The sequence below is a fragment of the Streptomyces sp. NPDC058375 genome, from assembly GCF_042723425.1.
Lineage (GTDB): Bacteria > Actinomycetota > Actinomycetes > Streptomycetales > Streptomycetaceae > Streptomyces > Streptomyces durocortorensis.
On sequence record NZ_JBHXJG010000027.1, the window covers coordinates 1 to 45,451 of the forward strand.

The 45,451-nt window shown below is 72.9% G+C and carries 30 protein-coding genes, 1 tRNA gene and 3 pseudogenes; 13 read left to right on the forward strand and 21 right to left on the reverse strand.

Annotated features, from left to right (window positions below):
• Positions 1 to 27: 27 nt before the first annotated feature.
• Both ACFWM7_RS07220 and ACFWM7_RS07225 read right to left on the reverse strand, forming a co-directional pair.
• On the reverse strand, positions 28 to 1,296 hold the full coding sequence (locus ACFWM7_RS07220) for an acyltransferase family protein (protein WP_383256140.1): 1,269 nt from the start codon (positions 1,294 to 1,296) through the stop codon (positions 28 to 30).
• 385 nt (positions 1,297 to 1,681) lie between these two features.
• Positions 1,682 to 1,754: transfer RNA gene (locus tag ACFWM7_RS07225), tRNA-Arg, on the reverse strand.
• A gap of 306 nt (positions 1,755 to 2,060) precedes the next feature.
• On the opposite strand from ACFWM7_RS07225, the gene ACFWM7_RS07230 reads away from it, so the two are divergent.
• The 8 genes and pseudogenes from ACFWM7_RS07230 to ACFWM7_RS07265 all read left to right on the forward strand — a co-directional run.
• Complete coding sequence (locus ACFWM7_RS07230; RefSeq protein ID WP_383256143.1) at positions 2,061 to 3,704, forward strand: ATP-binding protein; 1,644 nt, start codon at positions 2,061 to 2,063, stop codon at positions 3,702 to 3,704.
• Complete coding sequence (locus tag ACFWM7_RS07235; RefSeq protein WP_383256145.1) at positions 3,701 to 5,572, forward strand: GTPase; 1,872 nt, start codon at positions 3,701 to 3,703, stop codon at positions 5,570 to 5,572. The genes ACFWM7_RS07230 and ACFWM7_RS07235 overlap by 4 nt, the downstream gene beginning before the upstream one ends.
• A gap of 103 nt (positions 5,573 to 5,675) precedes the next feature.
• Entirely contained in the window at positions 5,676 to 6,137 is a 462-nt protein-coding gene (locus ACFWM7_RS07240; protein ID WP_383256147.1) for a single-stranded DNA-binding protein, read from the forward strand.
• Between the two features lie 191 nt (positions 6,138 to 6,328).
• Positions 6,329 to 7,825: a Cys-Gln thioester bond-forming surface protein gene (locus ACFWM7_RS07245; protein WP_383256149.1), complete on the forward strand. Its 1,497-nt coding sequence runs from the start codon at positions 6,329 to 6,331 to the stop codon at positions 7,823 to 7,825.
• Positions 7,826 to 7,950: 125 nt separating this feature from the next.
• Positions 7,951 to 9,615 (forward strand): energy-dependent translational throttle protein EttA, encoded by a 1,665-nt coding sequence (gene ettA / locus ACFWM7_RS07250; RefSeq protein WP_383256151.1) that lies wholly within the window; start codon positions 7,951 to 7,953, stop codon positions 9,613 to 9,615.
• Between the two features lie 5 nt (positions 9,616 to 9,620).
• Entirely contained in the window at positions 9,621 to 10,043 is a 423-nt protein-coding gene (locus ACFWM7_RS07255; RefSeq protein WP_030077631.1) for a thioesterase family protein, read from the forward strand.
• The gene (locus ACFWM7_RS07260; protein WP_383256154.1) at positions 10,040 to 10,759 is read left to right on the forward strand and encodes a hypothetical protein; all 720 of its coding nucleotides are present in this window, start codon (positions 10,040 to 10,042) and stop codon (positions 10,757 to 10,759) included. Before ACFWM7_RS07255 ends, ACFWM7_RS07260 begins: the two co-directional genes overlap by 4 nt.
• Before the next feature lie 127 nt (positions 10,760 to 10,886).
• Positions 10,887 to 10,949 (forward strand): annotated as a pseudogene (locus tag ACFWM7_RS07265) (hypothetical protein); the annotation flags it as partial.
• A gap of 30 nt (positions 10,950 to 10,979) precedes the next feature.
• Here the strand turns inward: ACFWM7_RS07265 and ACFWM7_RS07270 are convergent.
• The 4 genes and pseudogenes from ACFWM7_RS07270 to ACFWM7_RS07285 form a co-directional block, all read right to left on the reverse strand.
• Positions 10,980 to 11,993, reverse strand: a pseudogene (locus tag ACFWM7_RS07270) (ABC transporter ATP-binding protein); the annotation flags it as partial.
• Positions 11,990 to 14,866 carry an ABC transporter permease gene (locus ACFWM7_RS07275; RefSeq protein ID WP_383256156.1) on the reverse strand — a complete coding sequence of 959 codons (2,877 nt, stop codon included), beginning with the start codon at positions 14,864 to 14,866 and terminating at the stop codon, positions 11,990 to 11,992. The gene ACFWM7_RS07275 and the pseudogene ACFWM7_RS07270, both read right to left, overlap by 4 nt.
• A 1-nt stretch (position 14,867) precedes the next feature.
• The gene (locus tag ACFWM7_RS07280; RefSeq protein WP_383256158.1) at positions 14,868 to 18,275 is read right to left on the reverse strand and encodes an FtsX-like permease family protein; all 3,408 of its coding nucleotides are present in this window, start codon (positions 18,273 to 18,275) and stop codon (positions 14,868 to 14,870) included.
• Positions 18,276 to 18,487: 212 nt separating this feature from the next.
• Positions 18,488 to 18,892: a globin gene (locus ACFWM7_RS07285; protein ID WP_003969111.1), complete on the reverse strand. Its 405-nt coding sequence runs from the start codon at positions 18,890 to 18,892 to the stop codon at positions 18,488 to 18,490.
• A 127-nt stretch (positions 18,893 to 19,019) separates the two neighbouring features.
• Here ACFWM7_RS07285 and ACFWM7_RS07290 point away from each other — a divergent pair, with 127 nt between their 5' ends.
• Positions 19,020 to 20,021 carry a methyltransferase domain-containing protein gene (locus ACFWM7_RS07290; RefSeq protein WP_383256160.1) on the forward strand — a complete coding sequence of 334 codons (1,002 nt, stop codon included), beginning with the start codon at positions 19,020 to 19,022 and terminating at the stop codon, positions 20,019 to 20,021.
• Between the two features lie 57 nt (positions 20,022 to 20,078).
• Here ACFWM7_RS07290 and ACFWM7_RS07295 read toward each other — a convergent pair whose 3' ends face one another.
• The 9 genes from ACFWM7_RS07295 to ACFWM7_RS07335 form a co-directional block, all read right to left on the reverse strand.
• Positions 20,079 to 21,518 (reverse strand): FHA domain-containing protein, encoded by a 1,440-nt coding sequence (locus tag ACFWM7_RS07295; RefSeq protein ID WP_383256162.1) that lies wholly within the window; start codon positions 21,516 to 21,518, stop codon positions 20,079 to 20,081.
• Positions 21,519 to 21,647: 129 nt separating this feature from the next.
• On the reverse strand, positions 21,648 to 23,009 hold the full coding sequence (locus tag ACFWM7_RS07300; protein WP_383256164.1) for a VWA domain-containing protein: 1,362 nt from the start codon (positions 23,007 to 23,009) through the stop codon (positions 21,648 to 21,650).
• A 19-nt stretch (positions 23,010 to 23,028) separates the two neighbouring features.
• A complete protein-coding gene (locus ACFWM7_RS07305; protein WP_383256166.1) occupies positions 23,029 to 24,576 on the reverse strand; it encodes a protein phosphatase 2C domain-containing protein in 1,548 nt (515 codons plus the stop codon).
• A gap of 2 nt (positions 24,577 to 24,578) precedes the next feature.
• Entirely contained in the window at positions 24,579 to 27,455 is a 2,877-nt protein-coding gene (locus ACFWM7_RS07310; RefSeq protein WP_383256168.1) for a tetratricopeptide repeat protein, read from the reverse strand.
• Positions 27,452 to 28,804, reverse strand: a complete 1,353-nt coding sequence (locus ACFWM7_RS07315; RefSeq protein ID WP_383256170.1) for a hypothetical protein — start codon at positions 28,802 to 28,804, stop codon at positions 27,452 to 27,454. Before ACFWM7_RS07315 ends, ACFWM7_RS07310 begins: the two co-directional genes overlap by 4 nt.
• Before the next feature lie 139 nt (positions 28,805 to 28,943).
• Positions 28,944 to 29,978, reverse strand: coding sequence for a glutamate ABC transporter substrate-binding protein (locus tag ACFWM7_RS07320; protein ID WP_383256172.1), 1,035 nt, complete (start codon positions 29,976 to 29,978; stop codon positions 28,944 to 28,946).
• 11 nt (positions 29,979 to 29,989) lie between these two features.
• Positions 29,990 to 31,378, reverse strand: coding sequence for a hypothetical protein (locus ACFWM7_RS07325; protein ID WP_383256174.1), 1,389 nt, complete (start codon positions 31,376 to 31,378; stop codon positions 29,990 to 29,992).
• A gap of 305 nt (positions 31,379 to 31,683) precedes the next feature.
• Positions 31,684 to 32,658, reverse strand: coding sequence for an N-acetylglucosamine kinase (locus ACFWM7_RS07330; RefSeq protein WP_383256176.1), 975 nt, complete (start codon positions 32,656 to 32,658; stop codon positions 31,684 to 31,686).
• On the reverse strand, positions 32,649 to 33,914 hold the full coding sequence (locus ACFWM7_RS07335) for a 6-phospho-beta-glucosidase (protein ID WP_383256178.1): 1,266 nt from the start codon (positions 33,912 to 33,914) through the stop codon (positions 32,649 to 32,651). Before ACFWM7_RS07335 ends, ACFWM7_RS07330 begins: the two co-directional genes overlap by 10 nt.
• Positions 33,915 to 34,069: 155 nt before the next feature.
• On the opposite strand from ACFWM7_RS07335, the gene ACFWM7_RS07340 reads away from it, so the two are divergent.
• Positions 34,070 to 34,876: an RNA-guided endonuclease InsQ/TnpB family protein gene (locus ACFWM7_RS07340; RefSeq protein ID WP_383256181.1), complete on the forward strand. Its 807-nt coding sequence runs from the start codon at positions 34,070 to 34,072 to the stop codon at positions 34,874 to 34,876.
• A gap of 34 nt (positions 34,877 to 34,910) precedes the next feature.
• Here the strand turns inward: ACFWM7_RS07340 and ACFWM7_RS07345 are convergent, their stop codons facing one another.
• The 5 genes from ACFWM7_RS07345 to ACFWM7_RS07365 all read right to left on the reverse strand — a co-directional run bounded on the left by ACFWM7_RS07345 (position 34,911) and on the right by ACFWM7_RS07365 (position 40,712).
• On the reverse strand, positions 34,911 to 35,807 hold the full coding sequence (locus ACFWM7_RS07345) for a carbohydrate ABC transporter permease (protein WP_383256184.1): 897 nt from the start codon (positions 35,805 to 35,807) through the stop codon (positions 34,911 to 34,913).
• A 3-nt stretch (positions 35,808 to 35,810) separates the two neighbouring features.
• On the reverse strand, positions 35,811 to 36,752 hold the full coding sequence (locus tag ACFWM7_RS07350) for a carbohydrate ABC transporter permease (RefSeq protein WP_383256186.1): 942 nt from the start codon (positions 36,750 to 36,752) through the stop codon (positions 35,811 to 35,813).
• Positions 36,753 to 36,758: 6 nt separating this feature from the next.
• Positions 36,759 to 38,090 carry an ABC transporter substrate-binding protein gene (locus ACFWM7_RS07355; RefSeq protein WP_383256188.1) on the reverse strand — a complete coding sequence of 444 codons (1,332 nt, stop codon included), beginning with the start codon at positions 38,088 to 38,090 and terminating at the stop codon, positions 36,759 to 36,761.
• 71 nt (positions 38,091 to 38,161) lie between these two features.
• A complete protein-coding gene (locus ACFWM7_RS07360; RefSeq protein WP_383256190.1) occupies positions 38,162 to 39,394 on the reverse strand; it encodes an ROK family transcriptional regulator in 1,233 nt (410 codons plus the stop codon).
• 247 nt (positions 39,395 to 39,641) lie between these two features.
• A complete protein-coding gene (locus tag ACFWM7_RS07365; protein WP_383256192.1) occupies positions 39,642 to 40,712 on the reverse strand; it encodes a mechanosensitive ion channel family protein in 1,071 nt (356 codons plus the stop codon).
• A 314-nt stretch (positions 40,713 to 41,026) separates the two neighbouring features.
• On the opposite strand from ACFWM7_RS07365, the gene ACFWM7_RS07370 reads away from it, so the two are divergent.
• Positions 41,027 to 41,563 carry an HNH endonuclease gene (locus ACFWM7_RS07370; RefSeq protein WP_003969129.1) on the forward strand — a complete coding sequence of 179 codons (537 nt, stop codon included), beginning with the start codon at positions 41,027 to 41,029 and terminating at the stop codon, positions 41,561 to 41,563.
• Positions 41,564 to 41,600: 37 nt separating this feature from the next.
• Here ACFWM7_RS07370 and ACFWM7_RS07375 read toward each other — a convergent pair whose 3' ends face one another.
• A complete protein-coding gene (locus tag ACFWM7_RS07375; RefSeq protein ID WP_383256194.1) occupies positions 41,601 to 44,591 on the reverse strand; it encodes a beta-N-acetylglucosaminidase domain-containing protein in 2,991 nt (996 codons plus the stop codon).
• A 307-nt stretch (positions 44,592 to 44,898) separates the two neighbouring features.
• Here ACFWM7_RS07375 and ACFWM7_RS07380 point away from each other — a divergent pair, with 307 nt between their 5' ends.
• Together ACFWM7_RS07380 and ACFWM7_RS07385 are read left to right on the forward strand one after the other, a co-directional pair.
• A complete protein-coding gene (locus ACFWM7_RS07380) occupies positions 44,899 to 45,210 on the forward strand; it encodes a hypothetical protein (protein ID WP_383256196.1) in 312 nt (103 codons plus the stop codon).
• Positions 45,211 to 45,451 (forward strand): annotated as a pseudogene (locus ACFWM7_RS07385) (4-alpha-glucanotransferase); the annotation flags it as partial. It lies immediately after the preceding gene.

Consider the following 45,451-nt stretch of genomic DNA (forward strand, 5'->3'; position numbering starts at 1 on the left):
CCGCAGGACCGGGCGGCCTCGCGGCGTTCAGCTGTCCGGCCGGTCGGCGGGCGGGCCCACCGCGGTCTTCGCCCGGGGCTCGGCCGGCGCGTCCGCGGCCTCCGGCGGTGGCTCGGGCCGCCGCCGGCCCCGGAGCATCCTGGTCATCGGCACCTCCACCCACCGGTACAGGGCCCAGGCCGCCAGCCCCGCGGCGGCCGCGTAGAGGACGAGGAAGCCGACCGTCGCCCAGAGGGGCAGCGCCTGGGTCGGCCGCGAGATCAGCCCGAGGTCGAACAGCCACGGTTTGATCCGGCCGAGGGTGTTCAGCACGAAGATCATGTGCACCGCGTAGAAGCAGAAGGAGATCTTCCCGAGGAACACCATCAGCGGCCCGCGGAACGGCGTCCACTTCCCGGCCCGGTCCGCGTTCGCCAAGGCGGCGATCAGCAGGGCGATGGGGACGAGCATCCCGGCGGCCCGCTGGAGCGGCGGCGGCAGCTCCCGGTTCAGCAGGAAGCCCACCGCGCAGATCGCCATCGCCACCCGGAGGCCGGGCCCCCGCCAGTCCCCCCGGCGCACGAGCAGCGCGACGATCATCCCGATGACGAACTCGGTGAGCCGCATCAGGGGGAAGACCTCGGTGAACCAGAGCATGAACTGGCTGTCGTACCCCTCCAGCGGCACGACCGGCGCCGGCTCGGGCGTCCGCAGCGCGAAGACCCGGTCGGCCAGCGTCGGCCCCACGAAGGTCAGCACCACGCAGACGACGGCCGTGACGCGCAGGGTGCGGGTGGTCGCCCGCACCATCGCCACCAGCAGCGCCGGGAAGCACAGATAGAAGAACGCCTCACAGCTCAGGGACCACATGACCGGGTTGAGCCCGAAGACGTAGGACTGGTCCGGGATCCATGACTGGACCAGGAAGGTGTGCGCCAGGACGGTCCGCCAACTGGGCCAGATCTCGGCGGAGATGAAGGTCAGCAGCACCGCCAGGACCGAGCCCGCGACGTACACCGGGAAGATCTTCGCGAACCGGTGCCGCCAGAACAGCCGCGCCCGGCGGTCCGTCGGGGTGGACCAGGTCAGCACGAACCCGCTCAGGACGAAGAAGAAGGAGACCCCGATGAATCCGGTGCCGAAGACGCTGTTCATGTCGCGGTCGACCCCGGAGGGCTCCCGCGCTCCGACCTCCGTACCCAACTGCAGTGCGGTGAAGTGGAGTCCGAAGACCAGGAGCGCGGCGATCCAGCGCAGACCGGTGAGGGAGGGGAGCATCCCCCGCCCGGGGGACTCGGTGCGTAATTCGCTGTTCATGCCGTTGGTCCTTTCGTGAACCGCGATGGGCGGGACCGGGCCCCGGGCCCCGGGGCGGGGCCCGGCAGGGCGCGGACGGGGTACGCGCGGCAGCCTCGCGGTGCGGCGGCGTGCGGAAGCCGAGGAAGGCGAAGAAGAAAAAGAAGGAAGGAGAAGAAGGTGGGGGAGGGCGCGAGGCGGGCCGGCGCGATGAACGCGGTGCGGGCCGGGGCCGGGACCTGTCGTCCCCGAGGGGCCCTGCCGGCGAAGCGGGGACCGGTGCGACGATGCGCAGGCATCCCCAGGATGAATCGAATCTTCTTCACCGCAGGCCGACGTGTCAAGGACGGCCCGGACGGCGAGAAGGCCCTCCGGTGCGGAGGGCCTCACGGTGGTGCGGTCGGTGCGCCCCCGGCAGGACTCGAACCTGCGGCCAAGCGCTTAGAAGGCGCCTGCTCTATCCACTGAGCTACGGGGGCCGGGAGTCCTGATCGGTGGTTCCGTGGCCGTGCCGGGACAAGGATAGGGCTCCGATCCCCTGGACCCGGTTGCTTCACCTGCGTGGCACGATGTGGAGGTTCGGTGAAGCGAACCGATAATCGCAGGTAGGTGCGAATCCCGCAGCGCTTTTCGCCCGCCCCGCGCCGGGTGTTGTGCACTCGTTATGCCCCCGCCCCACTCGTCCCCTCTGTCCTGACTCTGTCCAGAGGGTGGAACCGCCGCGCAGAGGGGTCTATACGCTTCAAAAAGGCTTCAAAATTGGGCATTCTTCGCATGTGGTGACCATGGACGTACGGCCTCAGCTCATCGACGCACTTTCCGCCCTGCGCGACCGTGTCGCCGCCGTGCGTCTTCCACTGCCCCTGCCGGGGGCAGAACGCGCCCGGCAGACCAGGGTCGAACTCCTCGCCCAGCTCGACGACTACCTCCTGCCGCGCCTCAAGGACCCCGAGGCGCCGCTGCTCGCCGTGATCGGCGGATCCACCGGGACCGGGAAGTCCACCCTGGTCAACTCGCTGGTGGGGTGCCGGGTCAGCCAGGCCGGGGTGCTGCGGCCCACCACCCGGACCCCGGTGCTGGTCTGCCACCCGGACGACCACCACTGGTTCGCCGGGGTACGGGTGCTGCCGCAGCTCACCCGGATCTGGCTGCCGCCGGGCCAGACGCCCGACCCGGACGGTCTTGACGACCTGGCCGCCCGGGGGGAGGACGGGGACACCGCCCTGCGGGTGGAGACCGCGCTCAGCCTGCCCCGCGGGCTCGCGCTCCTGGACGCCCCCGACATCGACTCGCTCGTCGTCCGCAACCGCGTCCTGGCCGCCGAACTCATCTGCGCCGCCGACGTCTGGGTCATGGTCACCACCGCCTCCCGCTACGCCGACGCGGTGCCCTGGCACCTGCTGCGCACCGCGAAGGAGTACGACGCCACCCTCGTCACCGTCCTCGACCGGGTGCCCCACCAGGTGATCGCCGAGGTCTCCCGGCAGTACGCGGCGCTGCTGACCCGGTCCGGACTCGGGGACGTACCCCGCTTCACCATCCCCGAACTGCCCGAGTCCACCGGCGGCGGCAGCGGACTGCTCCCCACCAGCGCCGTCGCCCCGCTGCGCGCCTGGCTCGCCCACCGGGCCCAGGACCCCGCCGCCCGGCAGCAGGCGGTGGGGCGCACCGCCTCCGGCGTCATCGAGTCGCTCAACGTACGGATGCCCGCCCTGGCCTCCGCCGTCGCCGCCCAGTACGCCGCCTCCGTACGGCTGACCGGGGCGGTCGACGAGGCGTACGGCAAGGAGGCCGCCCGGATCCGCCGCCGGCTGAAGAGCGGGGCGGTGCTCTCCGGGGACGCGCGGACCCGGTGGCGCGGCTATCCGCTCTACAGCACGCCCGAGGAACTCCTCGAAGCGCTCGTCGACAGCCTGGTGGCTCTGCTCCAGTGCTCCGTCTCCGCCGCCGACGAACAGATCCGCACCCAGTGGCGCCGCGAGCCCGCTGGGGCCCTGTTCAGGTTCGAGGACGCCGGACGGGAGGCGGGCGGCTGGGGGCCCGCCGAGGACGTCGAAGGGCGGATCGCCGTCGCCGTACGCCGGTGGCGCCGGGTCCTGGAGGAGCTGGCCGAGGAGGAGGTGCGCCAGCTCGACCGCAGCGTCGCGCCCGCCCCCGAGACCGTCGCCGCGCTCCTCGCGGCCGCCCTCCTCGGCGGGCGGCGCGCCCGTGCGGCGGGGGAGCAGCTCGCCGAACGCATCGGCGTCCAGGGTGCGCTGCGCCTCCGCGACAAGGGCGGTGAACTGCTCACCACCTACCTCCACCAGGTCCTCGGCAGCGAACGCGAACGCCGCCTCGCCCCGCTCGACGCGCTCGACGTCACCCCCGAACCCCAGGCCGAACTGATCGCCGCGCTTTCCGTACTGCAGAAGGAGAGGTGGCAGCGATGACTGCCGTCACGGACGAGGACCAGGGCAACGACAGCGGCACGGGGAAGACGGACGAGCGCGAGGCCGGGCGCTGGGACGACGGGCTCATCGCCCGGCGCGCGGCTGCCGCCGAGGCCCGCGAGGCCGGGGAGACCGAGCCCCGTACGCCCGCCGAGGACGACCCGGACCCGCAGGTCGAGGCGTACGCCCCCGCCGGCGGGCCGCTGCCCACCCGGCTCGATGCCCTGCGCGAACTCGTCGGGCTCTCCCGGGCCCGGCTCGACCGGGACACCCTCGCCGAGGCGGGACGCGTGCTGGACGAGGCCGCCGCCCGGCAGCGGCTCTCCTCGCGGCACACGGTCATCGCCGTCGCGGGAGCCACCGGCAGTGGGAAGTCGACCCTGTTCAACGCGCTCGCCGGGGCCCCGATCTCCGACACCGGGCTGCGCCGGCCCACCACCTCCCAGCCCATCGCGTGCAGCTGGACCGACGGGGCAGCCGGCCTGCTGGACCGCCTCGCCGTACCGGGGCGGCTGCGCCGCAGGCCCCACCCCGGGCCCGCCGCCTTCGACGAGGCGCTCCAGGGGCTCGTCCTGGTCGATCTGCCCGACCACGACTCGGCGGCCACCGAACACCGCACCCAGGTGGACCGGGTGCTGGCCCTGGTCGACGCGGTGATCTGGGTCGTCGACCCGGAGAAGTACGCGGACGCCGCCCTCCACGAGCGCTATCTGCGCCCCCTCGCCGGACACGCCGAGGTCACCTTCGTCGTCCTCAACCAGACCGACCGGCTGCCCGGCGAGGCGGCCGACCTCGTCCTCGACGACCTGCGCCGCCTCCTCGACGAGGACGGCATCGCCCTCGGCGAGCACGGCGAACCCGGCGCCACCGTCATGTCCCTGTCCGCGCTCACCGGCGACGGGGTGCCCGAACTCCGCGAGATGATCGGCCGGTTCGTCCAGGACCGCACCGCCGCCACCCGCCGCCTCTCCGCCGACGTCGACGCGGCGGCGGCACGGCTGCGCCGGGTGTACGTGGCCGAGGGACGGCCCGGTCTCGGCGAGCGGGCCCGCGACGAGTTCACCGACCGGCTGGCCGAGGCCGTCGGTGCGGTGGCCGCCGGACAGGCCGCCGAGCGGGAGTGGCGCAGGAACGCGAGCCGGGCCTGCGGGACGCCGTGGCTGCGGCTCTGGCGCTGGTACGAGAACCGGGGCCTGCCCGGCAGCCTGGACCGGCTGGGCCAGGCGCTCACCCCGCCCGAGGAAGAGCTGACGGCCCGGCAGCGGGTGGAGCAGGCGGTGCGGATCGTCGCGGACGCCGCCGCCGACGGACTGCCAGGACCCTGGGCGCAGGCGGTGCGCGAGGCCGCGTTCACCGGGGCGCAGGGGCTGCCCGAGGCGCTGGACGAACTGGCGGTCAGGGCCGGGGCGCCCGGCGCCTCCAAGCGGGGCGGCGGTACGGAGGAGGAGCGGAGCACGGGCGTCCCGGTCGTGGGCGCCCCGGTCGGTGGCCGGCCGGCCAAGCCGCCCCGGCCGAAGTGGTGGCCGGCCGCGGTGCTGGCCCAGGTGTCGATGACGCTCCTCCAGATCTTCGGCGGCCTGTGGCTGGTCGGCCAGATCATTGGCGTCCTGGAGCCTGGGCTCGTCACGCCCGCGCTCATCATGCTGGCCGGTGTCGTCGGCGGCCCGCTGGTGGAGTGGGCCTGCGCGGCGGCCATCCGGGGACCGGCCAGACGGTACGGGCAGGACGCCGAGCGGCGGCTGCGCGAGGCGGCGGCCGGGTGCGGCCGGGCCAGGGTCCTGGACCCGGTCGCGGCCGAGCTGGTGCGCTACCGGGAAGTGCGCGAGCGGTACGTGACGGTGACGGAGTTCTCCACAACCGGCCGGTAGTCCACAGGCCCCGACGCGATTCCTTTCCGACGCCCACCATGGAGTGCGTACGACACCGCCGTACGACGAGGTACGCGCGGCGCAAGGAAAGCGGGGGCGGGAAATGAACGAGACCTTGGTGACCCTGGTGGGTAACGCGGCGACCGCGGTGGACTTCCGGGAGACGGCCACCGGAGGAATGGCGCGATTCCGTTTCGCCGTCACTCCGCGCCGCTGGGACCGCGAGAAACAGCTCTGGGCCGACGGCCGCACCAGCTTCTACACCGTCTGGTCCTGGCGGACGCTCGCCGCGAATCTCGCCGGTTCCGTTTCGGTCGGGGAACCCCTGGTCGTGCACGGCCGGTTGAAGGTCCGCGAGGAGGAACAGGCCGGTCAGCGGCGGACGTTCGTCGATGTCGAGGCCCTCGCCGTCGGTCACGACCTGAGCCGGGGAACAGCCGCCTTCCGCCGAGCGGCGAGAACCGAACCGGTTCTGACGGAGCGTCCGGAGCGGATCACGGACGGCGACGCGGACCCCTCTCGAAGGGACCGGGAAGAAGCCGCCGAAATGGCAGCGGTGTCCTGAAAGGACTGTTCGCGGCCGTCGCCCCGGCGATAACGATTCCGATTCGGAATGGTTGGCGAAGGGCGGTACGGGGGACTCACCTCCGCCCGTTCTTTAGGATTCCCAGTGCTCACGGGTCACTTGGGTCTGCTGGCGAGGCATTCCCCCACAACGCGCACCACGCGCGAGGGCCTCGCCCGGAGGGGAATTCTGTGTTTTCTGCGTCTTCAGCGTCCGCCGCGCCGTCCGGCACCACAGGGGCGCCCCCCGGCCGCGGGATCCTCCGCCCGGTCGCCGCGCTGTTGGTCTCCGGTCTCGTCGCGGCGGCCGCGCTCGTCGGCGCCGGACCGGCGGCGGCCGACGACCCGGGCCGGCACCAGGGCGGCGCGGCCGCGGTGCTCGACGGACTGAAGACCTTCGACAGCGCCGTGCTCCGCGTCGCGGGGGAGGGCGGGGCGCCCGACCGCACCCAGGAACTGCCCGCCGGACTGTTCGAGATGACCGTGGACGGCGGCGGCAAGCTCAAGACCTACTGCATCGACCTCCACAACCCCACCCAGGACCAGGCGAAGTACCTGGAGACCCCCTGGGCCGAGACCTCGCTCGGCGGCAACCGGAACGCGGGGAAGATCCGCTGGATCCTCCAGCACTCCTACCCCCAGGTCGACGACCTGGCGGCGCTCGCCGAGGCGGCCGGCACCGGCCCGCTGACCGAGCGGACCGCCGCCGCCGGAACCCAGGTCGCCATCTGGCGCTACTCCGACAACGCCGACGTCACCGCGTCGGACAAGCAGGCGGAGAAGCTCGCCGACTGGCTGCAGCGCAGCGCGCGTCCGACGACGGAGCCCCGGGCCTCGCTGACCCTGGAGCCGGCCGCCGTCTCCGGCCGGGCCGGAGAGCGGCTCGGCCCCGTGACCGTCCGCACCGCCGCGGACCAGGTCTCGGTGTCGCCGCCGGTGGACGCGGCGGCCAGCGGCGTCCAGGTCACCGACAAGAAGGGCGCCCCCGTCACCGAAGCGGCGGACGGGGACCGGCTCTACTTCGCCGTGCCGAAGGACACCGCCGACGGCACCGCGTCCCTGGCGGTCCAGGCCACCACCTCGGTGCCGGTCGGCCGGGCCTTCGCCGGGACCGGCCGCACCCAGACCCAGATCCTGGCCGGTTCCAGCGAGTCCACCGTCTCCGCCCGGGCCACCGCCACCTGGGCCGAGACGGGCGCCGCCCCGGCGCTGACCGCGCGGAAGAACTGCGCGAAGGGCGGCGTGGACATCACGGCCGCCAACCGGGGCGACGAGCCGTTCACCTTCGAGCTGGCCGGCACGGAGCACACCGTCGCCGCCGGGGAGACCCGCACGGTGACCGTCCCCGTCGCCGAAGACCAGGCGTACGCCTTCACGATCACCGGGCCCGCCGGGTTCAGCCGCACCTTCTCCGGGACGCTGGACTGCGCCACCAGCGGCAGCGTCCTGGAGAAGGAGAGCCAGGAGGTGGGCGGCGCCGTCGGCAACGACATCGGCACGCAGAGCGCCCAGCAGGCCGCCCCGGCCACGACCGGCTCCGGCACGTCCGGCCTGGAGGGCGACCTCGCCGCCACGGGTGGCTCCAGCGCCACCCCGATGCTCGCCGCCGTCGCCATCGGACTGCTCGTCGTGGGCGGCGGCGCGGTCTTCCTGCTCCGCCGGAGGAAGCCGCACACCGACGGTGAGTGAGCGCCCGCGCGCATGAGGTGACCGGGGTTCCGGTGCCGGTGGGTGGACGGGTTTCCGTCCGGGGGCGGGTGTCAGGCAAGATGGGTGTATCTGCCCACACCTCTATTGCTGCCGGACGGTTTCTCTTGGCTGAGTACATCTACACCATGCGCAAGACGCGCAAAGCGCACGGCGACAAGGTGATTCTCGATGACGTCAACCTGAACTTCCTGCCCGGCGCGAAGATCGGTGTCGTGGGGCCCAACGGCGCCGGTAAGTCCACGGTGCTGAAGATCATGGCGGGCCTGGAGCAACCGTCCAACGGAGACGCGTTCCTGTCGCCCGGCTTCAGCGTCGGCATCCTCATGCAGGAGCCGAAGCTGGACGAGGAGAAGACCGTCCTGGAGAACGTCCAGGACGGCGCCGCCGAGATCATGGGCAAGCTCCACCGCTTCAACGAGGTCGCCGAGCTGATGGCGACCGACTACTCCGACGCGCTGATGGAGGAGATGGGCAAGCTCCAGGAGGACCTGGACCACGCGAACGCGTGGGACATGGACGCCCAGCTGGAGCAGGCCATGGACGCCCTGGGCTGCCCGCCCGGCGACTGGCCGGTCACCAACCTCTCCGGTGGCGAGAAGCGCCGCGTGGCGCTCTGCAAGCTCCTCATCGAGGCCCCGGACCTGCTCCTCCTCGACGAGCCCACCAACCACCTGGACGCCGAGTCGGTGAACTGGCTGGAGCAGCACCTCTCGAAGTACGCGGGTGCGGTCGTCGCCGTCACCCACGACCGGTACTTCCTCAACAACGTCGCCGAGTGGATCCTCGAACTCGACCGCGGCCGCGCCATCCCCTACGAGGGCAACTACTCCACCTACCTCGACAAGAAGGCCACCCGCCTCAAGGTCGAGGGCCGCAAGGACGAGAAGCGCCAGAAGCGCCTCAAGGAGGAGCTGGAGTGGGTGCGGTCGAACGCCAAGGGGCGCCAGACCAAGTCCAAGGCCCGTCTCGCCCGGTACGAGGAGATGGCGGCCGAGGCCGACAAGATGCGGAAGCTGGACTTCGAGGAGATCCAGATCCCGCCGGGCCCGCGGCTCGGTTCCATCGTCGTCGAGGTCGAGAACCTCTCGAAGGCCTTCGGCGACAAGGTCCTCATCGACGACCTGTCGTTCACGCTGCCCCGTAACGGCATCGTCGGCGTCATCGGTCCGAACGGCGCGGGCAAGACCACGCTGTTCAAGATGATCCAGGGTCTGGAGACCCCCGACAGCGGCTCGGTCAAGATCGGCGACACGGTCAAGATCTCCTACGTCGACCAGTCCCGCGCCAACATCGACCCGAAGAAGACCCTCTGGGCCGTCGTCTCGGACGAGCTGGACTACATCAACGTCGGCCAGGTCGAGATGCCGTCCCGCGCCTACGTCTCCGCGTTCGGCTTCAAGGGCCCCGACCAGCAGAAGCCGGCCGGCGTGCTCTCCGGTGGTGAGCGCAACCGCCTCAACCTGGCGCTGACGCTCAAGGAGGGCGGCAACCTGCTGCTCCTCGACGAGCCCACCAACGACCTGGACGTCGAGACGCTCTCCTCGCTGGAGAACGCGCTCCTGGAGTTCCCGGGCGCCGCTGTGGTCATCTCCCACGACCGCTGGTTCCTGGACCGGGTCGCCACGCACATCCTCGCCTACGAGGGTGACTCCAAGTGGTACTGGTTCGAGGGCAACTTCGAGTCGTACGAGAAGAACAAGATCGACCGCCTCGGGGCGGACGCGGCCCGCCCGCACCGTGCCACGTACAAGAAGCTCACGCGAGGCTGATCGTCTTGGCTCGTCACCTCTACAGCTGCCCCCTGCGCTGGTCGGACATGGATGCCTTCGGCCACGTCAACAACGTGGTCTTCCTCCGCTACCTGGAGGAGGCGCGCATCGACTTCATGTTCCGGCTGGCGCCCGGGGACGGTTCCCCGTCGTTCTCGGGCGGGTCCGTCGTGGCCCGTCACGAGATCGACTACGTACGGCCGTTGGTCCACCGGCACGAGCCGGTGACCGTCGAGTCGTGGGTCACGAAGATAGGCGCCGCGTCCCTGACGATCGCCTATGAGATCAAGGACGCCGACCAGGTGTACGTACGTGCCTCGACCGTCGTCGTGCCGTACGACCTGGCGGCGGAGCGACCCCGGCGGATCTCCGCCGAGGAGAAGCTCTTCCTCCAGCAGTACCTGGCAGAGGAGCCCGCCGCGGCATGACCGTGCCCGTGCAGTCGCTGCAGTTCGCCGACCCGAGGGAGGCGGCGGATCTCGCCGCCTTCCTCGGCCGGCTGCTCCACTACGACCGGGCCGCCGCGGTCCGGTTGCAGGCGGGCGGCGGCGACGCGCTGGCCGTGTTCGGCCGCCCGCCCTCCTTCGAGGTCCTCGCCATCCGCACCGCCCGCCTGGCCCGCCCCGAGACGCTCGACGTCACGGTGTCGGCCGGCGAGCTGCTGGAGACCCTGTCCCTCGACGTCTCCGGTGAGGCCGGAGAGGCCGGAGCGGGGGGTTCGCTGCCCGCGCCCGTCACCGGGCCGCCCTGGACCGGTGTCCTGCCGCCCCGGGGGCCCTGGCAGGAGCAGGCAGGGCTGCCCCGGCCCGACGCCCTGCGCACCGCACTCGACCTGGCCGTAGCCGAATTCCGCACGCGCGACGAGGCGCTGCCCGAAGAGCAGCGCACCCGCGCCGAGCGTGACCGGATCGGCCGCGAGATCTGGTCCCGGCCGGTCGGCACCACGGACCTGCCCCTGCGCGCCGTGCACGCCGCCCAGTCCCTCGGCTTCCTCCGCCCCGACCCGGACTTCCCCGTCTCGCTGCTCTCGGCCGGCGGCGCGGGCGGCTGGCTGCGGCTGCGGACGCCCTTCGGCTCGATCGCGCTGCGCCGCGACCCGGCCGGCGGCCTGGGCGGTCTCGGCCTCTCCGTCGGGCACGGCTGAGCGGTCGCTGGGCGCGGCTGAGCCGGCCGGACCCTTCGCGCCTCGGACTCGCCGGCCGCAGGCCCGTTCGGTCTGACCGCCGCTACTTCTCCGGTGCGCCCTCAGCCGGACCATCCTCAGCCGGACCATCCTCAGCCGGACAGTCCTCAGCCGGACCGTCCTCAGCCGGACCGTCCTCAGCCGGACCGTCCTCAGCCGGACCGTCCTCAGCCGGACCGTCCTCAGCCGGACCGTCCTCCGACGCCCCGTGCGTGTCCGGCCAGACGCCGATGTGGTCCTGCTCCAGCTCCAGCAGCACCCGGTGCTCCATGCCCAGCGCCTGCGTGTGGTCCGCGGGCAACTGGAGCCGCCCCGCCCGGTCGAGCATCGCGTACTCCCGGGCCACCTGCGACTCCTGGCCCGTCGTCGCGTCCACCTCCGTGCGGCGCAGCACCTCGGAGGACGTACGGCCGTCGCGGATGGCGACCGTACGCCGCACCTCGTTCGCCACCGCCTGGTCATGGGTGACGATCACGATCGAGGTGCCCAACTCCTCGTTGGCGCGCCGGAACGCGGCGAAGACCTGCTCCCCGGTCGCCGAGTCCAGCTCACCGGTCGGCTCGTCCGCCAGCAGCACGGACGGGTTGTTGGCCAGCGCCACCGCGATCGCCACCCGCTGCTGCTGCCCGCCGGAGAGCTGCTGGGGCCGCCGGTCGCGGCAGTCCGCGATGTCGAGCATGGCGAGCAACGATTCGGCGCGGGAAGCCCGTTCGCGCTTGCTCCCGCCGCCGCGCAACTGCATGGGCAGGGTGATGTTCTGGATCGCGGTGAGATACGGGAGCAGGTTGCGGGCGGTCTGCTGCCAGACGAACCCGACCACGTCCCGGCGGTAGCGCAGCCGTTCCTTCGGGCCCATCGACAGCAGATCGCAGCCCGCGACCTTCGCCGAGCCGGCCGTCGGCACGTCCAGCCCCGCCAGGATGTTCATCAGCGTCGACTTGCCGCTGCCCGACGCCCCCACCAGGGCCATCAACTCGCCTTCGGTGACCAGCAGATCGAGGCCCTGGAGGGCCTGCACCTCCACCCCGTCCGTGGTGAAGATCCGCACCACCCGGTCGCAGGCGATCAGCGCGTCATGCCCGTAGGAGGGGCGGTCCCGGCGGGCCGCGGCCCGCTGCTCCAGCTCCGCCAGCGTCGTCTCGGCCGCGCGGTCCGTGCCTGCCGTCCCGCTGGACGTGGAGGTGGACGAGGTCATCGGGAGTCTCCTGCCCTGAGTTCGGTGATCGATCCGCGGCGGCTCGCCCACCACGCCTGAACGCCCGCGACCGCCGCGGCGAGTGCCACGACCCCGGCGGCCGGCAGCCCCAGCGACCACAGGTCGGTGCGCAGCGTGACGGGGCTCGTGTCCGCTCCGGCGACGCCCGCGAGCGCCAGGGGTACGAGGTCGATGCCGGGGGAGAGCAGGGCGATGGTCGCCCATCCGGTGAGCAGGCCGCCGCCCGCCGCCAGCAGCGCCTGCGGTGTCGCCTCGAAGGCCAGCAGCCGCCTGCCCTGTCCGGTGGTGAGCCCCATGGTGCGCAGCCGCGCCAGCAGCGTCTTGCGCTCCGGCGCGGTCTGGAGCAGCGACAGCAGGACGGCCAGCAGCGCGTAACCGGCGCCCGCCGCGACGGCCGCGAGGTAGATCCGCTCGGCCCCCGCCTGCATCGGGGTGTTCACGTACCGCGCGCGCTCCTCGGACCGCAGCTGTACGACGGACTCCTCGCCGCTCTTGTCGGCCGCCGCGCGGAGCTCCCCGGGGTCCGGGGCGCCGGTGAGCAGCAGGGCGGTGGGCGCCTTCTGCTCCAGGGAGGCGGAGTTGACGATCAGGAAGTTCGTGGAGGTGAGGGACGCCACCCGCTCGACGGTCCCCACCACCTGGACCTTGAAGTCCCCGGAGAGTGTGTCGACCGCGTGCTGCTCCTTGCCCAGCCGGGCCGCCACCGCCGGGGAGGCGATGACCGGAAGTACGCGCTCCGGGCCGGACTTCGCGCCTTCGGGCAGCGGTGCCGAGGGGCCGGTGGCCTTGAGCAGGCTGCTCGGGAAGTCCGGCAGTCCGGTCGCGCGGGCCAGCCGGGTGTACGAGGCCGGGTCGACGCCCACCATGGTCGTGGCCCTCGCCCCGGCCGCGTCGCCGCCACCGGTGTCCGCACCCGAACCCGTATCCGTAACCCTCTCGTCCGTACCGCTGCCGTCCGCACCGTTGCCACCGGCCGCCGTCTCCGGCATGGTCACGCCGAACTCGACCCGCAGCGGGGCCGCGCCCCGTACCCCGTCCAGGTCGCTCGCCGTGCGGACCAGCTTGCCGGGCAGCGTCGCCCGTTCGCTCTTGCCGCTGATCCGGGCGTCCGCGCCCACGGCCGCCAGCGCCGCGTCGTCCCGCGCGTCCCCGATTCCGGCGATCACCGAGCCGCCGAACGCCGCCGTGGCCAGCGCCAGCAGCAGGGCGAGCAGCGGCAGCGCCCCGCCCGCCGAGGAACGCCCGGCGCGGGCCAGCGAGAGAAAGCCGATCGCCCCGCGCAGCCGGGCCATGGGGCGTGCGGCGAGCCGCAGCGGCAGCGGATAGAGACGTACGAGCACCAGCGCAGCGATCAGCGCGACCAGCACGGGCGCGCCGCTGACCAGCAGATCGGTGCCGCCCCCGGCTGACGTGCCACGTCGGCGCAGCGCCGTCACCGCGCCGACCGCCAGCACCAGCAGGGTCAGTTCGGCGACGGTCCGCCGGCGCGAGGGCCGGGCGCTCACCATGTCCTCGCGGGCCCCGTGCAGCGTGGGCCGGATGTGCTGGAGCGTCGTCCGCAGGGGCAGCGCGACGCAGACGAGGAGCCCGACACCGGTCGCCGCCAGGGCCGCCGGCCACCAGCGGCCCTCGCCCACGAGCAGCACCGCGAGGAGCAGTCCGAGCGCGCTCGCGGGCAGCACGGTCACCGCGGTCTCCGCGAGCAGCCGGCCGCCGATGCCGCGCAGCGAGCCGCCGCGCGAGCGCATCAAGGCCAGTTCGGCCTTGCGGCGCGCGGCGATCAGGGCGCCCGTCATCACCAGGACGACGGCGGCCACGGAGCCGATACCGAGGGCGGCGACCGCGATCACGGGGCTGATCGCGTCGCGCATCCGGGCGTTGGCCTCCACGATGTGGCCGAGCCCGGTGGCGACCACCGCGGTGTCCCCGGCGATCTCCCGCACCGTCAGCAGCCCGGGGCCGCTCTCCAGCGAGGCGATGACGGCGGTCAGCCGGGCGCCGTCGGGGCCGGTGAGCGCGGAGGCGTCGGGCGGGATCCGCCAGAAGAGGGTCGGCTCGGTGGCGGTGTTCAGCAGCGCGGGCCCGGCGTCCTCGGCCAGCAGGACGGTGCCGGTCCAGTAGTTCTGCGGGAAGGGGCTCGCGGGGTCCGGGATCAGGGACGGGGTGCGCAGCAGCGGATCGGCGGACCAGTAGCTGCCGCGCGGGTCACGCGGGGCGACGAGGCCCGTGATGGTCACCGTCAGCGGCTCCCCGACCGCGGTGGGCAGTTGGAGGGTCGAGCCGACCTTGATGTTCAGCTCGGCGGCCGTCTCCTCGGTGACCGTGCCCTGCACCGCACGCGATGTGGAGGTCACCGCGGCAGGCGTCGTCGGCCAGGCGCCCGAGACCAGCCGGGCGTGCTTCTTCAGCCCCGTCTGCGCCGTGTACGAGAGCTGCGGCGGCACCGTGTCGGGCCTCGGCAGCCAGGGCTCGGTCGCGAGGACCGGCTTCAGGGTGCGGATGCCGTACGCGACGGACGGCGTGTCCGCGCGCAGCGGCGCCGGCAGGGCCTTCAGCAGCGCCCCGCCGACCCGCGACAGCTCGGGGCTCCGCGCCGCGGCCTCCCGCTGCGTCTGCGGCAGTTCGAGACCGGGCTGCGGCCGGGAGACCTCCACGGTGCTGCGTCCCGCGTCGGCCGACCCGATGTCGTGGCGCACCCCCTTCGTCTCGTACGCGTCCACGGCGCGCGGGAACGCCGCCGCGAGGAACGCCGTCACCAGCACCAGGGCCGCGAGGGCCACCGCCGCGCCGGGCGCGGTGCGCAGCCGGGTCCGTATCCAGGGGGCGCTCGCCGCCCGGTTGCCGTTCCTCATGTCAGTGGTCCCCCTGGTGGCGCAGTGTGACCGCCGGATCGCCGCGGCGCAGTGCCATCGTCGCGACGATCACGAGCGGCAGGGCGGCGACCCCGGCCAGCAGCGCGGCGACCTGCCCGGCGGGCAGCTCGACCAGCACCGGCGGAACGGGCCGGTCCGCCTGCCCCGTGAGCACGATGAGCGGGACGACGGCCCGGGTCAGCACCGTGCCGATGCCGAGCCCGATCAGCAGGGCGAGGGCGATCAGCACGCCCTGTTCGGCGGCGATCATCCGGGCCAGCCGGCGGCGCGGGGCGCCGAGCGCCCGCAACACGCCCAGCTCCGCCGACCGTTCGCGCCGGGATCCCGAGGCGCTGACCGCGAAGCCGACCGCCGCCAGCGCGGCGGCGACCACCGCGACGGCCGGCAGCGCCGACTGCGGCCCCGCCCCCAGCGGGTCGTCCACCAGCCGCTGGGCGGCCTCCGCGCGGACCAGCACCTGGGCCGGGTCGGTGTCCGGCAGCGCGCGCAGGGCGGCGGCCACCTTCGAGGCATCGCCCGGATCGGCGCTCAGCCACCACTCGGTCGCCTCGATCGTGGCGGTCTGCCGCTGGGCCAGGACCTGGGTGACGGCCTTGAGGTCCAGCAGCAGCGCGCCGCCGCCCGCCGCAGTGCCCGCGCCGCCGCTGGCTGCCGGGTCCGCGCCGTCGTTCGCTGCCGGGTTCACGGCGCCGGACGGCTCGGCGGCCCCGGTGGTCGGCAGCCGTCGCACCGATTCCGCCAGGGTCACCCGGACGGTGTTCCCGGCCAGGGTGAGGTCGATCTCGTCGCCCAGCTTCGCGTTCGTGCTCTTCAGATAGGCGTCCGTCGCGACCGCCCGGACCACCGTGGCCTTCGGGCGGTCGGCGGTGATCCGCAGCGTGCTGGTGGTCCGCTCCCAGACGTCCTCGCTCTCCACGCCGGTGTCGTACGTGAAGTCCGGCAGGCCCGAGGCCCCGTTGCGCACCGGCGGCTCGCCCGGCCGGTTCTCGCCGAACTCGGTGAGCGCCATCGACGCGTTCCAGCGAACCGATCCGGATGCCGGCACCGGGCGTTCGGAGCCGGAGCCGGAGCCGGAGCCGGAGCCGGAGCCGGAGCCGGAGCCGGAGCCGGAGCCGGAGCCGGAGCCGGAGCCCGTGACCACGCGTACGCCGCTCACCGCGACCCGGCGCTTCTGCGCCTGCCCGAACGGCGGTTCGTCGTCCACCTCGACGCCGGTCACGGCCAGACCGCCCGTCGCCGACACCGGGAAGGACACCGGGACCGGGCGGCCGTCCGCGGGCACGGGACCGGCCAGGAAGCGGTAGGGCAGGCCGTAGCGGTCCTCCAGGAGCACGGTCACCACCGGCGCTTCCTCGCCAGGACCCGCGGCGGGCCCGGAGCCCTTCGGCGACACCGTCGTGATCCGCAGGTCCAGCTTCAGCCGGGTGCTGCCCTTCGGGAGGACGAGCCCGGGGCGCGGGCCCTTCTGCGGGGCGATCGCCTCGAACAGCCGGCGGGGGCTCTCGTCGGCGAGGTCGGAGCGCATCAGCATCCGCTCGTCCGCGTGGGCGGTGTCCAGGGCGAGGACCTCGGCCGTGCGCCCGCCGGAGGTCTCCACGGTCGCCCGGTGGGCGGGGGCCGCCCCCCGTACGCCCGTCAGGTGGCTGTACGCACCGGCCGTCGCCGGACCGCTGCCGTGCCCGCCCACCAGCCGGACCGAGGCGCCGGAGCCGAAGTCGGCCTGGTCGGACTGCGAACGGTTCCACGAGGCGCTCTGCCCGATCGCCAGCATGCCCATCGCGACCGACAGGACCAGCAGCAGCACCGGACCCGCGCCGCGCAACGGGCGGCGGCTGAACTGCCAGCCCGCCAGGGCCGCGGGCAGCCCCCGTCCCTTGGCCGCACGCCGCTCCGCGAGCCGCGCGGCCGGCGGCAGCAGCCGCAGGGTGAGGACCGTCCCGGCGAGCAGCGCGAGGGCAGGGGCGGTGACCAGCAGGGGGTCGACCCCGAGGTTGCCCGCCCGGTCGCCGGTGAGCGTCCCGCTGCCGGCCTGCCGGTCCAGCTGCCAGTAAGCCACCGCCGCGATCAGGAGCAGCCCGAGGTCCGCGCCCGCCCGCACCGGTCCCGGCAGCGACGCGGCCCGGGTCCTGCGCCCGCCCGTCCCGGCCGTGAGCGACGGGGCCACCACCGCCAGGGCGCAGGCCAGCGCGACGGCCGCGGAGACCAGCCACACGGTCCCCGTCGAGGCCTGGCCGACATCGAGACCGATCCGGGACAGGGCGCTGCGCTCGGCCAGCAGCCCGGTCAGCGGTCCCGCGAGCAGCGGGGCGACCACCGCGGCGGGCACGGCGAGCAACAGCGCCTCGATCGCGGCGAACGAGGTGATCCGGCCGCGGGAACCGCCCCGGGCCCGCAGCAGTTCGCGCTCCCCGTCCCGCTCGCTGTTCAGCAGCCGGGCCACCAGCAGCAGGGTGTACGCGGCGAGCAGCACCAGCTGCACCGCGACGATCATCAGCGTGGAGCGGGAGACCAGCAGCGCCCGGTCGAGCTGGTCGAGCACGGTCGGCAGCGGCATCCGCGCGGTGACACCGGACGCGAACACCGGTGCGGCCGCCAGGGCCTTCGGGGCGCCCGCCGACGCGTCCCGCAGCCCTGCCATGGAGCCGGTGGTCAGCGCGGCGAAGTCGGCGCCCGCCAGCCAGGACGTCTGCCCGCCGGTGAGCGCGCCCGAGGCGAGGACCGAGGGGTCGGTGAGCAGGGGACCGTACGTCGTGAAGGCGAGCTTGCGCACCCCGCGCCCGCCGAGCGGGTCCAACTGCCAGTACGGATCGGACTGGTCGGCGGCCTCGTAGACGCCGGTGACCAGCACGCGCTGCTTCTTCTCGCGCAGCCGGTCGGTCACGGTGAGCCGCGCGCCCGGCTTCAGCATCAGCGCATCGGCGGCGACCACGGGCAGCGCGACCTGGACGGTGCCGTCGCCGCCGGGGGCCGCCGCGGGCGCCCTGCCCTCGGTGATCCGCACCCGGTCGCGGTCGAGGGCGGCGAAGTGGGTGAGATCGGGCTCGCCGCGCCGGGCGGCCGGGTCCTGGAGGGACCGCGGCAGCGCGTACGACCCCGAGCTCTCCAGCTTCCCCACCGTCACGGGCAGCCCGTCGAAGGCGTCGCGGGAGGCCTTGCGGACGGCCTCGTCGGCCTCCGCGCGCTGTTCGTGGTCCACCGAGGCGGAGACGACCAGGGCGGCGGAGGCGGCCGACCCGTGGGTGAGCGTGTGGCGCAGGGCCGCGTCGCCCACGGAACCCGAGAACGCGGTGAGCGCGGCCAGGACCGAGGTGGTCAGCAGGACGGCGAGGACGGCCGCGGAGAGCAGCAGGCGATGAGCCCTCACCCGCAGAAGGACGAAACCCGTCACCTGATCCCCCAGCCCCGGAAACACACCGCGTGCGCACGCCCCCCGACGTACCGGTGATGCTTTCAGAGGCACCAGGTTTCGGTAACCGCTTGCAGGCGCACCTTGATGCGATCGTGATCGTTATCCGGAGGTGGAGCGTCGAATTCCGGAGCCATCCGGTCACGGATCGTTCACACGGTCGCCCGCAGGTGTCCGTCGGAGCCCGGAAGCGATCAGTCCGCGGTGTTGACCATCGAGGCGGCGGCGTACGTCAGGTAGTCCCACAACTGCCGCTCGTGCTCGGGGGCGAGCCCCAGCTCGTCCAGCGCGACCCGCATATGGGCGAGCCAGGCGTCATGGGCCGCCCGGTCCACCCGGAACGGCGCGTGCCGCATCCGTAGCCGCGGGTGTCCCCGGTGGTCGCTGTAGGTGCGCGGGCCGCCCCAGTACTGCATCAGGAACAGCGCGAAACGCTCCTCGGCCGGGCCCAGATCCTCCTCCGGATACATCGGCCGCAGCAGCTCGTCGCCCGCCACGCCCTCGTAGAAGCGGTGGACCAGGCGCCGGAAGGTCGCCTCGCCGCCGACCTGCTCGTAGAAGGTCTGCTCCTGAAGCGTGTCGCGCGGAATCTCAGTCACCCGTCCATGGTCGCAGACGCACCGGCCGAGTACGGGGGTCCTAGGACCAAGGGCCGGGGACCGGTGACGTCCGGTGACTTCCGGGCCGCCGCTCGCCCGCACGGCCCCGGCGCAGGACAGTGGAGACATGGGTGCACACCGGCAAGGCCCCTCCCCGTCCGCCCCCGACGCCGAGGCCGACGCGGCGCGGGACGCCCTCGTGCGGGAGATCGCCGCCCGGGGCGAGCTCACCGACCCGGCCTGGCGCACCGCCTTCGCCGAGGTGCCCCGCCATCTGTTCGTGCCGTTCTTCTACGTGCACGGAATCCGGGGCTACGAACGCCTCTGGGGCGAGGACCCCGACCCCGAACGGCGCTCCCGCTGGCTGCACGGGGTGTACGCGGACGGGGCGCTGGCCACCCGGCTCAAGGACGGCGAACTCGTCTCGTCCTCCAGCCAGCCGTCCCTGATGGCCCTGATGCTCGACGCCCTCGACGTGACGGACGGACACACGGTCCTGGAGATCGGCACCGGCCCCGGCTACAACGCGGCACTGCTCGCCCACCGGCTCGGCGACCCCGCGGTGACCAGCGTCGATCTGGACCCGGAGATCACGGAGTCGGCGCGCGGGCATCTCGCCGCGGCCGGATACCGCCCGACGGTGGTCACCGGCGACGGGGCCCGGGGCTGCCCGCAGCGCGCCCCGTACGACCGGATCATCGCGACCTGCACCCTGCCGTCCGTACCGCAGAGCTGGCCGGAACAGTGCCGTCCGGGGGCGCGGATCCTCGCGCCGCTCGCCACCGGCCTGGTCTCGCTCCAGGTCCGCGCGACGGCGCACGGCCCGCGCGCCGAGGGGCACTTCCTGCACACCCCGGCGTACTTCGTGCCCCTGCGCGGGGCGCTCCCGCTGCCCGGCGGGCTGCCGCACCTCGGCGGACTGCCGCGCCGGGTGGCGGGGGACGACCTGTTCCGGTTCCTCCTGACACTGACCGCGGGCACCCTCGATCCGCACGAGGCCCTCTCCCTCTGGGAGCGCGAGGGGCGGCCGCAGCGGGAGAGGTACGGCATCACCGTCGGCCAGGGCCGACAGTGGGCCTGGCTCGACGACCCGCAGGGCCCGTACACCTGGCCGCTCGCCGCCGGGTGAGGCGGTGCGCGGCCAGGTGTACGGGCCCTGGCGGAATCGGTCGGGGCGGCCTCGGCCTCAGTCCCGGCGGACCGTGATCGTCGTCCACGCCCCGACGTGCACCTGGTCGCCGTCCTGGAGCGGCACGGGGACGTAGGGCTGGATCGGTTCCTCGGCGCCGTTCAGCGTGGTGCCGTTGGTGGAGTTCTGGTCGACGACCGCCCAGCCGCCGTCCGGCTGCTGCACGAGAACCGCGTGCTGGTGCGAGACGCCCGGGTCCTCCGGGGGCACCGACAGATCGACGTCGGGGGACTCGCCGGTGCTCTGCCGGCGACGCCCGATGGTGATCTGGCCGCCGGTGAGCGGAAGACGCTGCTCCGGTGAGTACGCGGGCAGGTTCAGCCCGGTCGCCTCGGGGCCGCTGCGCTGCATCATCGCGAGGAAGTACGCGCGGTCCGGAGCGATCACGGCGGTCCAGGAGACGGACTCCTGGGACCGGCCCTGGCCGGGAACCCCGCCGTGCTGCTGACCCTGGTCGTACGCCTGGTCGTACCCCAGGTCCTGGCCCTGCTGCCGACCCGGACCCGGCTGGCCCTGGCCCTGGTGCCCCTGCCCCTGGTGGGGGCCCGGCCGCTGGAACTGCTGGGGCGGCTGCGACGGCTGGGCCTGGGAAGGCGGCGACAGCATCCAGTCGTCCCCGCCCCCGGTGTGCCCCGACGACTGCGGCGGCGCGGGCGGAGCCGACTGCTGCTGATGCTGCGGCGGCGCGAAGGGCGAGGCCTGCTGCGGCTCGAACGGAGAGTGCCCCGAGGGAGCCGACTGCTGCGGCTCGAACGGCGAGCGCGTCGACGGCGCCGACTGCTGCTGCGGCGGGCCCTGCTGCTGGAACGAGGGCGGCGGCGGAGGACCCTGCTGGAACGACTGCGGCGGAGGCCCGCCCTGACCGCCGTTGCCGTGCGGACCGCTGTTGCCGTGCGGACCGTTCTGCTCGGGGGCGAGCGGCTCGGCGGGACGGTTCATCTGCGAGGGGCGCGAGCTCTGGTAGTCGAACGGGTCGCGCGGCTGGGGCGCGCCGGGCGGGCCGCCCTGGCCGCCGGGACCGTGCTGGCCACCAGGCCCACCGGGACCGCCCTGGCCGGGCTGCCCGCCGGGGCCCTGCGCCTGGAAGCCGGGCGGCAGGTTGAGGCCGGGCGGCGGGCCGCTGGGCGTGCCGTGCTGCGGGGCCAGCGGGGTGTAGGAGGTCGCCGTGTTGGTGAGGAAGTTCCAGCGGCACTCCTCGCAGTACGGCGCCATCGCCTCACGCGGCGTACGGCACTGCGGGCAGAGCTCCGCCTGCATGGTGGGCTGTCCGCCGCCGGTGCCGGAGCCCGGCTGCGGATAGCCGTAACCGGGCGCGGGCGGCGGAGGAGGCGGCGGGGGCACCGCGCCCGCGGGCGCACCGCCGGTCGTCATGCGGTGTCCGCAGACCTCGCACCAGTCCTCGGAACCCGACTGGTGTCCGTTCGGGCAGGTCGGCATGTCGGCGCTTCCCCCTCTCCTCTTCCGGCCGCGGAGGCCGTCATGCTGTCGATCGCGGCGTCGTTGCTCAGCGAATACGTATGGCTGCTCTGTGTTCACGGCCCGTGGCCATCGGATGACCGCGCCGTGTTACTTCTTGACGCGAACGGTCTTGGTGGAGCGCGTTTCGAGGGTCATCTCGTCCGCTTCCGCGACCTTCGCCTTCAGTCGCACAGTACCTGTCGCGGCATCGACCACGTCGACCACCTTCGAAAGCAGTTTCGCAGTGTCCTGGTTCCCGGACGCCGATGCCAACTGCACCGCACGCCCCAGTTTCGCCGTCGCGCCGTCGAAGTCGCCCGCCTTGCGTGCGTCCAGGCCCTGCTGGATGACCTGTGCCAGCTCCGCCTGACCCGTGTAGTGCGCGACCTGCGGATTGATCGACGTCGACGCCGCCATGTCGTCCGTCCACACGGCCCGTACGAGCCCCTGCGACAGGGTTTCCGGCCTGCCCGCGCCCGAGGGGTCGGGCAGGATCAGCGAGACCCGGGCGGCCAGCATCTCCTGGCCGATCCCAGCCTCCGGCACCAGCACGCACACGTGGTAGTCGCGGGACTCGTCACCCCAGGAACCGGTCGGGTAGTCCCCGGCCCGGGGGCCCGCCTCGGTGCGCCGGCCGGTGAGGTCCGCGACGGTCGGCGCGACCTGTTTCACGAACCGGATCTCCACCCCCACCGGCGTCCAGAGGCGCAGCGCCACGTCCGCGACCTCCTTGCCCATGGCGTTCTCCATCATCTGCGTGAAGTCCGCCGCCAGGCCCGAGGGGTCGGCGACGATGTCGGCCGTGCCGAGGAGGGCGGCGGCTGTGCCGGTGACCTCCTTCACCTCCCAGTCGGTGCCCACCCCGCGGGCGTCGCAGGTGAACCGCCCGGCGCAGGATTCCAGGGCCGCCCGCAGATCCTCGGGGGACTCGTGCTCGTTGCGGCCGTCGGTCAGCAGGATGCCGTGCCGGATGGAGACGTCGGCGGAGTTCAGCAGCCGGTCGGCCAGCCGCAGCCAGGTGCCGATCGCGGTGCCCCCGCCCGCGCTCAGCTTCCGCAGGGCGTCCTTGGCCTGGGCCTTCGTCTGCGCGTCGGTGACCGCGAGCCGCCCGTCGCCCGGATAGACGTCCTTGGCCACATGCGTCCCGGCGACCACCGCGAACCGGGTGCCCTCGCGCAGGGTGTCGATCGCCGCCGCCGTCGCGTCGCGCGCGTTGCGCATCTTCGTCGGCGGGTAGTCCATCGAGCCGGAGCAGTCGACCATCAGCACCACGGCCGCACCCGGCCCCTGTCCCGCCCCGGACGCGGGCGACGGCGCCGCATCCGCCAGCGGTGTCCCGCCGGTGGTTCCGCCGCCGGTCGAGGTCACGGTGACGATCGCGTTGACCTCACGGCCGCCCTCGGGCAGGAACGCGTTCTGGTACACCTCGACGGAGAACTGCGGCACGTTCGACTTGGAGAAGTTGGCCATCCGGTCGGCTCCTTGAGGCTCAGACGGTTTCGCAGGCCGATCCTGCCCCTTGCGGCCGGACGGCGAACGGCACGAGCGCCACTGTTACGTTGTCGTGGCCCCCGCCGTCGAGCGCGTGCCCGACGAGCACCTGGGCGCCGCGGAGCGGGTGTTGCTGGGCATCGGCCGGGACCGCGGCGGCCATCTCCTCGGCGGACTCCGCGTAGTTCCACAGGCCGTCCGTGCAGACGACCACCAGGCCCGGCCGGTCCGGCTTGAACGCCGCGGTGTGCGGCTCCAGTTCGTACGCGTCGGCGCCGAGCCAGCCCGTGATGGCGTGGGCGCGCTCGTCAGCGTACGCCTCCGCCTCGTTCATCAGGCCGGCCGCCACCATCTGCGCGGCCCAGGAGTCGTCCTCGGTGAGCCGGGCGGTCGGCTGGGTGCGGTCCTCGGGCACCCAGTAGACCCGGCTGTCGCCGACCCAGCCGACGATCAGCAGCTCGCCCGCCATGATCGCGCCGACCAGGGTGCAGGCCGGGGCGTTCTGGTGGCGGTGCGCGTCGTGCTCCATCGCCCCGGCCGGCTCCTGCGCCAGGGCGTTGACCGCCTCGGACGCGGCGACGATCGCCTCGTGCATCGCCTGCTGCGGATGCGTACCGAGCGGCAGGGACTCCAGCAGCGACTCGTTGGCGGCGCTCGCGGCGGCGGCCGACGCCTCGTCGGGGCGGCTCGCCGAGGAGACCCCGTCGCAGACGATCGCGACGACGGCGGGCGAACCGTCCGGCAGCGCGGTCGAGGACACCGCGAAGGAGTCCTCGTTACGGTGGTGGCGCAGGCCCCGGTCGCTCACCGCGGCCACCGAGCCGAGCTCCTGCTCCATGTGGTCGCGCTCGCGGGGCTGGGCGTGCCCGCAGTTCTCGCAGTAGCCGTCGGGGTCCACTCGGCCGGAGCGGCAGGCCACACAGAGCTTCCCCCCGGCGGCGGCCGCGGCGGCGTGCTCCGCCGTACGGGGATCGGGCGCGGCCAGCGCGAAGTCACCGGCGTGCTCCGCGCCGTCCTGGTCCGCCCGGTCGTCGTGGCGCACGGGAACGGCCGAGGGCTCAGGCCCGCTGACGGACCCCGGCCCGCTGACGGACCCCGGCCCGCTGACGGACCCCGGTCCGCTGACGGGCCCCGCCCCACCGACCGTCCCCGCCCCACCGACAGGCCCCGGCACCGGATCGGTCCCGGCCGCCCTGCCCTGCCCGGCTGCCACGCCCTGCTCCGGCACCGGCTCCTGGCCGTTTTCCGGCCCCGTCAGCGGCCTGCCGCCCGAGTCCGTCCCCGGCAGGTCCGCCGGGCGGTGCACGGGCGCGGGCACGTCCGAGCTGTCGGTCTCCGCGGCGGCCGGCCACCGCACGGCCTCGGAAGCCGGCGCTGCCGGCCCCGCCGGGGGCACGGTGATGGCCATCGTGGGCCGGTCACCGGGGCGCGCCGGAACGGCCGAGAGGTCGTAGCCGCACGCCCCGCAGAACAGGTCGCCCGCGTCCAACGGCTCCTCGCAGCCGGGGCACTTCGACAGGGCGGGCTGCTGGTGGCTCTGTGACATCTTCACACCCACGTCCGGGGGCGGAAACGGTTGGCCCGCTCCACCAGTTCGATCCTCTCGTCGCCCCGCTGCGCGAGCCGGGCGAGCATCCGGTACGAGCGTTCCAGCCCGAACCGCAGTCCCCGCTCGTCCAGTTCGGCGCCGAGCAGCTTCCGTGCATCCGGCGGACCGGCGGCCGGTCCGACCGGCCCCGGGACACCGGGACTACCGGAGAGTACCCAGTCCAGCGCCTTGCCCAGTACCTCCGTCGACAACTGCTCGTGGCGCACCGGGTCCAGACCGAAGGCGCCCAGCGCCGTCACCTGGATCCCGGCGGCCGTCAGATCGTCCAGCAGCGGCTCCCGGTACGAGCGCTCGCGCAGCCGTGCCCGGACGGCGGCGACCCGGGCCGCCGTGTAGTGGATCGAGGCCTCCGGCACCGACTCCAGGGTGCTCACCGCCCCGGCCCGCTCACCGGCGGCGATCTGCACCCGGGCCAGGCCGAACGCGGCGCTGACGAAACCCGGATCGGTCGCCCACACCAGCCGGTAATATTCGGCGGCGTTGTCCAACTGGCCCAGCACCTCCGCGCAGATACCGAGCGCCAGCTTGGGCGCCGTCTCCCCGGGGAACGCGTCGTAGACCGCGTCGAAGGAGAGCGCCGCCGTCTCGTGGTCGCCGGTCACCAGCGAGGTGACGCCCCGATACCAGACGACCCGCCAGTCGTCGGCGTGTTCACCCTCCAGGGTGGTCAGCGCACGGGCGGCCGAAGCCGGCTCCCGCATCTCCAGCCGGGCCCGCAGCTCCCGCAGCCGGGTCTCCATCGAGGGGGCCGGCACCGTGTGCAGGGCGGTGATCAGCTCGGCCGGGGCGGAGGCCATCAGACCGGCGAGGAAACCGGCGTTCGGGTCCATCGCGTCGACCCGGGGGACCGGCAGCGCCAGCGAGGTGGCCCGGGTGTCGAACAGGGCGAGCCGGACACCCCCGGCGGTCGCCCCGAAGGGACCGTACGGCCCGGTCGGGGCGTCCGGTCCGGCCGAGGCGCCCGGAGCCTGCTCGGCGGCCGCCCGGGGTGCCGGAACAGGGGCGTGCGCCGGGGGAGCGTACGGGAGCGGGGCCCCGCCGCCCGGTGAGGATCCCCGGACATGGGTCGGCGGCGCGGCCAGCGGAGCCGCCCCCGCCGCGCCCGGCGCGTGAGCCCCCGCAGGACCCGGCGCGTGAGCCCCCGCCGGGCCGGGCGGCTGCGCGCCCACCGGCAGCGCCCCGGCCACCGCGGACGTCACGGCCCCCGGCGCGACCGGAGCCATGCCGCCGTGGGCCTGCCACGTGCCGCCCTGCGCGGGGATGCCGGCCGATCGGCCGCCACGGTCCTTGCGGCGGCCCAGCGGCCCGCCCCGCGCGGAGCCGGTGTCCCGGCCGCCCAGCTGCGAGACGTCGTCCGTCTGCGGGGCGAACAACTCCGTGTCGATCAGGCGGAGTTCCGCGCCGAAGAGTGTCGAGAGAGCCGGGCGCGGCCGACCCGTCTGGAGCGCCACGACCTCCCGCAGCACCCCCGTCAGCTGCTCGGCCATCTCCGCCGCGGAGGCGAACCGGCGGGCCGGGTCCGGGTCGGTGGCCCGCACCAGCAGCCGGTAGAACGACTCGTAGGCGCGGAACACCTCGATGCTGTCCGGGTCCGGCAGCGAGTCCACGAAGACGTTCGTGTACCCCTGGAAGTCGAAGGTGAGGACCGCCAGGGTCCGGGCCACCGTGTACAGGTCGGAGGCGACCGACGGGCCCAGCTCCGCGACTTCGGGGGCCTGGTAGCCGACCGTGCCGTAGATCGCCGACTCGTCGTCGTCCATCCGGCGCACCGCGCCCATGTCGATCAGCTTGAGCTGGTCCTCGGTCTGGATCGCGTTGTCGACCTTGAAGTCGCAGTAGAGCAGATTGCGGCTGTGCAGATGACCGAGCGCCTCCAGCGCCTCGATCCCGTACGCGCAGGCCTGCTCCACCGGCAGCGGATCGCGCTTCCCGGCCGGGGTGCGGCGCTCGTTGGCGATCTCCTTGAGCGCCTTGCCGCCGACGTACTCCATGACGATGTAGCCGTCGAGCGAGCCGGTCCGCTGGTCCAGGTGCTCGACGAAGTTGTAGATCCGCACGATGTTGGAGTGCTCGATCTCGGCGAGGAACCGGCGCTCGGAGATCGCGGCGGCCATCGCGTCCTGGTCACCGGTGTCCAGCAGGCCCTTGAGGACCACCCAGCGGTCCGAGACGGCCCGGTCCACGGCGAGATACACCCAGCCGAGCCCGCCGTGCGCCAGACAGCCCACGACCTCGTACTGGCCGTGCACGATGTCGCCGCCGGTCAGCTTCGGCACGAAGGAGTACGGGTGGCCGCACTTGGTGCAGAACCCCTCGGTGCGGCCCGGCCGCTCACCGCGCGAACGGCCCACCGGCGCCCCGCAGTCCGAACGGGAGCAGAACCGCTTGCGCTCGGGCACCTCCGCCCGCTCCATCACCGCCGTACGCGGATCGGGCCGGGGGACGTCCGGAACCTCCACCAGGCCGACGCCGAGCCGCCCCCGGGCCGAGGTCGCCGACGTCGATCCGGAGGAGCGCACCGAGACCGAACGGGAGGTGGACGCCCCGGACAGCGAGCGCGACAGCCGGCCGGAGACCGAACGGCGTGAAGTCGACGAACGGGACGAGGACCGGGCGGAGGCACGGGAGCCGGAGCGCTGCGAGGAGCTGTCCCAGCTGCTCGCCCGGCCGCCCCCGGCGATCCCGGTCGGCGGCGAGGAGACCATGCCCGTCGGCGAGACGACCGGAGCCAGACCGCAGGTGTCGCAGTACAGCTCACCGCCGCCCATGTCCTCGTAGGCCCCCTCGCACGCGGGGCGCTGGCACTGCGTACTCATCGTGTCTCCCCCTGTTCGCCCGCGCCCCGGCCGTCCTGGGGTGCGTCGGGCCCGCGCGGCGGCAGCGACTCCGCGACCGCGTGCTGATAACGCAGGACGGCCTGCTCGGCGACCCGCAGATCGCACGGCGCACTCCACAGCATGCGGCGCGCCGCGTCGTACCGCTCGATCAGCAGCGGATCCTCCGCCAGACCGTGCCGGGCCACCTTCGCCTTGTACGCGTCGAGCCGGCCGCGCAGCTCGGCGCGGACCGCCAGCGGGGCGGTCACCGAGGTCAACGACTCACGGGCGCGCAGCAGTTCGTCCTCGGCCTCCTGCTCCAGGGACTCCAGCAGCGGCGAGAGCCGGTGCCACTGGGCGTGCCGGCGGTGGTCCGAGGCGGCCGCCAGGCGCTCCTGGAGAGCGGTCGGCGGGCCGCTGACCGCGGGCACCTCGGAGGCGGCGATCTTCGCCAGCACCTCGCCGCGCGCCGCCCGCGCCTCCGTCAGGGTGCGGTCGGCCCGCGAGAGCACGTCCCGCAGCCGCACCAGACGCGCCTCCGCGTCCTGCCGGACCGCGAGCACCGCCTCGATCTCCCGCCGTACGTCCTCCAGGGCGCGGGCGGCCCGGTCGTAGCGCGAGGTGTCGGGGCGGCCGCCGCCGGGCGCTGCGCTGCCAGGTCCCGGCAGCCAGAACGCCAACGGGTCCGAGATCACCTGCACCCGCAACGTCGTCAGCTCCTCGGTGATCTCCGCCAGGTCGTCCCCGGCCGGATGCTCACCGGGCCGCACCCCCACCGAGTGCGCCAGCGAACGCGTCCGGTGCAGCTCGGCCGCGAGCAGGTCGATCCGGGCGGGCAGCGCCGACCAGACGGAGTCGGAGGCGACGACCATGTCCAGCGACCGGGCGTACAGCTCGTTCATCCGGGCGACCAGCTCCTGGAGCGAGAACCGCTCGGAGAGCCGGGCCGGACCCGCTACCGAAGGCGGCGGCACCGCCCCCGGGTTGGCGACGGTGACCGACTCGCCGCGCAGCAGTTCGGTCAGCGCGGTGAGGTCCTCCCGGTTCGGGTGGCGGCGGCGCGCACGGATCTCCCGGGCCTCGGACAGGGCCCCCGCATACGCGTCGAAATACCCCCACAGCAGGGTGATCGACTGCTCGGTCGTGGCCCAGCGCTCCCGGGTGACGCCGGTCAGCTCGGCGCCCTCCAGGAGCCGGCGGCCGGCATGGTCCTGGAGCGCGAGGAGCGAGGTCTCGATGGCCTCGTGCTCCGCGCCGAGCCTGGCCAGCGCACGGTCCGCCTCCTCCCGGTCCATGACCGGGCCGGGGGGCCTCCCCGCGAAGCTGGGGAAGGATCCCGCGACGCCCATCGATCACCTCTCCGCTCTCCCCGCCGGGCCGGTGGGCCCGGCGGGATCGGTTGCTTCGGTCTGTTCCGGCCTGTTCGTTCCGGTGCGTACGCCGCTGTGGTGCACGGTGCCGCGGCACAGGTGCCGCGGGGTCACGGGGTCAGTCGGTGCGGTACTTGGGGGCGGGCGGTGCGGTGATCCCGGGCAGGCCGGTCGCCAGCCACTTCTCGTAGGACCGCATCCAGGGGCTGTCCTCGCCGCCCGCCCGGTAGTCGACGAGGACCTTGTTGACCCGGGCCACCAGGTCGTCGGCGTCCTTCTTCGTGGCGACGCCGTAGAACTCGGTGGTGAACGGGGCCTTCCCCTTGAGCTCCACCGCCGGGTCCTGGGCCGCCTGACCGGCCGCCAGGGCGTTGTCCGTGACGACCGCGTCGACCTCGCCGAGCTGGAGCCGCACCAGGCAGTCCAGCTGGTTGGGCACGGTCAGCAGGTCCGGGTCGCGCTCCGTGCCGTCGAAGCCGTCCTTGTAGAGCGCCCCGAACGACTTCTCCTCCAGCGCCTCGTACGCCGTCGAGCCCTCGGCCGAGCAGACCCGCCTGCCCTTCAGCGAGGAGTCGTAGCCGGTGATGGCCGACTCCTTCGGGGCGAGCACCTGCTGCCCCGCCTGGAAGTAGGCGGTGGAGAAGGAGACCTGCTCAAGACGCTTGCAGTTGATCGTCATCGTCCGTACGACGACGTCGACCCGGTCGTTCTCCAGGGCGGCGATGCGCTGGTTGGTGGGGATCGCCCGGAAGATCACCGCGTCCGGGTCGCCCAGGAGGTCATCGGCGATGGCCCGCACCAGATCGATGTCGAACCCCTCCAGGTCCCCGCTCTCCGGATTGCGGTAGCCCCAGCGGAAGCTGTTCTGGTCGACGCCCGCTATCAGCTTGCCGCGCTCCTTGATCCGGTCGATGCTCGGCCCGTCCTCACCGGACGCGGGCAGGCTCGCCTCCGGCTCGGTGCACGCCTCGGCCCGGGCCCGGTCGGCCGTCACCACCCCGCCCGAGGGCCCCGCCCCGGCCGTCCCGCCGCCGTGGTGGGCCAGCGGCAGCAGGGTGACCGCCGCGGTGACCGCGCACGCCACCGCCATCCCCGTCACACCGCCCCAGCCGCGCAGGCCGCCGCGCCCGGGCCGGTCCTTCGACCTGCTCATCGTTGCCCCTCTCACCGGTACTCCGAGAGCCTGCGGTTGACCCCGACGATCACGGCGGTGGCCCCCAGCACAGCCAGGGCCGCGGCCCCCGTCGGCAGGCCCCGCAGGGCCCCGCGCCCGTCCTTCGCCGCCGCGGTGAACTCACCCTGCTCGTGGGCGAGCGCCTTCTCCAGCGCGGCGTCCACCTGCTGGAAGGACTGCCCGGTGGACTTCTCCGTCCCGATGATCTGCTTCAGCGCGCCGTCGTAGTCGCCGCGGTCGTCCGTGGCCCGGGCCTCGCGGTGCTGGACCTGCCACTGGGCCACGCCGTCCGCCGCCCTGGCCACCGGCGCACTCCCGCTCTCGTCGTCCGCGAGCCGCCCGGCCTTCGTCAACTGCGCCTTCAGGGACTTCATCCCCGTGCTGTAGTCCGCCTCGTACTGGTCGGCGGAGCCGTCGGGGGTCAGCACCGCGCCCCGCGCCACCAGCGTGAGGTTCTCGTTGGCGCGCGCCTTCAGGGAGCTGATCCGCGCGTCGTTGAGCACATCCAGCGACGCCTGGCCGTGCACCATCGCCGACCGAAGCTCCGCACGGGCCACCACATGCCCCACGGCCAGCCAGAGCACCACCACCGAGGCGGCGGCCGTCGCCGCCAGCAGTCCGTGGTTCAGCACCCGGTTCGTCCGGCGGTAGGTGCGCCGCTGCATCCACACCAGCGCCCCCAGCACCACGATCCCGGCGCCGACCGACCACAGCGGCCACTGCCGGGCGTCGGCCGAGTCGCTCGCCAGTCGGCCCGTCTCCGCCGCGTACAGCCGCTCGGCGGCCGGGAGCATCTCGCCGGTCATCTTCTGGTTCGCGTACCGCAGATAGGCGCCGCCCAGCGGCAGGCCCTGGCGGTTGTTGGCGCGGGCGCGCTCGATCAGGCCCGTGTAGACCGGGAGCAGCTTGTTGAGGGTGGCTATCTCACGGCTGGACGCGCTGTCGGAGTCGGTGCTCCCCGACGCCTTCACCAGCAGCCGGGCCGCCTCCTCGATGTCCGTCCGATACTGCTCCTGCACGTCCGCGGGCTCCTGCGCGCCCGCGAGGAACCCACTGGCCGCCGCCGTGTCCGCGTCCGCCAGGAAGCGGTAGATGTCCGCCGCGTCGGCGCTGAGCGGCTGACTGCGGCTGACCACGTCGTCGGCCGACGAGGCCCGCTGCGAGATCTCCAGCGTGGTCACCGCGCCGAACGCGACGACCAGCAGGGCCAGGACGGCCCCGATGATCTGGAGCCGGCCGGGCTCGGTCGTCGCCACGGCACGCAGGCGCCGCGTCTGCGCGGCCCACGTGGTGCGGCGCTGCGCGGGCACGCCGGCGTGCCCGGACACCGGGTCCGGTGTGCGCAGCGTCTGCGAGCCGCCGCTCGGCGGGTGTGTCACTCGACCTCCCCCTCGGTCACTGACGGTGGGGCCCCGTCCCCGTCATCAGTCCCCGCATTCGACCAGGGCGGGCGCGGCCGATCAAGGCAAGCAGCGCAACGTGCCCGGATACATCCCCATAAGCGAACGGACTTCCCATCAGGTACACGTTCCAGAAGCCCGATCGGTTCCCTCCCGCCCCTCGTACGCCAGGCGTTCACCCGTACGAGGAACGCACGAGGAACGGACGAGAAGCGAACGAGAAGCGTCCCCCCACGCTGTGTGCGTGGAGGGACGTTTCCCCGGCCAGCGGTGTACCGGAACCCTCAGGCGTACCGCGCGCGCAGCCTCCGGTGGACCTCCGGCGCCGCGCCCGTACGGTCCAGGCCCAGCAGCGCCGCGCCCAGCACCGGCGGCTCGGTCACGACGCGCACCTCGGCCTTCGGGGCCCGTACCGCGAGGAGTTCGGCGATCCGGTCGTTGAGCTGCGGATGGCGCGCGGCCAGCACACTGCCGCCCAGCAGCACCGGAACCTCCTCCTCCAGCAGACCGAGGCGGTCCAGCGCGACCGAGGCCATCGCCACCACCTCGTGCGCCTGCCGCTGCACCAGCGCGGCCGCCACCGGATCCCCGGCCTCCGCCGTGGCGAACAGCACCGGCGTCAGCTCGTGCCGCCGCGTCAGCGGGATCGCGCCCCGGTGCAGCGCCTCGATCAGCTCGTACATCGAGTCGAGCCCGAAGTGGCCCGGCAGCGCACGGGCCAGCTCGGACGGCTCACCGCGCCCGTCCTCGGCGCGCGCGGCGCACCACAGCGCCTCCTCCGCGAGCCCCGAACCGCCGCCCCAGTCACCGGATATCCGCCCGATCGCGGGGAAGCGGGCGACCCGCCCGTCCGGGGTCATGCCCACGCAGTTGATCCCGGCCCCGCACACCACCGCGACGCCCCGGGGCTCGTCCACCCCGGCGCGCAGGATCGCGAAGGTGTCGTTGCGCACCTCCACCGAGGAGCCCCACCCCCGGGCTTCCAGCGCGGCGGCCAACTCGTCCTCCTCGACCGGCAGATCGGCGTTGGCCAGACACGCGGAGACATGGCCGGAGAGGACGGGCGGAGCCGGCAGCTCCGCGACGGCCCGCTCCAGCGCGGCGGCCAGTACGCCGATCGCCGCCTCCACGCCGACTACCGGCGGCTGGAAACCGCCGCCGCGCGCCGTGGACAGCACGGTGCCGTCCTCGCCGATCAACGCCACGTCGGTCTTGCTGTTGCCCGCGTCGATGGCGACGACCGACACGTTCACGCCCACGAAAGGTGCTCCCGGTTGTGCGCGATCAGCCGGTCGGTGAGGCCCTCGGCGTAGGCGTACTGGCCGATCAGCGGATGGGCGAGGAGCGCCTTGAAGACCCGGTCCCGGCCGCCGCGCAGAGCGGCTTCCAGGGCGAGGTCCTCGTACGCCGTCACGTTGGCGATGAGGCCGGCGTACAGCGGGTCCAGCGCCGGGACGGCAAGCGGGGTCGCGCCGTCGCGCCCGACCCGGGCCTGGACCTCGATGACGGCGTCGTCCGGGAGGAACGGCAGCGTCCCGTTGTTGTACGTGTTGACCACCTGGACCGGGGAGCCGCCGTCGCCCAGCAGGGAGGCCGCCAGGTCCACGGCCGCCTCGGAGTAGAACGCGCCGCCCCGCTTGGCGAGCAGCTCGGGCTTCTCCTCCAGCGCCGGGTCGCCGTACATCGCGAGCAGTTCCTTCTCCATCGCCGCGACCTCGGCGGCCCGGGAGGGCTTGGTGCCGAGCTCCTTCACCACCTCGTCGTGGGCGTAGAAGTACCGCAGGTAGTAGGAGGGGACGACGCCGAGCCGGTCGATGATCTGCCGGGGCATGCGGAGGTCGTCGGCGATCGTGTCGCCGTGCTCCGCGAGCAGCTTCGGCAGGACGTTCTCGCCGTCCGGGCCGCCGAGCCGCACCCCCAGCTCCCAGCTCAGGTGGTTGAGCCCGACGTGGTCGAGGTGCACCTGGCCCGGCTCCACCTCCAGCAGCCGGGCGAACTTCCGCTGGAAGCCGATCGCCACGTTGCACAGGCCGACCGCCTTGTGCCCGGCCTGGAGGAGGGCGCGGGTGACGATGCCGACCGGGTTGGTGAAGTCGATGATCCAGGCGTCCGGGTTGGTGCGGCGGACCCGCTCGGCGATGTCCAGGACGACCGGCACGGTGCGCAGCGCCTTGGCGAGGCCGCCGGCGCCGGTGGTCTCCTGGCCGACGCAGCCGCACTCCAGCGGCCAGGTCTCGTCCTGGTTGCGCGCGGCCTGTCCGCCGACGCGCAGCTGGAGCAGGACCGCGTCGGCGTCGGCGACGCCCGCGTCGATGTCGGTGGTCGTCGTGATCTTCCCGGCGTGGTCCTGCTTGGCGAAGATCCGCCGGGCGAGGCCCCCGACCAGCTCCAGGCGGTCGGCCGCCGGATCGACGAGGACCAGCTCCTCGATCGGCAGCGTGTCCCGCAGCCGGGCGAATCCGTCGATCAGTTCAGGGGTGTAGGTGGACCCGCCACCCACTACCGCGAGTTTCATCTTTTCCTCCGGTGTGGATACCCCGTGCTTTGGCTCGGGGAGGAAACACAGCTCCTGCGGAGCAGGGCAACCAGCTGGGATTCGCCGCTACGGCGGATCGAAGTGCTCTGACCCGCAGGTTTGGGCTTAAGCCGCAGGGGCGCTACTTTGCGAGCGTGGCCACGAACCATGTGAAGCGGGCGTTCAAGTACCGCTTCCATCCGACCGATGCGCAGGCAGCCGAGCTGTCGCGAACGTTTGGATGTGTGCGGAAGGTCTACAACTTGGCGCTCGCCGCACGTACCGAGGCGGGGACGCGGCAGAAGCGGGTCGACTACAACCAGACATCGGCGATGTTGACGGTGTGGAAGAAGACCGAGGAGCTGGCATACCTTTCCGAGGTATCCAGCGTTCCGTTGCAGCAGTGCTTGCGGCACTTGCAGACGGCGTTCACCAACTTCTTCGGCAAGCGGGCCAAGTACCCGCGCTTCAAGTCCAAGCGCAAGTCGCGAAAGTCCGCTGAATACACCACCAGCGGATTCCGATTCCGTGACGGGAAGCTGACGCTGGCCAAGATGCGTGAGCCGCTGGACATCGTGTGGTCCCCGCCGCTCCCCGACGGTACGTCGCCATCCACGGTGACCGTGTCGCAGGACGCGGCGGGACGCTGGTTCGTCTCGATGCTGTGCGACGACACATCCGTGAAGCCGCTTCCAACGGTGGATATGGCGGTCGGCATCGATGTCGGCCTGACTCACCTGCTGACCCTCTCGACCGGCGAGTTGCAGGACAAGATGCCGCTCAACGTCCGCACCTGGACGTGTGACTGCGGAACGACCCACGACAGGGACGTGAACGCGGCCGAGAACCTTCTTGCCGCCGGACGGGCGGTTGAAGCCTGTGGAGCCGGTGTAAGACCTCAACGGGTGTCTCCGGGCGGGCAGTCGGTGATGAAACAGGAAGTCTCGCGGCGCGAGCTGTGAGAATTTCCCCTCGTTCACAGGGGAGAGCGTCAAGTCAGCCCTTTACTCCGGTCAGTGTGACGCCCTCGACGAATGCCTTCTGGGCGAAGAAGAAGACGGCGATCACGGGGGCCATGACCAGAACGGTCGCGGCCATGGTCAGGTTCCAGTCGGTGTGGTGTGCGCCCTTGAAGGATTCCAGGCCGTAACTGAGCGTCCAGGCGGCCGGGTTCTCGGAGGCGTAGATCTGTGGTCCGAAGTAGTCGTTCCAGGCGGCGAAGAACTGGAACAGCGCGATGGCCGCGATGCCGGGCTTGGCCATCGGCAGGACGACCTTCATCAGCGTGCGGAACTCACCGCAGCCGTCGACCTTCGCCGCGTCCAGGTACTCGTTCGGGATGGTCAGCAGGAACTGCCGCAGCAGGAAGACGGAGAACGCGTCGCCGAAGGCCATCGGGATGATCAGCGGCCACAAAGTGCCCGACAGGTCCATCTGCTTGGCCCAGAACAGGTACATCGGGATGATGACGACCTGCGGCGGCAGCATCATCATCGAGATGACGAGCATCAGCGACAGCTTGCGGCCCCGGAAGCGGAACTTCGCCAGCGCGTACGCCACCGGGACGGACGAGACGACGGTCAGGACGGTGCCGACGCCCGCGTACAGCAGGGTGTTGCGCCACCAGGTCAGAAAGCCCGGGGTGTTGAAGACCCGCTCGTAGTTGCCCCATTCCCAGGTGTTCGGGGTGAGGTCGCGGGTCAGCGCCTGCTGGTCGCTCATCAGCGAGGTCAGCACCACGAAGACGAACGGCAGCACGAAGAAGAGCGCGGCGGCGATTCCGAGGGAGTGCACAGCGATCCAGTGCAGCAGCGCCTTACGGCGGGCGGTGCGGGCGGCGGGGGTCGGTGAAGAGGCAGCCGGGGCGGCGGTTTCTTCGAGGAGTTGGGTCATGGCTCAGTCACCCGCCGAGATCAGGTTGTTGCGGCCCCGCATCAGCAGCGCCGTGAACGCCATGGCCAGGGCGAACAGGACGAGGGCGACGACACAGGCGGCGCCGTAGTCGAAACGCTGGAAGCCCAGGTTGTAGACGAGCTGCGGGAGCGTCAGTGTCGACTTGTCGGGATAGCCGGGTTCGAAGGACTGGCCGGAGCCGCCGATGACCCCGGAGGCGACCTTTCCGGCCACCAGTGGCTGCGTGTAGTACTGCATCGCCTGGATGACGCCCGTCACCACGGCGAACAGCACGATGGGCGAGATGTTCGGCAGGGTCACGAAGCGGAACTTCTGCCAGGCGGACGCGCCGTCCAGCTCGGCCGCCTCGTACTGCTCGGTCGGCACGTCCAGCAGCGAGGCCATGAAGATGACCATCAGATCCCCGATGCCCCAGACCGCGAGCATGGTGAGCGCCGGCTTCGACCAGGACGCGTCGTTGAACCAGCCCGGTGTCGGCAGCCCGAAGTCCCCGAGGATCGCGTTGACCGGCCCGGTGCCGGGGTTCAGGAGGAAGACGAAGGCGAGCGTCGCGGCGACCGGCGGGGCGAGGTAGGGCAGGTAGAACAGGGTCCGGAAGACCCCGGTCCCCGTCTTGATCTTGGTGATCAGCAGCCCGATCCCGAGGCCGAACGTGACCCGGCAGGTGACCACGACGACCACCAGCCAGAGCGTGTTCCACAGCGACGGCCAGAACATCGGGTAGTCGCGGAAGACGTACGTCCAGTTCGTCAGCCCGTTGAAGGCCGGGGCGCCGAACCCGTCGTACGAGGTGAAGGAGAAGTAGACCGTCGAGACCATCGGGTAGGCGAAGAACAGCGAGAACCCGATCAGCCACGGCGACATGAAGGCCGCGTTCCGCAGCGCCGACCTGCGGCGCTTGGAGCGGAGAGTGTGCGTCGTCATCGTCGGCTACTTGGCCTTGGCGATGTCGGTGTCGATCTGCTTCGCGGTCTTCTCCAGACCCGCCTGGAGGTCCTTCACCGCGCCCTTCTCGTACTGGTAGCCGAAGTCCTGGAGGGTCAGCTGGTACGTGGCCCCGTTGACGGCCCCGTCGGAGGTGCTGGACTTCGGGTGCTGGGCGATGTCCAGGAAGGTCTGGAAGCGCGGGTCGAACTTCAGGTCGGGCGATTTCAGCGCCTCCAGGGTGGAGGGCACGTTCCGGATGCCGTTGGAGAAGTTGACGACGGCCTCGGTGTCGGTGGTCATGAACTCGACCAGCTCCCAGGCGGCGTTCTGCTTCTTGCTGGCCGGGGCGATGCCCACGATGGTGCCGGAGAGGTAGCCCTTGCCGTAGCTGTCCGCCTCGTCGTCCGCGACGGGCATCGGCGCGACCCCGATCTCGAAGTCCGCCCCGGCGTCCTCGGCCATCCCGAGCCGCCACTCGCCGTCCAGCTGCATGGCCACCTGGCCGGTGTGGAACGGGTGCTTGGCACCCCACTCGTCACCGAAGGTGCCCCGGTACTTCTCCAGCTTGGTGTAACCGCCGAGGCTGTCCACCAGCTTCTTCTGGTACGTGAACATCTTGGCGAACGCCGGGTCCTTGGCGATGTTGGACTTGCCGTTCTCGTCGAAGTAGGCGTGGTCCCACGAGGGCATGTAGTGGCTGACGACGGTCTCGTAGCCGTGGAAGTTCGGCATGAAGCCGAGCTGCTGGTAGGTGTCGCCCTTCTCGACCGTCAGCTTCTTCGCCACGTCGGCCAGTTCGGACATCGTCTTCGGCGGCGCGGTGATCCCGGCCTTCTTGAACGCGTCCTTGTTGTAGTAGAGGCCGTAGGCGTCGGTGAGCAGCGGCAGGGCGCAGCGCTTGCCCTCGAACTGGGTGTAGTCCAGGAGGACCTTCGGGAAGGTCTTCTCCAGGTCCAGCTTCGACTTCTCGATGAACGGCCCCAGGTCGGTGAAGGCGCCCGACGAGCAGAACTTGCCGACATTGGCCGTGGTGAAGGACGAGACCACGTCCGGTCCGTCCGAACCGCCCGCGCGCAGCGCCTGGTTGAGCTTGTCGTCGTTGATGTTGCCGGAGACCTTCACCGTGATGTTCGGGTGGGCCTTCTCGAACCGGTCGATGTTGTCCTGGACCGCCTTCACCTCGGCGGGCGCGCTCCAGCCGTGCCAGAAGTTGATGGTGGTCTTCGCGTCCGGGTCGTCGGAGGCGCCGGCCTCGGACTGGCCGGTACACGCGGTGGCGAGCACCGATATCGCGGCGACGGCGACAGCGGCGGTGGTGAGACGGCTGGTGCGCATGACAAAACTCCCAGGGGCCAGGGGCGGGGAAGAGGCGGACGACGGGGGACGCGGGAAGCGGAGAAGGGGATTCAGCGCGAGGTGTCGAACACTTCGTCGCGGGTGTCGGCGAGCGCCCGCTCCAGGGCGCCGCGCAGGACGGGGGTGCGGTCGATCTCGCCGACCACCAGGCGCGGCCGGGAGGCGGCCAGCTCGGCCAGCTCGGACTGGATCAGGGAGCGCAGGATCTCGCCGCCCGCCGCGACCGCCCCGCCGGAGAGCACGATCAGCCCGGGGTCCAGGACGGCGGTGACGGAGGCGAGACCGGTGGCGAGCCGCTGGGCGTACTGGCGCAGCAGCTCGGTGAGCGCTTCGTCCTCCTCGTACGCGTCGGCCGCCCGCGCCAGCAGTTCGGCGGCGACCTTCGCGTACGGCTGCTGCGGGGTGTCGATGCCCAGCGCCTTGGCGAGCCGGGGCACCGACTGGGCGCCCGCCAGCTCCTGGAAGCCGCCGCTGTTGGCCTTGACGACCTGGCGTACGAGGGGGGTGCCGGGCACCGGCAGGAAGCCGACCTCGCCCGCGCCGCCGGTGAAGCCGCGGTGCAGGCGGCCGTTGATGACGAGGGCGGCGCCGAGGCCCTCCTCGTTCCACAGGAGTACGAAGTCCTCGTGGCCGCGGGCCGCGCCGAGGCGCTGCTCGGCGACGGCGACGAGGTTGACGTCGTTCTCGTACTCCACCGGCATCGGCAGGAACGCGGCCAGCTCGTCCAGCAGGGTGGGGGAGTGCCAGCCGGGCAGGTGCGAGGCGTACCGCAGCCGCCCGGTGCCCGGGTCGAACGCGCCCGGGGTGCCGATGACGATCCGGTGCACGTCCGCGCGGGTCAGCCCCGCGTCCTTCACCGACCCGTCCAGCGCGTCGGCGACCTGCCGCACCACGCTGTCCGCGCGCCGCCCCGGGGTCGCCAGCTCGAACTGCCCGACGGTCTGCCCGGTCACGTCCGCGACGGCGGCGACGATGCGGCGGCTGTTCACGTCGAGCCCGGCGACATGGGCGGCGCGCGGGTTCACCGTGTAGAGCTGCGCGTTGGGCCCGGGGCGCCCCTCGCTGGTCCCGGTGGCGACGACCAGCCCGGCCGCCTCCAGCCGGGCCAGCAGCTGGGAAGCGGTGGGCTTGGAGAGCCCGGTGAGCTTCCCGATCCGGGTCCGGGAGAGCGGCCCGTGCTCCAGCAGCAGATCGAGAGCGGCCCGGTCGTTCATGGCCCGTAGCACGCGCGGGGTGCCCGGAGTGCCGGATGCGCCGGGTGAGCCCGGAGTGGTTCCCGCCATCGTGGATGCACCGCCCTCTGTCAGGAACTCAACGTCCGTGACGTCCGTCCGCGACGCCCGCCCGTGACGTCCGCCGCGACTCTGTTAGGAAAGTTTCCTATTCGGTTGAGAGGACGGTAGGGCGCGGGTCGCCGGGGCGTCAATGGGTGCCACCCGTCCGGCAATCAAAGTGTTACCCGCGACGCCGACGCCCCCGGCCGCTGTCCTGGGATCCAGGCGCGGCCGGGGGCGTCGGCGGAAGGACTGCCTACTGCTTGTTCAGGTTCGTCGGCGGCGGTATCGGGGTGGTCGCCAGCGACTGAGGGGAGGTCGCCGAGGCGTACGCGGACGGGGCGGCCATCGCCGCCGTCGGGTCCGCCGTGGACTCGCCGTCCGCCTGGAGCGGCACCGCGCCGATCATGCGGATGCCCGCGTCGTCCAGCGCCTGCTTGATGCGCCAGCGCAGCTCGCGCTCCACGCCGATCGACTTGCCCGGCATCGTCTTCGCGGTCACCCGGACCGTCATCGAGTCCAGCAGCACCGCGTCCAGGCCGAGCACCTCGACCGGGCCCCACAGCCGCTCCGCCCAGGGCTCTTCCTTGGCCATCGTCTCGGCGGCCGCGGTGATGGCCTTGCGGACCCGCTCCAGGTCCTCGGTCGGGCGCACCGTGACGTCGACCCCGGCCGTGGACCAGCCCTGGCTGAGGTTGCCGATCCGCTTCACCTCGCCGTTGCGGACGTACCAGATCTCGCCGTTGTCGCCGCGCAGCTTGGTGACGCGCAGGCCCACCTCTATGACCTCGCCGGAGGCCACCCCCGCGTCGATCGTGTCGCCGACGCCGTACTGGTCCTCCAGGATCATGAAGACCCCCGAGAGGAAGTCCGTGACCAGGTTGCGGGCGCCGAAACCGAGTGCGACACCGGCGACGCCGGCGGAGGCGAGGAGTGGAGCCAGGTTGATCTTGAAGGCGCCCAGGACCATCAGGGCGGCCGTCCCCATGATCAGGAACGAGGCCACCGAGCGCAGCACCGAGCCGATCGCCTCCGACCGCTGGCGTCTGCGCTCCGCGTTCACCAGCAATCCGCCCAGCGCGGTGCCCTGCACGGCCTGGGCGCTGCGGTTCATCCGGTCTATCAGGTTGGTCAGGGCGCGCCGGATCAGATAACGCAGCGTGATCGCGACGGCCACGATCAGCAGGATGCGCAGCCCGGTGCTCAGCCAGGTGGACCAGTTCTCCTCGACCCAGCCCGCGGCGTTCCCGGCGTGTTCGGCGGCTTCGTCCAGCGAGCCACCCGGCCCGGGAGACGGGGCTGCGGCCAAGAGGGCGGACAGGGACACGGCAGAGACCTCCAGGGGGACGACGGCTGGTCAACAACACTAACGAAGCCGGGAGAGTGGATCGTTGCCGTCGCGGGAGGAGAGACGGGTCTCACCGGGAACACCTTCGGTGTGGCCGATCGCACAGCGCGGACGGCCGCCCAGGTGAAGCACCTGTTCGGCACCGCCGGGCGGCGTGCGGAGCCCGGGGTGAGAAAAATCCTCCCGGCCCGTTACCCGTACGTGGTGGCGCTTTGACCAGGCATGAGGAGAGACTGAGATCGGATCGTCCCGGCGCGAGCCACGCGCCGCCGGCGTACAAGGAGGCATCCACCGTGCCGCACGTCCTGGTTCTCAACGCGTCGTACGAGCCGCTCGGCGTCGTACCGCTCCGCCGCGCGCTCGTCCTCGTCCTGGAAAACAAGGCCATCTGCCTGGAGGAGTCCGGCTCCTTCCTGCACAGTGCCACCCGCGCCGTGCCCGCTCCCAGCGTGGTCCGGCTCAAGCGCTTCGTCCGGGTTCCCTACCGGGGGCCCGTTCCCCTGACGAGGCGGGCGCTGTTCGCCCGGGACGGCGGACGCTGCATGTACTGCGGGGCCGCCGCGACCAGCGTCGACCACGTCATTCCGCGCAGCCGCGGCGGACAGCACGCCTGGGACAACGTGGTGGCCGCCTGCCGCCGCTGCAACCACGTCAAGGCCGACCGCCATCTGCCCGAGCTGGGCTGGCGGCTGCGCCACCAGCCCGCCCCGCCGACCGGGCTGGCCTGGCGGATCATCGGGACCGGACACCGCGACCCGCGCTGGCTGCCGTATCTGCAACCGTTCGGCGCGGACGACGTGATGGCCCGGATCGACGGCGTGTCCGCCTGAGTCCGGGCCTTCGTCGTCCCTCGGCTCCCCGTACGGCTCACTCGTCCGCGACCGCGTACGCCTCCACCGACCAGAGCGAGTAGCCGTACTCCGTCGCCCGGCCGTCGCCCTGCACCCGGACGAACCGGGTGTCCTTCGCGTCCATCCGGACCGACTCGCGCCCGCCCCGGCCCTCCGTCACGGTCGCGGCGGTGCGCCAGACGCGGCCGTCGGCGGAGACCTGGACGCGGTAGCGGGAGGCGTACGCGTCCTGCCAGCTCAGCACCACCTGGCCCAGCCGCACCGGCTCCGGCAGCTCGGTCTGCCACCAGGCCCCGTCCTCCACCGGCGAGGACCACCGGGTCTCCGGATCGCCGTCGGAGGCCGCCGACGCGGGGAAGTCCGGGGTCTCGTCGCCGGACGAAGACGCCTTCGCCGTACGCGCCAGATCCGGGCCGCCGGTCCGCGGGAAGGCCCGCACGGTCAGCGTGGACTCCTGGCCGCCGAAGGCCAGCGGCACCTCGTACTCGCCCGCCGGGGTGTCCGCCGGGACGGTGATGTCCACGGGCACCTCCGTACGCGATCCGCGCGGCACGGTCGTCTGCTTCGGGATCCGCACCTCGATGCCCTTCGGGGCCTTCGCGGTGAGCTTGCCCTTGACCTCGACCGGACGCCGGCCCGCCAGCCGGGCCGCGACCCGCTGGGGTTCGCCGCCGATCTCCGCGTCGGTCTCGCCGTGCTTCAGGTCGAGCGTGGCGGCGGGCTCGTCCCCGAACCACGGCACCAGGGCCCGCACCTGCGGGGGCCCCGCCACGACGGCGGGGGCGGCGGGCAGGGTGGGGCTCAGATACGGCGGCCGGGCGGTCCCGGCGGCCTCCGGCACGGTGACCCGTACGGCGTCCGCGCGCAGCCCCTTCGCGGCGGTCTGGGTGAAGCCGCTCGGCGAGAGCCGCCCGAGCGGACGCCAGCCCTCACCGGGCACATGGGCCTCCACGACCGCGTCGGCGAGGGCGTGCCCGGGCTCGGCGAGCGCCGTGACGGCCTCCACCGGGCGGGCCGCGTCCAGCCGGACCGTATAGCTGCGGGCGTCCTTGGTGACCCGGCCCGAGGCGCGGTCGGTGCCGTTCCAACCGGCGGCCACCTTCGCCACCTTGTCCAGGAACGGGTCCAGCACGCCCTTGCCGACCGTGGCCCGGCTCGCCCCGATCTCCTTGCGCAGCGGCTCCAGGGACAGTTGGACGCGCCAGGCGGCGGCGCCGTCCCCGGCGGCCTGGGCCTGGAGCAGATCCACCGCCAGCTCACCGGCCCGGCCGTAGCGGGCCAGCTGCTCGGTCCAGGGGCGCACCTCGTCGGTCAGCCGGCCCTCGGCGGGGGTCTTCAGCCGCTCCGGGGCCTGCCGCATCACGGAGAACGCCGCGCGCAGCTCGCCCGCCGCCCGGTCGCGGCGGGAGGCGTCGGCGCGGGAGTTCCAGAAGGCCTCGAACAGGGGCTGGAGGTAGGCGGACTCCTCCGCGCCGAGCACCGAGCCCGCGCTGTTCCCGGCCAGCGCCAGCAGCGCGTCCCGGGCGGACGCGTCCCCGCCCGCCAGATCGTCGATCGCCGCCCGCCAGGACGCGCCGGGGTCGTACCCCTTCGGGTTCCAGGCGAAGTCGGCGGCGGTGAACAGCGGGATCCGCGAGGCGGACGCCTGCTCCATCGCATTGGCCAGCAGCGCCGCCGAACCGCTCGCCACCGCCGGGTCGCGGCCGGTGTACGGGCCGAGGAAGATGCGGTCCTGGGCGTAGTCGTTGACCGGGTAGTTGTCCATCGTCACCAGCGGGTGGCGGAACGCGGCGCGGGCCCCGGCCAGTTCACCGCCGGTGATCTTCTTCGGCACCACCCCGACGCCGGTCCAGGCCACCTGCACCCGGTCGTCCAGCTCGGCCGCCAGCGCGGTGCGGTAGTCGGTGGCCCCGTCCTGGTAGAACTCCGTCGGCAGGACGGACAGCGGGGCCGCGTCCGGGTGCCGTTCCTCCAGGTGTCGGGCGAGGGCGCCCGCGACCCGGGCCTGCGCGCGGGCCGCCGCCTTCGGACCGTTGCGATAGGTCTCCGCGTCCAGGTCGCAGTGCCACTCGCTGTAGCTGACGTCCTGGAACTGGAGCTGGAAGACCCGGACGCCCAGCGCCCACATCGCGTCGATCTTCCTGGTCAGCGCCTTGACGTCCTGGTCCGAGGCCATGCACATGGCCTGACCGGGGGAGACGGCCCAGCCGAGCGTGACGTGCTCGGCGCGCGCCCGCTCGGCCAGCGCCCGGAAGTCGGCCCGCTTGTCGGCCGGATAGGGCTCGCGCCAGCGCGCCAGCCGGTAGGGGTCGTCGCCCGCCGCGTAGAGATAGCGGTTCTGCTTGGTGCGGCCCATGAAGGCGATCTGGGCGAGCCGGTCCTCACGGGTCCACGGCTGTCCGTAGAAGCCCTCGGCCATGCCGCGTACGGCGGTTCCCGGCCAGTCCCGTACGGTCACGCCGGCCACCGATCCGCCGGAGACCAGTTGGCGCAGGGTCTGGACGGCGTGGAAGAGGCCGTCCCCGCCGAGCCCGTCCAGGGCGACGGTGGCGCGCCCCGCGACCTCGCCGACCGCGATCCGGTAGCCGCCCGATGGCAGGTCGGCCCGGTCGGGAGCGCGCAGCGCCCGCAGCGCCTCGCCCGCCCCGTTGCCGCCGAGCCGGACCACGGGGCCGTCGCCGGGCAGGCTCTCGTGCAAGGTGCGGACGCCCGCCGAGCGCAGCAGGTCGCGCGCCTGCTCGACGGCGTACGGGTCGGCGTCCGGCGCGGCGACGAGTGTGGCAGCCGAGCCCAGCTCCACGGCGGGCCCGGTGGTCCTCATGCTCTGCGGACGGGGCCACACGGACGGCGTCCGTACGCTGTCGGCGCGGTCGGCGGTGTCGGCGACGGGCCTGCCGGGATCGGCGGGGGCGGCCGTCGCGGCCGGAGCGACGGAGACGGATCCGAGGAGTCCGCCGATCACGGCGGCGGCCACGGCCGTCGCCTGCCTTCTGCGCCCGATCCGCACGTCGCGTCCCCTTCCGTACGTCCCCACACCCCTGGCGGGGTCCGAGCCCACCACCCGGGCGCAAGGGTGTCAATGCGCTTGCCCGTTCTGCCGGAAACGCCGGGGTCCGTGACGCCTTCGGGCGCTGTGGGGCTGGTGTGGCGGCCGGGGGTGGCCGAAAACGACCCATACCTTCCGTGCGGGGGAACGGAATGTGACCCGGAGCACGTTGGGCTCGTTGTCATAACGCCTGCATCACGTCCACGTCTGCCGCGGCGAGGTCTGGGTAGGTCTGCTGTGTCCTGTTCCCCATGGCCAGGAGGCCACCATGCCCGCTGCCGCGCAGCTTCTGCTCTCCGCCCTTTCCAAACAGGTACCCGCCCAGTCCGAATCCGCGCCGCTGACCAGCGAACTTCCCCTTGCCCATGTCGCCCACCTGATCAGCGGGCCGCCGCTCGCCGATGTCTCCCTGCTGCTCGGTGAATCCTCCTTCGCCGATTCCGCGCCGCTGACCAGCGAGCCGCCGCTCGCCGATGCCACCCCTCTCACGAGCGAGCCTCCGCTCGCCGCCGTCGCCCCACTGACCAGCGAGCCGACCGCACCCGGCACCGCGGGGGGCATGGAGTTCCCAGGAGTCTGAATGGGCTTGTCCCGGCTCGCCGCACTGCACGGTGTCGCCACCTCCTACTCCCCGTCGCCGGATGTCACGGTGTCCGTCCCCGACGACACGGTCATCGCCGTGCTCGCCGCGCTGGGCGTCGACGCCGGCACTCCGGCGGACGTACGGAAGTGCCTCGCCGCCGCGGAGTCCCGCTCGTGCCTGCTGCCGCCGACCGTGGTGGTCTGGGCCGGCGAGCCCCTGCCGCCCGCTCTGGCCGCTG

Coding starts and splice junctions, on each gene's coding strand:
- ACFWM7_RS07220 (WP_383256140.1), bottom strand. CDS start 1,296: ATGAACAGCGAATTACGCACCGAGTCCCCCGGGCGGGGGATGCTCCCC.
- ACFWM7_RS07230 (WP_383256143.1), top strand. CDS start 2,061: ATGGACGTACGGCCTCAGCTCATCGACGCACTTTCCGCCCTGCGCGAC.
- ACFWM7_RS07235 (WP_383256145.1), top strand. CDS start 3,701: ATGACTGCCGTCACGGACGAGGACCAGGGCAACGACAGCGGCACGGGG.
- ACFWM7_RS07240 (WP_383256147.1), top strand. CDS start 5,676: ATGAACGAGACCTTGGTGACCCTGGTGGGTAACGCGGCGACCGCGGTG.
- ACFWM7_RS07260 (WP_383256154.1), top strand. CDS start 10,040: ATGACCGTGCCCGTGCAGTCGCTGCAGTTCGCCGACCCGAGGGAGGCG.
- ACFWM7_RS07275 (WP_383256156.1), bottom strand. CDS start 14,866: ATGAGGAACGGCAACCGGGCGGCGAGCGCCCCCTGGATACGGACCCGG.
- ACFWM7_RS07290 (WP_383256160.1), top strand. CDS start 19,020: ATGGGTGCACACCGGCAAGGCCCCTCCCCGTCCGCCCCCGACGCCGAG.
- ACFWM7_RS07295 (WP_383256162.1), bottom strand. CDS start 21,518: ATGCCGACCTGCCCGAACGGACACCAGTCGGGTTCCGAGGACTGGTGC.
- ACFWM7_RS07300 (WP_383256164.1), bottom strand. CDS start 23,009: ATGGCCAACTTCTCCAAGTCGAACGTGCCGCAGTTCTCCGTCGAGGTG.
- ACFWM7_RS07305 (WP_383256166.1), bottom strand. CDS start 24,576: ATGTCACAGAGCCACCAGCAGCCCGCCCTGTCGAAGTGCCCCGGCTGC.
- ACFWM7_RS07310 (WP_383256168.1), bottom strand. CDS start 27,455: ATGAGTACGCAGTGCCAGCGCCCCGCGTGCGAGGGGGCCTACGAGGAC.
- ACFWM7_RS07315 (WP_383256170.1), bottom strand. CDS start 28,804: ATGGGCGTCGCGGGATCCTTCCCCAGCTTCGCGGGGAGGCCCCCCGGC.
- ACFWM7_RS07320 (WP_383256172.1), bottom strand. CDS start 29,978: ATGAGCAGGTCGAAGGACCGGCCCGGGCGCGGCGGCCTGCGCGGCTGG.
- ACFWM7_RS07335 (WP_383256178.1), bottom strand. CDS start 33,914: ATGAAACTCGCGGTAGTGGGTGGCGGGTCCACCTACACCCCTGAACTG.
- ACFWM7_RS07345 (WP_383256184.1), bottom strand. CDS start 35,807: ATGACCCAACTCCTCGAAGAAACCGCCGCCCCGGCTGCCTCTTCACCG.
- ACFWM7_RS07350 (WP_383256186.1), bottom strand. CDS start 36,752: ATGACGACGCACACTCTCCGCTCCAAGCGCCGCAGGTCGGCGCTGCGG.
- ACFWM7_RS07355 (WP_383256188.1), bottom strand. CDS start 38,090: ATGCGCACCAGCCGTCTCACCACCGCCGCTGTCGCCGTCGCCGCGATA.
- ACFWM7_RS07360 (WP_383256190.1), bottom strand. CDS start 39,394: ATGGCGGGAACCACTCCGGGCTCACCCGGCGCATCCGGCACTCCGGGC.
- ACFWM7_RS07380 (WP_383256196.1), top strand. CDS start 44,899: ATGCCCGCTGCCGCGCAGCTTCTGCTCTCCGCCCTTTCCAAACAGGTA.